General features: G+C 42.2%; 48 protein-coding genes and 2 pseudogenes (1 of these 50 running past the window's edge). 11 read left to right on the forward strand and 39 right to left on the reverse strand.

What is annotated here, in order from left to right:
• The coding region (locus D5281_RS25535; RefSeq protein ID WP_277935253.1) for a hypothetical protein at positions 1–191 on the forward strand (191 nt) is incomplete at its 5' end.
• A gap of 118 nt (positions 192–309) precedes the next feature.
• On the opposite strand, the gene D5281_RS08625 is transcribed toward D5281_RS25535, so the two are convergent.
• Genes D5281_RS08625 through D5281_RS08645 form a run of 5 tightly spaced genes read right to left on the reverse strand, consistent with a single transcriptional unit; the run spans position 310 to position 5,122 of the window.
• On the reverse strand, positions 310–1,701 hold the full coding sequence (locus D5281_RS08625) for an AMP-binding protein (RefSeq protein WP_160559761.1): 1,392 nt from the start codon (positions 1,699–1,701) through the stop codon (positions 310–312).
• Positions 1,702–1,711: 10 nt separating this feature from the next.
• Complete coding sequence (locus D5281_RS08630; protein WP_160559762.1) at positions 1,712–2,506, reverse strand: SDR family NAD(P)-dependent oxidoreductase; 795 nt, start codon at positions 2,504–2,506, stop codon at positions 1,712–1,714.
• 45 nt (positions 2,507–2,551) lie between these two features.
• Entirely contained in the window at positions 2,552–3,313 is a 762-nt protein-coding gene (locus D5281_RS08635; RefSeq protein WP_277935254.1) for an SDR family NAD(P)-dependent oxidoreductase, read from the reverse strand.
• Between the two features lie 7 nt (positions 3,314–3,320).
• On the reverse strand, positions 3,321–4,865 hold the full coding sequence (locus D5281_RS08640) for an acyl-CoA carboxylase subunit beta (protein WP_160559763.1): 1,545 nt from the start codon (positions 4,863–4,865) through the stop codon (positions 3,321–3,323).
• A 17-nt stretch (positions 4,866–4,882) separates the two neighbouring features.
• A complete protein-coding gene (locus D5281_RS08645; protein WP_160559764.1) occupies positions 4,883–5,122 on the reverse strand; it encodes an acyl carrier protein in 240 nt (79 codons plus the stop codon).
• On the opposite strand from D5281_RS08645, the gene D5281_RS27160 reads away from it, so the two are divergent.
• On the forward strand, positions 5,114–5,254 hold the full coding sequence (locus tag D5281_RS27160; RefSeq protein ID WP_408637263.1) for a hypothetical protein: 141 nt from the start codon (positions 5,114–5,116) through the stop codon (positions 5,252–5,254). The genes D5281_RS08645 and D5281_RS27160 overlap by 9 nt on opposite strands.
• On the opposite strand, the pseudogene D5281_RS08650 reads toward D5281_RS27160, so the two are convergent.
• From D5281_RS08650 to D5281_RS08725, 16 genes and pseudogenes are all read right to left on the reverse strand, one after another.
• Positions 5,223–6,179, reverse strand: a pseudogene (locus tag D5281_RS08650) (3-oxoacyl-ACP synthase III family protein); the annotation flags it as partial. The gene D5281_RS27160 and the pseudogene D5281_RS08650 sit on opposite strands and share 32 nt — an antisense overlap.
• Positions 6,180–6,205: 26 nt before the next feature.
• Positions 6,206–6,427: a phosphopantetheine-binding protein gene (locus D5281_RS08655; RefSeq protein ID WP_160559766.1), complete on the reverse strand. Its 222-nt coding sequence runs from the start codon at positions 6,425–6,427 to the stop codon at positions 6,206–6,208.
• A 145-nt stretch (positions 6,428–6,572) separates the two neighbouring features.
• Complete coding sequence (locus D5281_RS08660) at positions 6,573–8,159, reverse strand: MBOAT family O-acyltransferase (protein WP_160559767.1); 1,587 nt, start codon at positions 8,157–8,159, stop codon at positions 6,573–6,575.
• Positions 8,160–8,162: 3 nt separating this feature from the next.
• The gene (locus D5281_RS08665; RefSeq protein WP_160559768.1) at positions 8,163–10,199 is read right to left on the reverse strand and encodes an RICIN domain-containing protein; all 2,037 of its coding nucleotides are present in this window, start codon (positions 10,197–10,199) and stop codon (positions 8,163–8,165) included.
• A 44-nt stretch (positions 10,200–10,243) separates the two neighbouring features.
• Positions 10,244–12,298, reverse strand: coding sequence for a pyruvate formate lyase family protein (locus D5281_RS08670; RefSeq protein WP_277935256.1), 2,055 nt, complete (start codon positions 12,296–12,298; stop codon positions 10,244–10,246).
• A 123-nt stretch (positions 12,299–12,421) separates the two neighbouring features.
• Entirely contained in the window at positions 12,422–14,239 is a 1,818-nt protein-coding gene (locus D5281_RS08675) for a glycosyltransferase (protein WP_160559770.1), read from the reverse strand.
• 131 nt (positions 14,240–14,370) lie between these two features.
• Positions 14,371–15,138 carry a radical SAM protein gene (locus D5281_RS08680; protein ID WP_160559771.1) on the reverse strand — a complete coding sequence of 256 codons (768 nt, stop codon included), beginning with the start codon at positions 15,136–15,138 and terminating at the stop codon, positions 14,371–14,373.
• Positions 15,116–15,838 (reverse strand): hypothetical protein, encoded by a 723-nt coding sequence (locus D5281_RS08685; protein WP_160559772.1) that lies wholly within the window; start codon positions 15,836–15,838, stop codon positions 15,116–15,118. Before D5281_RS08685 ends, D5281_RS08680 begins: the two co-directional genes overlap by 23 nt.
• Positions 15,839–15,849: 11 nt before the next feature.
• On the reverse strand, positions 15,850–16,593 hold the full coding sequence (locus D5281_RS08690) for an ABC transporter ATP-binding protein (RefSeq protein ID WP_160559773.1): 744 nt from the start codon (positions 16,591–16,593) through the stop codon (positions 15,850–15,852).
• Positions 16,594–16,643: 50 nt separating this feature from the next.
• On the reverse strand, positions 16,644–17,423 hold the full coding sequence (locus D5281_RS08695; protein WP_160559774.1) for an ABC transporter permease: 780 nt from the start codon (positions 17,421–17,423) through the stop codon (positions 16,644–16,646).
• 3 nt (positions 17,424–17,426) lie between these two features.
• On the reverse strand, positions 17,427–18,839 hold the full coding sequence (locus D5281_RS08700; protein WP_160559775.1) for a glycosyltransferase: 1,413 nt from the start codon (positions 18,837–18,839) through the stop codon (positions 17,427–17,429).
• A 47-nt stretch (positions 18,840–18,886) separates the two neighbouring features.
• Positions 18,887–19,954: a glycosyltransferase family A protein gene (locus tag D5281_RS08705; RefSeq protein ID WP_330584900.1), complete on the reverse strand. Its 1,068-nt coding sequence runs from the start codon at positions 19,952–19,954 to the stop codon at positions 18,887–18,889.
• A gap of 156 nt (positions 19,955–20,110) precedes the next feature.
• A complete protein-coding gene (locus tag D5281_RS08710; RefSeq protein ID WP_160559776.1) occupies positions 20,111–21,172 on the reverse strand; it encodes a glycosyltransferase family 2 protein in 1,062 nt (353 codons plus the stop codon).
• A 42-nt stretch (positions 21,173–21,214) separates the two neighbouring features.
• Positions 21,215–21,763 (reverse strand): SH3 domain-containing protein, encoded by a 549-nt coding sequence (locus D5281_RS08715; protein WP_160559777.1) that lies wholly within the window; start codon positions 21,761–21,763, stop codon positions 21,215–21,217.
• Positions 21,747–23,417: a hypothetical protein gene (locus tag D5281_RS08720; RefSeq protein ID WP_160559778.1), complete on the reverse strand. Its 1,671-nt coding sequence runs from the start codon at positions 23,415–23,417 to the stop codon at positions 21,747–21,749. The genes D5281_RS08715 and D5281_RS08720 overlap by 17 nt, the downstream gene beginning before the upstream one ends.
• 184 nt (positions 23,418–23,601) lie before the next feature.
• A complete protein-coding gene (locus tag D5281_RS08725) occupies positions 23,602–24,234 on the reverse strand; it encodes a hypothetical protein (RefSeq protein WP_160559779.1) in 633 nt (210 codons plus the stop codon).
• A gap of 337 nt (positions 24,235–24,571) precedes the next feature.
• On the opposite strand from D5281_RS08725, the gene D5281_RS08730 reads away from it, so the two are divergent.
• Complete coding sequence (locus D5281_RS08730) at positions 24,572–25,018, forward strand: helix-turn-helix transcriptional regulator (RefSeq protein WP_160559780.1); 447 nt, start codon at positions 24,572–24,574, stop codon at positions 25,016–25,018.
• Positions 25,019–25,125: 107 nt separating this feature from the next.
• Here the strand turns inward: D5281_RS08730 and D5281_RS08735 are convergent, their stop codons facing one another.
• Both D5281_RS08735 and D5281_RS08740 read right to left on the reverse strand, forming a co-directional pair.
• On the reverse strand, positions 25,126–27,162 hold the full coding sequence (locus D5281_RS08735; protein ID WP_160559781.1) for an alpha-L-rhamnosidase-related protein: 2,037 nt from the start codon (positions 27,160–27,162) through the stop codon (positions 25,126–25,128).
• A gap of 311 nt (positions 27,163–27,473) precedes the next feature.
• A complete protein-coding gene (locus D5281_RS08740) occupies positions 27,474–28,310 on the reverse strand; it encodes a DegV family protein (RefSeq protein ID WP_160559782.1) in 837 nt (278 codons plus the stop codon).
• A 490-nt stretch (positions 28,311–28,800) separates the two neighbouring features.
• Between D5281_RS08740 and D5281_RS08745 the strand changes: the two genes are divergently transcribed.
• Positions 28,801–29,964, forward strand: coding sequence for an NAD(P)-dependent malic enzyme (locus D5281_RS08745; RefSeq protein ID WP_160559783.1), 1,164 nt, complete (start codon positions 28,801–28,803; stop codon positions 29,962–29,964).
• Between the two features lie 139 nt (positions 29,965–30,103).
• Positions 30,104–30,619, forward strand: coding sequence for a DUF4364 family protein (locus D5281_RS08750; RefSeq protein ID WP_160559784.1), 516 nt, complete (start codon positions 30,104–30,106; stop codon positions 30,617–30,619).
• A 131-nt stretch (positions 30,620–30,750) separates the two neighbouring features.
• Here D5281_RS08750 and D5281_RS08755 read toward each other — a convergent pair whose 3' ends face one another.
• Positions 30,751–32,571 carry a glycoside hydrolase family 20 zincin-like fold domain-containing protein gene (locus tag D5281_RS08755; RefSeq protein ID WP_160559785.1) on the reverse strand — a complete coding sequence of 607 codons (1,821 nt, stop codon included), beginning with the start codon at positions 32,569–32,571 and terminating at the stop codon, positions 30,751–30,753.
• A gap of 177 nt (positions 32,572–32,748) precedes the next feature.
• Positions 32,749–35,799, reverse strand: a complete 3,051-nt coding sequence (locus D5281_RS08760; RefSeq protein WP_160559786.1) for a glycoside hydrolase family 2 TIM barrel-domain containing protein — start codon at positions 35,797–35,799, stop codon at positions 32,749–32,751.
• Between the two features lie 225 nt (positions 35,800–36,024).
• Between D5281_RS08760 and D5281_RS08765 the strand changes: the two genes are divergently transcribed.
• From D5281_RS08765 to D5281_RS08785, 5 genes are all read left to right on the forward strand, one after another.
• Entirely contained in the window at positions 36,025–36,888 is an 864-nt protein-coding gene (locus D5281_RS08765; RefSeq protein ID WP_160559787.1) for a helix-turn-helix domain-containing protein, read from the forward strand.
• Positions 36,889–36,928: 40 nt separating this feature from the next.
• The gene (locus D5281_RS08770; RefSeq protein ID WP_160559788.1) at positions 36,929–37,813 is read left to right on the forward strand and encodes a helix-turn-helix domain-containing protein; all 885 of its coding nucleotides are present in this window, start codon (positions 36,929–36,931) and stop codon (positions 37,811–37,813) included.
• 477 nt (positions 37,814–38,290) lie between these two features.
• Positions 38,291–39,700, forward strand: a complete 1,410-nt coding sequence (locus D5281_RS08775; RefSeq protein ID WP_160559789.1) for an ABC transporter substrate-binding protein — start codon at positions 38,291–38,293, stop codon at positions 39,698–39,700.
• Positions 39,701–39,980: 280 nt separating this feature from the next.
• Positions 39,981–40,868, forward strand: coding sequence for a carbohydrate ABC transporter permease (locus D5281_RS08780; RefSeq protein ID WP_160559790.1), 888 nt, complete (start codon positions 39,981–39,983; stop codon positions 40,866–40,868).
• Positions 40,868–41,674, forward strand: a complete 807-nt coding sequence (locus D5281_RS08785; RefSeq protein WP_277935257.1) for a carbohydrate ABC transporter permease — start codon at positions 40,868–40,870, stop codon at positions 41,672–41,674. The genes D5281_RS08780 and D5281_RS08785 overlap by 1 nt, the downstream gene beginning before the upstream one ends.
• Before the next feature lie 197 nt (positions 41,675–41,871).
• On the opposite strand, the gene D5281_RS08790 is transcribed toward D5281_RS08785, so the two are convergent.
• The 8 genes from D5281_RS08790 to D5281_RS08825 form a co-directional block, all read right to left on the reverse strand.
• Entirely contained in the window at positions 41,872–42,306 is a 435-nt protein-coding gene (locus D5281_RS08790) for a hypothetical protein (protein WP_160559792.1), read from the reverse strand.
• Between the two features lie 104 nt (positions 42,307–42,410).
• Positions 42,411–43,340, reverse strand: a complete 930-nt coding sequence (locus D5281_RS08795) for a DNA glycosylase (protein WP_160559793.1) — start codon at positions 43,338–43,340, stop codon at positions 42,411–42,413.
• A gap of 55 nt (positions 43,341–43,395) precedes the next feature.
• A complete protein-coding gene (locus D5281_RS08800; RefSeq protein ID WP_160559794.1) occupies positions 43,396–44,982 on the reverse strand; it encodes a methyl-accepting chemotaxis protein in 1,587 nt (528 codons plus the stop codon).
• A gap of 115 nt (positions 44,983–45,097) precedes the next feature.
• A complete protein-coding gene (locus D5281_RS08805) occupies positions 45,098–46,330 on the reverse strand; it encodes an extracellular solute-binding protein (protein WP_160559795.1) in 1,233 nt (410 codons plus the stop codon).
• A gap of 281 nt (positions 46,331–46,611) precedes the next feature.
• Complete coding sequence (locus D5281_RS08810) at positions 46,612–47,967, reverse strand: MATE family efflux transporter (protein ID WP_160559796.1); 1,356 nt, start codon at positions 47,965–47,967, stop codon at positions 46,612–46,614.
• 258 nt (positions 47,968–48,225) lie between these two features.
• Positions 48,226–49,056: a deoxyribonuclease IV gene (locus D5281_RS08815; protein ID WP_160559797.1), complete on the reverse strand. Its 831-nt coding sequence runs from the start codon at positions 49,054–49,056 to the stop codon at positions 48,226–48,228.
• Positions 49,057–49,132: 76 nt separating this feature from the next.
• Entirely contained in the window at positions 49,133–49,672 is a 540-nt protein-coding gene (locus D5281_RS08820) for an IbrB-like domain-containing protein (RefSeq protein ID WP_160559798.1), read from the reverse strand.
• Between the two features lie 82 nt (positions 49,673–49,754).
• The gene (locus D5281_RS08825) at positions 49,755–51,077 is read right to left on the reverse strand and encodes a phosphoadenosine phosphosulfate reductase (protein WP_160559806.1); all 1,323 of its coding nucleotides are present in this window, start codon (positions 51,075–51,077) and stop codon (positions 49,755–49,757) included.
• A gap of 472 nt (positions 51,078–51,549) precedes the next feature.
• Here D5281_RS08825 and D5281_RS08830 point away from each other — a divergent pair, with 472 nt between their 5' ends.
• A complete protein-coding gene (locus D5281_RS08830; RefSeq protein ID WP_160559799.1) occupies positions 51,550–52,149 on the forward strand; it encodes a sugar O-acetyltransferase in 600 nt (199 codons plus the stop codon).
• Positions 52,150–52,265: 116 nt separating this feature from the next.
• Here D5281_RS08830 and D5281_RS08835 read toward each other — a convergent pair whose 3' ends face one another.
• From D5281_RS08835 to D5281_RS08860, 6 genes and pseudogenes are all read right to left on the reverse strand, one after another.
• On the reverse strand, positions 52,266–53,021 hold the full coding sequence (locus D5281_RS08835) for an ABC transporter permease (RefSeq protein ID WP_160559800.1): 756 nt from the start codon (positions 53,019–53,021) through the stop codon (positions 52,266–52,268).
• Positions 53,022–53,120: 99 nt separating this feature from the next.
• Positions 53,121–54,008, reverse strand: coding sequence for an ATP-binding cassette domain-containing protein (locus D5281_RS08840; protein WP_277935255.1), 888 nt, complete (start codon positions 54,006–54,008; stop codon positions 53,121–53,123).
• A gap of 41 nt (positions 54,009–54,049) precedes the next feature.
• Complete coding sequence (locus D5281_RS08845) at positions 54,050–55,669, reverse strand: sensor histidine kinase (RefSeq protein ID WP_160559801.1); 1,620 nt, start codon at positions 55,667–55,669, stop codon at positions 54,050–54,052.
• Positions 55,669–56,337: a response regulator transcription factor gene (locus D5281_RS08850; RefSeq protein ID WP_330584899.1), complete on the reverse strand. Its 669-nt coding sequence runs from the start codon at positions 56,335–56,337 to the stop codon at positions 55,669–55,671. The genes D5281_RS08845 and D5281_RS08850 overlap by 1 nt, the downstream gene beginning before the upstream one ends.
• Before the next feature lie 243 nt (positions 56,338–56,580).
• A pseudogene (locus tag D5281_RS27165) lies at positions 56,581–56,670 on the reverse strand (SEC-C metal-binding domain-containing protein); the annotation flags it as partial.
• A gap of 93 nt (positions 56,671–56,763) precedes the next feature.
• A protein-coding gene (locus D5281_RS08860) for a hypothetical protein (RefSeq protein ID WP_160559803.1) crosses the window boundary here: on the reverse strand, positions 56,764–57,671 show its 3' portion. It continues 133 nt past the right edge of the window; only the last 908 of its 1,041 coding nucleotides appear in the window; its start codon lies beyond the right edge, outside the window; it ends in the stop codon at positions 56,764–56,766.

A 57,671-nucleotide genomic window follows, 5' to 3' on the forward strand; every position in this document is an offset into this window, starting at 1 on the left:
CCTTTTTCCACTCACTCCCTGTAATTTCCCTCATAAAAGCCATTGGCAAGCTCAGTCCCCGGCTGATACTTCAGGAAATCTTCTTTCAAATATTATATAACAAAGAGAGCCTTCCCTCAATCAAATTCTTGGCTTATCCCCATCCACTCTGTCCAAACAGAAATGATTCTTTCCAGACACAGGCTGATTAAGCTGCATGGAAAGATTTGGCCTCACATTATCCTCTGTAAATGGAATCCCAGTGCATGTACATTCAACTTATTATCTCACTCCATAAAAATTATGTATCTGCTTTTTATCCATAGTTCTTTATTGCAATTTATGATATAAAATCTTTCCGGCTTCGTTTCGGGGAATCTTCTCAATATAATGAACCTGAAACACACCGGAATTAATATTGATTTTGTCCGCAATATAATGCTTGATTTGATGATGGTTTTTATCTATAGTTACATAAATATGCATATATTCATCATTTCCAGTACATGCACATTCCGTTTCAAAAGCAGATTTTATAAGATTCTCGCATTCGTCTAACCCTACCCTGTATCCGCAAAGTTTCAAAAACCTTTTTTTCCTTCCCACAATATAAAAAAATCCATCTTCATCAACTTTTACCATATCGCCCGTATATAAAACGCCGCATCGCTCATCCCCTAGAATCAAATCTTCTCCTGACTGCGCATACCCTAGAGTAACATTTGGCCCTTTATATACCATTTCACCAATAATGCCAGGCATTGTTATCTTATTTCCTTCTTCATCTACAAGATACAACTCTCCATTAGGAATTGCCCTCCCTATACTGCCACATTTTTCCAACGCATATTCTGCCGGAAGATACGCCATTCTTGCGCTCCCCTCAGTTTGCCCGTATGTAAGAATAAATCGTCTTCCAGTATTATTTGCATATTCTGCAAATTCCTTCTGCAGCTCTCCACTTAGTTTGCCTCCACCCTGAGATAACGTTTTAAGTGATGGAAGATTCATATTAAAAAAACGAAGCTTTTTTAGGATTTCAAAACTGTACGGCACATTCGTAAAGCTGGTTGCCTGCTGTTCTTTAAAAAATTTCCAGTAGTCGGGATGCAATACATTTAGGGATGTCAATAGAACTGTTGCGCCGGAATATAAATGGCTGTTCAAAATGGACAGCCCCATCGTATAATTGATAGGTAAATCCAGCATTGCTCTTTCTGCTTCGTCCAGTTCAAAGAATGTGGAAATGTTTTTTGCCTGCGCTTCAAGATTATTGTAAGAGTGCCGTACCAGCTTTGGGCTGCCTGTAGAACCGGAGGTAGTCAGCAAAAGGGATAAATCCGGGTACAATGGATATGTTTCCATTCCCGTTGCTGCCAAACCATATTCATGTAGACAAAACAGGGCATCCTCGCCATATTCGAACATATCAAGTGGTTTCCATATGTATTCAGGATGGTACGTCTTAATCAGTGTTTCCAGCAATTCTTTATCCATGGTAGCGCTTAAAATTAAAGGGACTACCCGATTCACCATTGCACATAAGTACCCCAATGCCGCTCCTGCACAGTTTCTACTTAATATAAATATTAATGTCCGCTTCTTTATTGCCTCATAAAATTGCCCACTCTGCTTTACAATTTCACCATAAGTAACCTGTATTCCTCCGCTGTCTATAAATGCAATATTGCTCTTATTTTTTTTATCAATTTCTAAAAACATAATATTCCCTCTAATCAAAATTTATATTATATAACGTTCTGCTTTGCGTATCATATCCCCCACTGACAACCAGGACTTGCCCAGTTGTATAGCCTGATGTATCCTGAGCAAAATACAGGCATGCATCTGCTATTTCTTCGCTTCTCCCTAATCTCCCCATCCCTATTGGGGGAACATTGTCACAATACTCTTTTTTCAGAGTCACCTTAATTCTACCAGTATCGACCATCCCCGGTGCAACAGCATTTATTCTTATATTGTGTATTGCAAGTTCCTGTGCCATTGATTTTGTCAGGGATATCACAGCTCCTTTACTTGCAGAATACGCAATTTGTCCTTTGCTGCCTTCCACTCCTGTTATAGATGCAATGTTAATAACACTACCACTCTTTTGCTTAATCATAAATTTTGTTACAACATATTGCGTCAAGTCCAACAATCCAAAGACATTTACCTCAAACATGTTTCTTACGCTATCTTTCGCAATCATCCCTAACGGACTATTCGAAATAATGCCTGCATTATTAACAAGGACATCCATTCTCCCCTGCTCTTTTTTCAAACGCATCATAGCTTGCTTTATTTCCTCTGAATTAGTTATATCAAAATAAATTGGAATTATATTCCCAGATACTTTTTCATTGAAACCAAAAGCCCACTCCTCCAGACAGTCCTTTTGTCTAGCATTTGCATAAACGATACTTCCTTCTTCTGCAAACCGTTCGGCAATCTTCTGTCCTATACCACGATTTGTTCCTGTCACCAAGCATACCTTTTGTTCTAATAAACCATTTGTGAGATCCATAACACTTCTTCCCCTTATCAGCTTCTTCGGTTTTACATTGCTCAATTAAGTCAGTTTACCCCCCCCCAGAGGTAGCGAAAACCCTGTAATGAAGCGTGCTCTCTGGCTCAGCAAAAAAATAATTGCATCTGCCACATCATCTGTTTCTATCAATCCTAGATATTGGTCATGCATCATATCTTTAACACTGTCAGAATCTTCCCCGTACCTTTTTAAAAAGGCATCCCACATATCTGTCCGTGTCATCCCAGGCGCCACGGTATTAATACAAATCCCTTTATCTGCAATCTCTTTGGCCATACTTCTCACTGCTCCATCCATTGCCGCTTTTGAAGCAGAATACACTGTATTTCCCTTCATTCCACGCAAGGATGCTGTGGATGAAACACCTACAATGCGCATTCTTTCATTAAATCTGCCCCTTCTGCAAATCTGCCTTACTATTTCCACAAATCCAAAAAAATTTATCTCGAATATTTCTTTAACATTTCTTGGCTTACATTGCATAAGAGGCATATTTTTGGATATACCTGCACTGTAAACCATCCCATCAAGCTTTCCCTGCTCCTTTACGATTGCATCCACCAGCCTTTCAATCGTATCTATTCTACTCAAATCCGCAGGATAAATAGCATGCCCATCCCCTGAGAGTTCACTCACTACTTCTGCCAACCTTTCTTCCCTACGGGCAATCAAAAATAGCTTTGCTCCAAGTTCGCTTAATCTGAGTGCAGTTTTCCTCCCAATTCCAGATGATGCGCCTGTAACGATTATTTTTTTCCCCTCAAACTCCATACCTAATTTCATCCCTTCCTCAAAGTGGTATATTACCATGCTTCTTTCTGACAATATTCTTACATTTTGTTTTGCACATATCGAATGCATCTATCAGCTTCTGCCTGGTCTCCTCTGGCATAATCACTTCATCTATATATCCCCTTTTTGCTGCAAGATACGGATTCATAAAATTGTTTTTATACTGCTCTATAAATTCCATTCTAGCCGTTTCGCTGTCTTTAGCATTTTCAATTTCCTTCCGATAAATAATATCCGCAGCTCCCTCTGCCCCCATTACTGCAATTTGGGCAATTGGCCACGCATATACCATGTCTGCTCCCATATTTTTACTGTTCATTGCAATGTATGCGCCACCATACGCTTTCCGCATAATCAACGAAACTTTTGGGACTGTTGCTTCTGAATATGCATACAGCAGCTTTGCTCCCTTACGTATAATACCTCCATGCTCCTGTTTTGTTCCTGGGAAAAAACCAGGTACATCAATCAATGACAAAACCGGAATATTGAACGCATCACAGAATCGAATAAATCTTGCGCCTTTTTCAGAGCAATTTCCATCCAATGATCCACCCATAACTAATGGCTGATTTGCAACAATTCCTAGCACTTGTCCATTCAACCTGCCAAATCCTATCACAAGATTAGTGGCATAAAATGCCTGAACTTCCAAAAAGCTATATAAATCCACAATTGCATCAATTACTTTACGCACATCATATACTTTTCTTTGTTCATCTGGCACAATTTCCTGTAAAGCATGAGAGATATTGCTACTACTTCCTACTGCTGCAGGTGGTCTTTCTTCATTATTCGAGGGCAAATATGTAAGCAGCTTCTTTACCCCATTCAAACATTCCTCATCATTTTTGAATACAAAATGTGAAACGCCACTTTTCTTCATATGGATTTCTGCACTTCCAAGTTCAAAAGAGGATGCAATTTCACCAATGACTTCTTTCACTACCCCTGGTCCGGTAATAAACATACGGCTTGTACTTTCCGTCATAAAAATAAAATCACAAATTGCAGGTGAATAACAAGCTCCACCTGCGCATGGTCCCATAATTACCGCAATCTGGGGAATCACTCCGGAAGCATTTGTATTTCGCAAAAACATTCCGCTATATCCATTCAAAGAAGAAACCCCTTCTTCTATTCTCGCTCCTCCACTGTCACTTATGGCAATCAGTGGCGAACGCATTTCTAATGCCCGATCCATAATCCTGCATATTTTAAGAGAATGATATTCCCCCAAAGTGCCTCCAATTACTGTAAAATCTTCTGAATAAGCAAACACCAGTCTGCCATTTATCTTTCCATACCCTGTAATCACGCCATCCCCAGGTATCCACTTCTCATCCATATGAAAATCACTGATTCTTGACTCAATTAATCCATCAACTTCCATAAATGTATCTTTGTCAAAAAGAATACTTAGCCTTTCACGAGCTGAAAGTTTACCCTCTCTATGTTGTTTTTCCAACCGCTTTCTTCCACCGCCGTTTAACACCTCTTGTCGTTTCTTAATTAATTCTTTCTTATATTTGTCATTCCACATATCAGCATTTCAAACCTTTATACAGTAATATTATACTTCTTTAATATTTCTTTTCCCTTATCATAAGAATCAAATTCTAGTATATCTTCTGTATCAAACATAATATTAAAAACATCTTCTATCGTTGTAATCAATTTCACATGTCCTAATGAATCCCAATCTTTAACTGCCCCTCTAACAATATTTTCATTTAAATTCTTTTCTTCAATTGAAAAGACATCTACAAAAATTTCATCGTATTTTTCCAGATTACACATTTTCCTCTCCTTCGCCATAATGACCATCATCAAAATATGTTTTGGTATAAAGCATTCCTACCTTCATACTGCTCTCCAGCACAAAATTCATCACACCCCATGAAAGCCCAAGTCCATAGCCTGACGCTATAACCCGGTATTTTTCTTTCTTTTGTATATTATTTCTAAGCAAACTGTCAACAATAGCAAGCGGAATGGAAGAACTTGATGTATTTCCATAATGATTAATTGAAATAGGAACCTTATCCAAACTTATCTTACATTTCTTTGCAATATTTTTCATAATAAGACTGTTTGCCTGATGCAGGGCCAACATATCAATATCTTCCGTGCAAATGTCCCAGCTATCCATAAATTCCTTTATTGTCTTCACTACATCCGATATTGAAAAACTGAAAACATTATTACCGTCCATATAACAATAATCATTATGATTGTTTTGATGTCGGTATCCTCCTCCTACCGCCAGAAGACTCTGATATCTGGTGCCATCGGTTTTTAACAAAAAGTCTATATCTTCACATTCTTCGTTTCTTTCTATTGCAACCGCCGCTCCACAGTCGCCAAACAAAAGATTATTGGTTGTATCAGGATCTGTGGAAACGCTACTCATATCTCCCATTAACAATAATCCCTTTTTTATATCGGGATTCTGCATAATAGATCCAATGACTGACATTCCATATACAAATCCTGAACAGCCGAGTCCTATATCAAATGCCATACAATCCTGACTGAACCCCAAACGTCCCTGCAGCACACAAGCCGTAGCCGGGCGCTTGTAATCAGGTGCATGAGACGTAAAAATTAATATGCCAATATCTTCTTTATTCCAGTTTAATTTTTTTATTAAATTTTCCGCTGCATGAAAACACAAATCCGATGCGGTTTGTCTGGGAAGAACACGATAAGTAGACGTTATCCCTGTTGACTCTATGATCTTATCCACTGTTTCTTTTCCAAACACATTTTCCCGGCTTACTGTTAAAACTTTATTATCAGGCAGTGCACAAATAATTCCTCTAATACTCAAATTCCGCAATTTTCCACTAGCCATTTTTCCTCCCTATAGCATCACAACGACTATTGACACATTATGTCCAAAATATCCTTAACTGTTACCAACTTTCTAATATCCGTACTGTCAATTGTTTTTCCAAATTCTTCATCAATCAGAACAATCAAAGAAAGCATTGAAAGAGAATCCCATTCATCCATTTCACTCAAAATCATATCTTCCCTTAATGTTCCAGCATCCATTTCTAACATTTCTTCCAATAATTCCATTTTCTTTTCTTTTTCCATCTTTTTCTTTCTCCTTTAACTTGAAATACTGAAGCAATTGTTAAATTGCCAACCCCATTAGTTTTACTTTTTTCTATATAAATTTTCTCTCCGCACGTATTAAAATTTAGGTATTAACACAAACGGATAAGTAAATTTATGTCCGTTAAAATTGGGCATATACAAATGCACTTGCATCATATCCTATCCCATACATTCCTAAGATGATTATGGAAAAAATCGCGATATAATAAATTCCCCATCTGAGAACAATATTATAGTTTGCAATTTTTTCTCGTACGCTTCCTTGTTCCTGCAAAATACTGATTCTCCAAACAAATAACAGGCCAAGGAACACCACACAGAAGTCCTTATGATCTAATCCCATTTTATATAAACTTCCATCCCACAAAATCCATGGATTAAATCGTTTAAATAGCTGTTTTAAAAATATATTGAATCCTTCTAACGTATTCGCTGCTAAAAACAGATTGGCCGATAATCGCACTACAAAAGTACGAAGCATTTGAAACCGCTGATATCCCGTGCTTTCCGTATCAATATGTAACTTCATGGACACCCTTTTGTATAAATTGGACGAAAAAGAAGAAATTACAATAATCGTTCCATTATATATCCCCCAGATCACATAATTCCATCCTGTGCCATGCCAAATACCTGTCAAAATCCACACCGCCATCAATGCAATCGCAGTCCCTGCATACTTGGCTATTTTAATGCCAAACTTATTCTTTATCCCTATCAAACATTTTTTCAGCCATTGTGATGTCAACAGGGGTAAATATATATAGTCCCTAAACCATGTGCCAAGCGTAATATGCCATCTTCTCCAATATTCTGCCAGACTTTTTGAAAAAAAAGGATGATTAAAGTTTTTGTCCAACTCTACCCCAAACATCTGGGATACTCCCAATACGATATCCATACATCCGGAAAAGTCCATATACATATAGAACAACCTGAAAATCATTGCAATTAATATAGTAAGCCCCTCATAGCTTTCGATATTTCCATAGACTTCCGATGTAAACAGTACTAGCCTGTCCGCAATAACCATTTTTTTGAAGTAACCATACAGCATGAGTTGAATACCAAAGCATATTTTCTTAAAATCAAACGGATGCTTTTTCTCAAACTCTAATATCAATCGGCTATATTTAGATATAGGCCCCTCCACTATTTGTGGAAAATAAAATACACACAGTGCAAACTTAAAATAATTCTTTATATATTTCTGACCTCCCCAATATACATCCAATAAATAACCAATCGTTGAAAATGTATAATAAGAAATGCCCAATGGGAAAATCACTTTCATTGAAATTTCCCCACCCCCTGCCAATTCAACTATCCCTTCCACCAGCATTTTCGCGAATTTACAATAACATAGCAACCCTACCACTACTATGAGGGCCGGAATTAAGAATCGCTTTCTGCACTTTCGCCTAAATGGTGCCATCATCAGTGCTTTTTCTTTTCCTTTTAGTTGCTTTTCCTCTGCTAAACTATCTGCTTCTTTATAAACGCAATCTATTTTATATGAGGCATACCAAACAATAACCGATGTCGAAATAATAAATGGTAACATCTCAATTCCTGCAAAACTATAAAACATTACACTGCTGATCAGGAGAATTACCCAACGGCATTTTTCCGGATATACATAATAAATAGAAATAACTACTATTAAAAAAACAATAAATGGTAATGAATTAAATGACAAATAACCCATTCTTTACTTTTTCCTCTCAATAGTCTTTATTTTTTTGAATTCAAAAGTCTGCCAGTTACCTTGAACCGGTTTATACAAAAAAATATTTGCCCCTATGTTTGAAACGGTTCCTGCCACATCCATCATCAATTTGTTATAATGCGACATCACACAATATGCTCCATTACGATCTCTGTAAATATACCATCTTTGATTTGCCAGCCCTGTATAAGTATTTTGTACAACGTTAGTTTCATTTGTATTTCCAAAACGGTATGCTGTCAGATATTTGCCCGAATTAACGGCCCTTATTGTGTATAACCCTTCCCCAACATATTGTAATTCAAACTGCTGTGGTTCTTTGCCTGTGCTATTCCAAAGCTGTAGATTAGCATTATCAGACCAAGAACCCTCTGAAATATCTAATGCATAATCCAGATTCCCATAGGGATGGATTGTATAAATCCCGTCCTGTAAAATATGTGTATTTTCCACGTATTGATTCCATATCGTTTCTGCCTCTTTATCCATTTCCTTTTCTGTAAAAGATAAGCTTTCATCATGTGTATCAATTGACACACTGGAGATCACTTTCCCCGTATCACTATCCAATACAACAATATTAAGCCCTCTTTTATTAACCGCATAATTGATATCATCTATTTGTATCGTTGAAATATCGCCATAAACATATCCACCGCTTTCTATATAAAAATTTTTACCCATGCTATTAAAATTGTCTTCTAATTTCAAAGGTGCAGCCGCCCATCTGTCAAATAGCACCTTTCCTTTATCAATCACTGCAATATAAGAATTTTGCACATGTTCCTCATTAAATCCATTTTGCAGCCCTAAACGTTTAATATATCCCTCTATATATCCGTAAAATGAAGCACAAGCATCATCTTTTACAGCAATAATAATGCATAAATTATCTTTATTTGCCTCCAAAACCTGCATATAAGACAATGTTTGCTCTTTTGAATCAATAAGATTTTCTGTTTCAAATTCTCTATATAATTCCAAATTGTTATCCCAATATTCTCTGACTTTCGAATGCAAATTTTGACCTAATTTCCTTTGTTTCTTTAAATATTCTGCAAATCTCTTAGAATATTTGCATGCCCCCCAATAATTTAAATGTGTACCCGTATCGGGTGTATCCACATCCCAGGCAATGCCCATTTCTTCATCACCAAAAATCAAACACTCCAAATCATAATCTTCCAAAAAATTACTTATAGTTTCCAAATTATCATCCGTAAGAACCGTAGTCTGACCTATAAATGGTATAAACGTTACTTTTTTCACCTTACATAATGTAAACATTTTTTCAAAATATTGTTTATTTTTTTCACTTATTACTCGATTTTCTTGCTTTTCGTTTCCTGATAGATCATAAGTCAAAAAACTGCGCTTATTTTTTTGTAAAATATCAGAAAAATTGCGCTTTTCAAATGTTAAATATGAACCTAATAAGGCATAATCAGAATTATCATAAGAAAAATCCACCTTTTCCAATTCTTTCCATCTTGTATGAAATGACAACATTGGAATCAAAAGCTGTAACCAATTTCTTTCTTCTATCTGATTCTCTATACATGCCCTGATTTTTGTAGGGCCAAATTTCATATAAGTTAAAGCTTTCGGTACTGCTGATGCCTCGTATTTCTCACTGACTGCAATGGATGATTCCGATAAAAGTGCACTTGCATCCCAAAATATATATTGGGGGGACTGATATTTTAATGCTTCTTCCATCCAGTAATAAGTAAGCCCGATTCCTTCACCTGTACATCCCAGACAATATCCCGTAAATCCCGTTTCCGCATATATTAATGAAGGATTTATGGAATAATAACTTTTGCTGTCTCCTATTGTAATATAGTCTAAAGAATCCTTCTCCAACTGGTAAAAGGTTTGGAACCTATTTGTCTCACCCTGACTCGATGCATCAGTTCCATAAATCCACTTTGGCGTCAATAACTTTTGTAATAATATAAAAAGAAAAACAAACAAGAAAATAAAAATAATCATTTTAGCAATTTTGCCTGACTTCAATTGTATTTCCTCCAATTTTACATTTCAAAATCACTCTTACAAATTTATAATTCATACCGATGCCGATTCACAACCTGCCTTTGAAATTCCGGTGCAAGCTCGCAAAAATAGCCGCTCCACCCCCATACGCGCACAATCAGGTTGCTATGTCTTTCCGGATGTTTCATTGCGTCACACAATACCCGGTAATCCAATACATTCAATTGCAGCTGCTGATTCCCCATCTTTACAAAACACCGGAGAATATCCGCCAGTTTTCCCAACCCCTCCTGGGTACTTAATGCAGACGGAGAAAATTCAACCGTAATCGGTCCACCGTTCATGATTCTGGAATAATCAATCACGGAAAAAGATTGTAGTACACTTAACAGACCATTTATCTTCACTCCCTGGGCAGGTGCAAGGCTGGAGGGCAGCGCCTCCCCTGCTCTCCTCCCATCAATCGTAGCTCCTACTACAGGTTCGATAATCCAATCATTCGTCCGGTTTGTCAGCCAAATATAAAACTGCGCGCTTCCGGTTCCCGGCCTTATTCTGCACCGTCTGTCAGAATAATGCTCGCAAGCATCTGCAAACCAGTTAAAAATATCATATAATCCCTCATCTACCTGTTCATCCCCGTTTCCCACTTTGGGGAATTCATTTCTCAGATAGTCACGTTCAGCTTCAAAACCCTCATAATTCTTATCCACTGCCTCCTTTAGACGTAAAAGTTCTTCCTGCTTTCCCTGACGAATCATATTTCTTATTAGATAAAGCGCATCCGCCGCGTTTGCACTTCCTGCACCATGTATTCCCCGGTTCCTGTATCTGGCACATTGGGTTACATCTTTGCAGGCAGATACTGTTCCGTGGAAAAAAAGTGACACCAGTGGTGAGGGCAGAAGAAACTGGTTTCTATTTTCCAGAATATTTTTCACCTGCCAGTCAATATTCTTCCGGATGATTTTCTCCATCCGCGTCTCGTCCATGTCTGTCAGATCTGGGCTCTTTAGTACCTCACCCACCGCATACGGAAAAGATACCGCTCCCTGGTTTACAATATCCAGCCCCTTACCCGGAATAATAAATTCCCAGCATGCCGCCACCGTGTAATTGCGGGCATCTTCCAAAGAATAGCCTACTTTTACCAGTGCCGGGATTACCACTTCGTCATTAGAATACTGTGGAAAACCTAAACCGGCTTTTGTAAGTTTACAGCCCAATAAAAGCAGATCCTTAGGCGTATTGGAATCAATCCGCAAATTGATTTTGGGGTCAATCAGCCTCAATTTTTCGGAAACTTTCAAAAACAGATAGGTCAGTTCATTGATACCCTCTGTCCCATCAGGTTTTACTCCTCCCAGCATCATGCTCTGCCCGTTATCTCCCTGCTGCACACCAAAATATAGATCCGTGTCTTTATTCAGGGAAATAAAAAACTCTCCGATAAGTTCCTCCGCTTCCTGCGGTGTCACCTTCCCTTCTGCAATATCATCCCGGTAAAAGGAAATTAAATACTGGTCAATCCGTCCAAATCCCAATTGATAGTTACCTGCCAGATAGAACATAGACGAAATAAAGCGTACTGCCTGCAGCGCCTGTGCAAAGCTTTGAGCCGGCTGCATGGGCACTGTTTGCAGAAGTTCCTTAACGTATCTATTGCCAACTCTCTCTGCCTCACGACCATAACGCTCTGCCAATTCTTCAATCGCCTGAATCGTGATCAGGCAGCACATAAGGAAATCCTTTTCCTTTCTGTCAGCACTCCTCATCCGGATATTTATCTCATCCCTGATTCCTCCAAATCCTTTTTCCAGTAAAATACTGTAATCCGGACAGACATTATTGATCACGTTATAAACTTTCCCGTTTACATCAAATTCAGCTTCTATATCTTCAGGAGAATAAGCCGGTGTTACATTCCGGTTTGTCCTGGTGAATGTAATCTTTTCTCTCGGGAAAACAATCGGAGTTTCCGCCTCACACATTGCTTTGAAATGTTCCGCAGCCTTCCGTTGGAAGGACCATTCCTTTAATGGCACATAGAATATGCTATTTCCGCGATCCTGCCGAAAAACCCGGTAATATCTTTTCTGCGCAAAATCTCTGTTTCTCATCACCTTTTACACTCCCTGCACGCCGCTTTGCGGCACAAACAATACATAAATCTTTCCAAAAGAACTGCCCCCATACATAGTCTGGAAGTTCATCTTCAAACTTCTCCCTTAGTTCTCCTTTGGTCACTCCAAGTTCAAATATTTCTTCCAAAAATCAAATGAGGTTAATCTGGGTAAATTTGTCCTGTAATCCTTAAGCAAGCTGTCATAATTTTTTTCTATTTCCGCCAATAATTTCCTGAACTGCTTTTTTAGCTTTCTTTCCATATGGTAGTCAAACTCACGCAGCACACTGGTTTTGTTCAAAAGATTATATACCTTCACATGCCTTTTTATCAGAAAAGTCTCCACCGGAGGGTACCATTCCTGCGCAAGATTCATACCTTTCCGCTTCAGGACACACTTCGAGGCAGGTACACACTTATAGCAGACCTGAATCAGGCGAACACAGATTCTTTTCAGTCTTGCATAATGAAACGGTTTATCCTTTACAGCTTTTAATTCATAAAAATCAGTTACCGGCTCTCTTGCTTCCTCTGCAATTCTGCCGACTGTCTCTGCAATCTCCTGCACATCCTCGTCAAAAACCCGGCTCCCCTTTAAAACATCTTCCAAGGCCCTGATGTATAACTGTGCCGAAACGTAATCATAGGTATCCAGGCTATATCGGAATCCTGCGCTATACAGCCGCCCAAAATTTTTTTTAAATCCGTCCGAATACAAAGCATTTATCATAAACATATTGCGAGACATATAATAGGCTTCCGTTGCTTTACCCACCCGATAGTAGAATGGGGCATGCCACACACAGATACCGTTTAGCTGGATAAAGGCCTTTCCAAACTTCCTGCGTCCATATTCCACGTCATCCCCACGAATAAATACAGGGAGGGGCAGGTCATTTATACTCTTTTCCTTATCCATCGGAAAGCAACTGTAAAACCATGCAGCATTTGCTTTTGACCGCTTATTATGATAGACACTTTCCGGAATATCATTTACCTTTAATATCTCCTCAAACTCCGTAAGATTAGCCCCCTGATGATAGGCAGCTACCCACAATCCATCCTCTACTGCCAGGTTTTCAACAAAAATGTTTTTGTGATATAGATCCAGCATCGCACCATTTATGACTGCGTCTTTGTACTCTTCCCTAAGATAATCCGCCAACACCAATGTCCGGTAAAAGCTTTCGGGAATGATTTCCACATCATCATCCATAAAGAGACATCTTGTATAATCCTCCCTTGCCCTGCAAGCCTCAATCAATCCCCGGGCAAACCCACCTGCTCCGCCCGCATTGATATTATAAAAAACAGTAACATATTCATTACTCCGGCTTAAATCCAGAGTCTTCCCATTATCAATAACAAACAAGTGCATTCGGTTCCTTAAAGCTTCATTTTCTGAAAGATAATTTTCAAACATTGCCATCGCTTTGTGAATATATGCTTCTCTTTTATAAGTACAGATCACAATCGCAAGTATGTTTTCTCTGACCGGAGGAATATCTGTATACCATCCCGCCGACCGGAATCTGCATGGGGCATCCTTTCTATCTCTTATAATGAAATAAACAGCGTCATAGGCGGCAGGATTATCTATCTTGATATATCTTTCCTCCTGGTTATCCCTGAATTCCTCAAATATCAGTTTTTCATCAATATGCCCATAAGCGGCATTTTGATTGCTTCCCACAATTTCAACGCAAAAGTCGCCTTTTATATCCAGTTTTAAAAATAAATTTCGGACAGCTCCATAATGAAACCATTTTTTGGCTGCAAACAAATTCATCCATGTATTAAAGTACAACTCATTCAATGCCACCAACGGTTCCCCAAATGCCATGCATTCCGTCTGACTGAATCGAAAAAACAGTTTTTGGCAGTCCCTTTCTTTCACTCCAGGCATCACAACCCGCTGCAACAGTTCTTTACCCATTCTTATCCCCTCCGCATATCGCAAGCCTTGCTTGCGATACTGCCGCCATTAAAGAGTTTGGAAGTTTAACTTCCAAACTTATTCCCTACGCATACCGCAAGCCTTGCTTGCGATACTGCATTATATTGTTCTTAAACGTAATTTTTTATCTGGTATCCTTTACCGGAAAGCCACCCGGCAAAGTGTTCAATATTGTCCGTATTATTTTTTGTATACCAGTTTTTCAGGGGATACTCCATTCCATAAACAGGATATTTCCCACCAGCCAGCTTATTATAGGGCAGCAGATGAATTTCCGTTTCCGGCCTGCACACCTCCACAATCAGTTTCCCCGCACTTTCCAGATTGTAGCGGGTATCTGTAATTTCCGGAATCATAGGCATCCGCAGAATGGTCTTCTTCTGTGTTCCCATCAGATACTTTAAATTTTCCAGAATAATCTGGTTGGAAACGCCTGTATATTTCCTGTGGGCGGCATCATCAATCAGTTTCAGGTCAAAATAAACCATGTCAAACTGCTCTGCCAAGGCGGAGAATTTCTTCGGTTCACAATAGCCTGAAGTATCCAAAAGCTTATGTATCCCCCTGCACCGCTCTGCAAATTTCAAAAGGAAATCTGCCTGCATGCCTGGCTCCCCTCCGGAAAAGGTAATTCCGCCTCCGCAGTTGTGGAAATACGGCCTATAAGAGTCCATTCTCTTTGTCAGCTCCTCCAACGTCCATTCCCTCCCGGTCATTTTCCCGGTCCGGCTGTTACATTGTGGAAGGGGACTTATTCCCTCGGGATTATGACACCATCTGCACTTAAGGGGGCATCCCTTCATAAATACCGTTACCCGTACTCCCGGTCCGTCATGAATGGAATATTCTTTTATATCAAAAACAATTCCTTTGTCCATTTTTCCTGTAATAGACAACCCATACGGCTTTGCCGCAGCAGCTATCCATAAGCTCCGCATCCCCATTATTTTGATAAAATTCATTTTCTATCGTCAGACCAAATTTTTCCGGCTGTGTTAAAAAGGGCTTGCTGCTTTTATCCTCTATATCAATTGCCACTGCCAGAATTCCGTCAAACTCCAATAAGCCACACATCTTTTCGAAATCCTTTTCATCCATTAATATGGTTTTATTCTCATCAAACGCTATAATCACGCAGAATTTACTTTGAATCCCATCTATTGTTCCTGTTTGAAATGTAACATAATCGGAACCGTAATACATCTTCCCTGCACGGGTATAATAGTCAATACTGTTCAGGCACAGACAGTTATCGATAGGCCCATACTGTGACAACAGATCCGCCCCTGTTCCGTAACCGCTCTCAACATCCAAAACACTGTCATTTTCTTTGATATATCTAAGCAGATATAAATACCGGTAAACCATCTGCTCCGATGCCATAAAAAGCTTGTCAAGACACCAGCCGTCCTTCGCGCCTCCCCTGGTTTGCAGGGTGCTTCTGTCCTCTAGCACCGATATCCGTCTCTGCAAATCCAGCACCACATCCCTGATGAGAAGTATCTGCTTATGCTGTGGATTTAATTTGTAATAAATTCTTTTCAGCGCTCCTTTTAGCCTGCGTATCAACTTTTTCATAGCAATCTAATTTATCTCCCTGCTTGCGCCATCATATATATGTGGTATTTTTCAAGTATTTCCTGTGCCAAACCTATCTTTCTGATTTCCCCATCATGCAGCCATATTACCCTGTCGCATAGCCTTTGAAGGGTTTCAATATTATGTGATACAATAATTACCGTTCTGTTCTTATCTTGTATTAACGTTTCCATTTTCGTAAAACTCTTCCTCTGAAAATTTTCATCTCCAACGCTCAATACCTCGTCCACCAGAATAATATCTGTTTCCAAATTGCATGTGATTGAAAAAGCCAGCTTCGCATGCATGCCGCTGGAATATGTCTTAACCGGCCTGTCAATAAACTCTCCCAGTTCAGCAAAATCAATGATTTCTTTTTCTCTCTTCTTGATTTCTTTCTCTGTAAACCCCAGCAGCATACCGGATAAATAAATATTTTTCCTTCCTGTCAGGGTATCCTTAAAACCCACTCCTAAAGAAAGCAAAGACACTGTATTTTCCTTCAAATCAATGGTACCGGAATTGGGACAGAATACTCCGGCAATCGCTCTAAGCAGGGTAGACTTTCCACTTCCATTTTTCCCTATTATCCCTAATATTTCTCCTTTTTCCACCTGAAAGGAAATTCCTTTTATGGCTTCAAATTCTTCCGCTTTCTCCGCATCCCGCCGCAACAAATTCCTTTGTATGGAAAAATTTTTCATTAGCTTATATGTAATTATGACATTTGAAACGTCTATAGCAATTTCTCCCATATCCTTCCCCTGCCACTTCTCATCTGCTCTGCTTACCCAAATTTATATATTTAAATTAACTTCACATAATTATTTTCATTCTTGCGAATCAAACGGATTCCTCCGGCTGCCAGCAACAGAGAAATAAGCATCCATATGCCCAGCAGAATCGCCGATGGCGGTTCCTGATTAAGAAGCGACTTTCTGATACAAAATAGCAGGTATGCTATCGGATTTATGCGCTGAAGCAGATAACCAAAGGGAGCCGGAATACTCTTTTGAATGTTAAAAAAAATACCGGTTACATAAAAAGCCAGATTCAGCGCAATCGCAAGCAGTCTGGAAAGGTCGTTCACATACACACCAAAATGCAGGAAATAAAGGCTGCATGCAAAGCAAAAAACAAAAAATACCATCAAATCGGGCAATACATACATCAGCTTAATTCCCACAGGAACTTTGTATGCAATCATCATCACAGCCACAATCAACCAGCCTATCAGCATCTTAAAGGCCAGCACCAGCATTCTCTGAATCAGCAGAATATACTTGGGTATATATACCCTTGAAATAATGTGTTGGTTGCTCCTAATCAGATTCACGCTGGAAGTAATACATCTGCTGAAATAATCCCACACCGTAATTCCTATAAAAACAAAAACAGGAAAATACGGCTCGTTGTTTTTGAATACCACACCAAATATCAATACGTAAATCAACATAGAGCTTAAAGGCTCCAATATCCACCATATCCAGTTCAAATAGGAGTTCGCCACTTCATCCTGCAAATCTGCTTTAGCGGCATAAACCGCAAACTTCCAATACTTTTTTACTTCCCTGCAAAAAGTCATCTGTCAGTTCCTCTTAAAAGGCCATAATTTCATTCCTGTGTACCATCCCAAATTTCCTTTCCCCGTATACATCATAATCAGGCAGAGGGTTCTGAAATATCCCGTATTTTTGTTCAGGTCCTGTCTTGCTCTGTACCAATATTCCCACTTCCTCTTTCCTTTCATCTTTGAAAGCGCAAACCCGTGGGTCTGAATCTTAATTACCTGCAGCAAATCCGTCTTTGCCTTATCTTTGAATTTCTCCACATACTTATCTAAATGCTCAAATATGCTAAAATGAACGAAAAAACCTTCATCGGAACAGGCCACATCCTGCCCTTTTCGTCCCAGACGATAGTAGTATAAATATTCGGGAACGCACACTGCGCTTTTTGCCGCAAAAATATATTCCACCCGGAAAGGAAGATCGTCAAACCGCTTCAAATCCTCGTGAAATCTTATCTGATGATGATCAATGACATCCTTCTTATAGATACACCTCCATATGGCTACTCTGGTATTGACTGCCAGCTTTTGTACCTTATCCTGCCTATAGGTTCCACTGTCATAAGGCTCTTTGAGACAGTCATTTAATATCTTTTCTGTGTTTCCTGACTGCTCGTAATATTCCTTATACCCACAATAAGCTAAATCATAATTTCCCAGGATTATCCTTCGAAATAATTGATAAAACATGCTTCCCTCTATAAAGTCATCCGGATCTACAAATCCCAGGTATCTTCCCTTCGCCTGTGCGATTCCTCTGTTCCTTGCCGAGGCACAGCCGCCATTTTTTTTATCAATTAAATGAATTCTTCTATCCTGTTCCATATATCTTCCGATAACATCTGCAGAACCATCCACAGAGCCGTCATTTACAAAAAGATATTCCACATAAGGCGCCTTCCACTTAAGCAGAGATTCTATACATTCAGGAAGGTATGCTTCTACATTGTAAACCGGAAGTATAACAGACAATTCCACATCTTCTTCCCCTCTCTGCCACTCCAGAATCTCACAGCTGCCCGCGTCCTCTCTATTTGCTCCCGGCCATATTGTCTTTTCCCTTTCCAGGTAAATAAAATCAGATATCTGCCGGTACTGCTCCCATAAGTCGAAATATTCTTCTTCCTTATCCAATCTTCCAATGAAAAAGCGCGGAGCGATTTCCTGTATGTCTATTGCCATCTCCCTGCATCCTCTGTCAAAAATAACTGCATCTATCTGCTTCCTACTATGCGGCATATACTTTAACGTACAGGGTTCAATCAAATCGGAACATATATTGTTTTCTTCCTGCGAACAATAATGAATCTTTTCTATACCTTTTTTCCTTAAAAGCCAGAAAGCCAGCTCCTGAAATTCTTTTGTCCTTCCTATCAGCAACACACTTTTTATGTCATAAATCTTTGAAAGATAACTCTTAATCTGTAACATTTTTTATTCATTCCTGATCCGTAAATAATAACCACCGTTCCTTGGTGTCAAGCAACTCTTTCCCCCGCTCCCAGCAGCTTCTTAATTGTCTTTTCCCCCATCTCCTGCCAAAGATAATCATAAAAAACAAAAGAAAGCGGTTTCCTCCTGATTGCAGTTATAAAAAGCAGATACTGTCTGGCATCTGCTCTCCCACAGCATTCCTTCACACCCTTTTTTAGTGCGGTTATACATTCTTTGGGCAGCCTTTTGAATACCAAATGCAGCTTATCCACCAAATTTTTGCGGTTATCTGTATCCGCCATACGGATACACCATATGGAAAATCTGACCATAACCCTCATCACCGGAAAATAAAGCGCCTTTCTGTTTTCGCTGAAAATATACTGTAGTAAATCTTCAAATACAACCAGAATATCCATCCGCTCTTTCCCTCTCAAAGAGGTTATCTGTGTATGACTCCCTATTCTGTAATAAAATCCTGTTTCTCCTATTCCCATACAGACGCAGCACTTTGACAACAGGTAAAAGTGAGGGTATACATCTTCCCACTTTACCCTTTCCCGAAATCTGAAATGAATCCGGTTTATAAACTTCATTTGCAGCACCTTTCGGCATTGATTTACTTCAAATCTATAAATATCCGCATTTTCCTGCGGATTCACAATGACTCCATCCTCCGGAAATATACTTTCAAACAAGGGCTTATCATACCAGTCTTTCACTATCTTACTGCCCTCATGAAAAATCTGGGGTAAAGTCATAATCATCTCTATTTTTTCTTCTTTATGTCTCTTAAGATGGTACGCAAGCTTCTCAACATATTCCGGCATCAGCCAGTCATCGCTGTCAAGAAACGAGACATATGGGGTATCTACCAGATCCATTCCACGGTTTCTGGCTCCGCCAAGTCCCCTGTTTTCCTGATATATGTAATCAATTTTATTTTCTTTTATATAGCGCTTACAGATTTCTTCCGTATCATCATCGGAACCATCATTGACAATCATCACTTTGTATCTTCCGTCTGTCTGGTTAAGAATACTTTCAATTGTCCTTGCGATTGTTCTCCCGGAATTATAGACCGGAACAACAAAGGTAACTATTTCATTTATCTCCCATCACCCACTACCAATATTTTCAAACCTTCCAACATACCGCCTTGCGGCACAAACATTGTGTGAAGAATGACCGTCAGGATATTCTTCTGAGTGTGAAACTTAGAAAATCTTAAATGGCGTTCTTGGTCATTTTAGATTTTCTTTTCACACTTAACACATGTTGTAAATTTTATGTTTCTTATCACTTTCTTTTGAAAATGCTTTATTTTCTTTTATCACATATGGCTCCCAATCTAGCTCAGACTCATTTTTCTTTGTTTTACTTCCTTCAGCGGCATTATATTCCATCCTCCGGATATGATATTGGGTATCAGACAAAATCCTCCTGTTTGCTGCTATCAAATCAGAAATGAGTCCTATCATAAATGTCAAAAAACCCACAATAATCAATGTACACGCCAATATAAGTGACTGTATATGTCCATATCCTTGTCCTATAACAATCAAATACAAGAATCTGATTCCAATCCCAACTCCACAAAACAGCGGTATACATGACAGATAGGTAAAACACTTTAGCGGCTGATACATCATATATGCCCTGAGAATAATAACGATCGACTTTTTTACATACGACCAAACGCTATGAAAAAGTCTCGATGGTCTTATGTCCGGATTCGTATGAACAGGTACGCTCCTGACCGCTATCTTATCCCTACCCGCCTGGACAATTGTTTCCAATGTGTATGTATAATCATTAATCACATTAATATGCATTGCTGCATCCTTCGTCATTGCACGGAATCCACTAGGCGCGTCAGGAACATTTGTATTTGATGCCTTTCTGACAGCCCAACTTCCAAAGTGCTGAAGTTTCTTTTTTAAAAACGAAAAATGCTCTATTTCATCTATTGATCTTGCTCCAATTACCATATCAGCTTCTCCATCCAGAATCGGTTGAATTAAATGCTGGATGTCATCTGCACAATATTGGTTATCCGCATCTGTATTAACAATAATATCAGCCCCATTTCGAAGACAGCCATCCAACCCAGCCATAAAGCCTCTGGCCAGTCCCTTATTTTGATTGAAGTTTACAATGTGATGAACCCCCCATTTTTCGGCCACCTCAACGGTTGCATCTTTGCTTCCATCGTTAATAATCAAATATTCGATTTCATCAATGCCCTCAAGCGTTTTAGGCAAATCATTCAACACCATCTCAAGCGTGTCGGCCTCGTTATAACAGGGGATTTGAATGATCAGCTTCATTATCTATGTTCCTCTTCTGCGTTTCAGTCAATCATTTCCATATTATTTGCCGCTATTTTCTTTTTTATCTTTATTAGATTTTATTGTGGCTATCATACCGGTAGCGAAAATTCCCACCACTAAAACTCCAATGACAGCAATCCAGATATAAGAACGTCTTTGCTCTCCGTGCTGTCTTTCTATTTCTTCAATGACCATTTCATTTTCCGTTTCCAAGGCTTCCATTTCCTCATCTAAACCAGCCTCTTTCAGTCCCATAGCGCCTTGCTCATCAACTTCAACCTGTAATTCCGTTACACACTCTACAGGAATATACCCTTTCAGATTCTGATAGGAGACTTCATACCATCCGTCCTGGGTTTGGCCAATTATCCAGACCGGAGAACCTGCTTTAAAATTTATGACTGTCTCCGCTGCCTCCTCAGGCCTTTCCTTTGCGTCACAATCAACCAGCAGTGTCATAATCTGATTTAATTCTGTGACCGCAATTTCATCTGTACCTGCATCCGCCTTTACCGGAATTGTATGAAAAGTCAAAAGCAAACCAAACACAAGCGACAATAAAATTATTTTTCTAATTTTTTTCATCATTTTCCTCATTTCTGCGCGGCGCCAAATCTGAATGATAATACAGTATAAACGTGTTTGCCTCAATATGTTTGTCATATATGGATTCAAAATCTTCCTTCCGTTTTGTATCACGGCATACAATCAAATAGTCTCCCAATTCTTCTGTCTTTGCCGCTTCATCCTTTATGACGTGAATCGGTATGTTGGGAAGCTGCATTTGTTGAAAATCAATAAACTCAGGCGCTCCTTCATCCAGATAAACCACTTTCGTCTCAGCACTGCTATTTTCTAGTATTTTCTCAGCGATGATTAAATCTACAAAGCTGACTTCATTCACTTTATAAGTATACCGGGCGCTAACCAACAGCCCCAGTGCAGCTTCTGTTACCATAATGATTCCAAGCAGCCACTCTGCATTCCTGATATTTATCGATGCCCGGATCATTCCGGCCACCAGAATCATGAAAAAAAATCCCAGAATCCATGCGTTTCTAAAAAAGGAATCAGGTGCAAAATTATCTTCATCCAAAAGATAACTGAGGCCTACAACAAAATAGCCGCGCATGCCTTCCATGTTTTCCTTTTCAATGACAGATAAAATTAGAAACAGCATGAGCCCTGACAGGCTCCCCATTGCCAATGTCACCGGAAAGAGCCATCGGCTTTGAAGCATTACCGCCATTCCAATGACAATCAGTACCGGAACAATAAATTCAACATATCTTCCATATATAAGGCAATCTATTTTCGCAGAGCCATGCATATAAATACTGCATATCATCACTTCACCGGCGAAAGACAATAGCAAAAAGACTGCAATCCAATGTTTTACCTCAACAATACATTTCTTTTTGCCTGCGAAGATCTTTATCAGGTGAAAGGTCTTCTTTATGCACCACCCAAGCGCCCAATAAACGATTCCATAACTTGCCATTCCAAGATAAAATATTTTGGCGATAATCTCTTTTACAAAAATCAAAAAGCCATATGGTGTTAATATCTCTCTGATCTTCCATGCCTGGCTGGTATAATCATTGGTAGCCAGCTTCTCAGCATCCGCTCCGGCAAACACGGATACTAACACATTCTTTTTCATAATTACAACCGTCAATCCGGCAAGCGCCATAACTCCAACCGCTACCAGCATCACCTTTTTTTTGGCCGGATCGGTTAATCCCCAAAGCAATAATGTGAATACTCCGGCTATTGCGATTCCCACCGAGCGCATATGGACACTATACATATAAACAAGGCAAATTGCCAAAAGAACCCCAATACCTGTCTGCGGCCTTTGGATAAAACGAATAAACAGATAAGTCAATGCCGCAAACAAAAACATTAAAAGCGCTTCCGCTAACGTCATCTGCATATAAAAAATCCAGGCCGGATAAAAAACTGCAATCCCACTGATAAAGATCCTCTTGATATGGCTAATTTCCGGAAACAATCTGCCTGTGCTGCACCATAACAGCAAAAACCCGGCACACATAAGCGCCATATTTACAGTTATAGCGGCACGATATGCATCCACTCCGCCTGTAAATATTTTCAGTATCGGTATCAACAACAAGCTATAGCCAAAGGAATAATAGGATCCCATGGCTGCTACCTCTGACCAGTCATAGCCTACTGCCTTCGCCGCGCTTGCCCAGTACCCAAATTCATCCGGGTACATAGTAAATCCACAAATTTTGAATATACCGTATTGAAAAACACAAATGATAATGAGAATCACAAAAATAAGATAGCAATATTCTTTTTTTATTTTACGCATAAAAACCAAGATAAACTTTTATTGTTCTTCATAGCAGAAGCTGCCATATGGCAGCTTCTACCCAATTACGCTTAAACATAAATGATTAATATCTAATTATTGCATAAGCGCCGGCGCCGCCTGTCGTATCGAAGGTAATGGTGTTTTCCTTTTCATCAACATCCGCCAAAATAGAGGTAACACCGCCTGCACGGACACATACTACAGCATAAGTAGTCTCTGAGCGCAAGAAGTTTTTGGGAATGCCTAATGAGATCCTGATAGCCGGGCCATCAGAAGGAAGAAGACTGTACTTACCTGCAGCCATCTTACCAAGTTCAATGTTAAGCATGGGGCCGACTGTTGCTCCCTGGGAAGCTGCCGCCAAATCAATTGCTGCTTTAGCCAGTGGACTCTTCTTCACATCCAGGTTTGAAAACTTACTGTATGGCTTTTCGTTATTGGCAAGGCCATAGCCTGAAGCAATAGAAGCCACGCTGGTAGTAACTGCCATTCCATTTACGTTGGTTGCCATGTAAATGCCAGCAGTCGTTGTTTTTACCCCTCCGGCAGAACTGGTGGTAGGGATACTTGATGTACTTGATGCAGTAATTTCTTCCACGGTTGACTTCGTAGAACCCTTTGTGGTGGTAGCTCCAACGTTCATCACAGGAGCTATTACCAGTGAAAGAGCCAGTGCGCCAGTCATCATTTTTTTGATGATACTTACTTTCATCATTCTCTCCTCCTACATTAAGATAAATTTACGGTTCTGAGATTACCCTATTATGAGGCTTTCTCAACACAGCCGTTATGCAAAGCTATCTATTACTTCAGCCATTAAAAGTCGCAATTAGAAATTTATTATGTTTATGAGGGTTTTCTTATAAATTGCTGCGATTTATAACCGCTGAAGTAATAAAACATTGCACACCATTGGCATGCTATTATTAATAGCTTTATTGTCAGTATATGCTATTTATAATATATTTTCAAGTATTTTTTGTAATAAAATTTGAAAACATAGATGATAGATAATAGCTGCGGCTGATTTTCTATTTATATGAGGTATCAATATGGCTAACAAAACTTTAGAGCAATACCTTAAGGATTTGCGAAAATCCTGTAATTATTCTCAGGAATTTGTTGCTTCGCATTTGAATATCACAAGACAAACCTATTCTCATTACGAAAACGGCAGGATCACTCCGCCGGTTAATTCTCTGTATAATCTTGCCAAGCTGTATGGAGTTGCTGTGGAAACCTTTCTGGAACTGGTAGTCACTTATCATATAAATACAGATTTTGCATTGGAACAGCAGAAAGAAAAAAAAGATATGGTGGATGAATTATCATTTTTTTTAGATTTTATAAATGCTCCTGAAAATAGCAAAAAATTCAAATTTTTAAACAGAAAGGAGCGGCAGCTTCTCTTTTATTATCTATTTCTGGACGCAAGAGATCAGGATGATATTCTTACCTTTATGAAGGTAAAATATCAAAACCGAAAAAAAGACCAATAATTTTTCTGAAACATTAAGCAACTCTCAGGCAGCGTTTTTGGCGCCTTGGAGTTGCTTAATGTTTTTCTCACGCTGACCAACATGATTCCGCTTTGCGGAATCTCAAATCAGAATGACAAATGCCGTATTTTAACCACAGTCTCTTTTCCGGCCACAAGCTCCCAGGCCTTTCCTTCCACCCACAGTGTTCCGCCTGAAACATCTGTCCACACCCGAATCTCCTTTTCATTGGCACAGACTTCCACCACGCCTCCGGGAACCGGAACCTTCCCGCAAAACCATTTCAAGTCGCCCAAATCAGGGCGTACATCAAAGGTTTCGTATGCCACGTCTGTACTGAGCACGCCCAGGCGGAACGCTCCAAGCAGATAAATGGGACTGGCGCTCCATGCATGGCACAAAGATTTCTCATAGGGATTCCCATACATTGCATAATGCTCCGCCCCCTTCATGGCCGGATCATATTCCTCATACAGGGTTGTAGCCCCTGTTTTAAGCATACTTCCATAATACTTCCGAATAGATTCCTCCAAAAGTCTTCCGTTGCCTTCCAGACAATGCACCTGATTTTCGTAGAACTTAAAGTAAGGCGTTGTGATCTGCCTTACTGCTTCATTCAGAATAACCTTTTCATAAATATCCTTCTTTTGCTTTTCGCTGCAGGGCAGAAACAAGTAGGCTAAAATATTGCTGTGGCGGGTCACATTCCGTCTGCCGGATTCAAAGCTGTCAATGAACACCTCTTTTTCCTTATCATAAAACTTTTCCTTTATCAGCTCATACAGCCTTCGTGCCTTCCGCCCATATCCTTCTGCAAGCTCCAGGCCCTGTTCCTGCTTCGTATCTACGGGCCGACTTTCGTTTTCAATGTCTTTAGAAAACGCCGCCTTGAGCAGATCTCCATAGCATTCCAATGCTTTGCCATACAAAATCTGCTCTCCGCAAAGTGCGCCTTCCTTATCCATAGGCGCCCAATCAATAAAATTCCAGTCTCCCTGCTTTTCCCTCATAAATCCGTCATCGCTTTCCCTGCCCTCGCAAAAGGCCATCACCTCCTTCATTTGAGGCAATATCTGACGGACGAATTTCCGGTCTCCATAAGTCTGATAATATTCTTTTATCCCAATGAACCAAAAAAATGTGTAGTCCATAATGGTATTGATGTGACGCTTAAAGGGCGCTTTCCCTCCCAAGGCAATCAGCGTGCGCTTCTCAATCTCCGGGTCAAAAAACAGATACCGGTTCACGAACAGGCTCTGGTAAGCGTCCGCAGACCATACCCACCTGTCCCGTTTGATCCCGTCCAGAAAAAATTCCCGGCAATTTAAACGGAAGGTGTAAGCTGCCACATGCCACACCCGGTTTATCAGCTCATCCTCACACTGAAAGTTTCCTCTATACTCTAACGGAAGATACTCATATTCCGCCTCTGCCTCCGCCCCCTCATCACTCACATAAAGATACCGAAAGGCGCAAGGGGCATAAGACAGCTCACCCTCCTTTGGCTCCTGCAAAAAATGAATCACGCTCCAATCATGGTCAAGAGCCTCCTCCTGGGATTCGCCAAAATTTACCTGCACTTTCTGATCCGTCAGATGAAGGAGCCTTACTGCCGCAAAGGTCTCCTTTCCATAATCAAACAGAACACCGTTTTCCAGTTTTTCCTTCTTCCTATAAGAAATAGGGGCATAAGAAAAAGGGAAAATCTCGGGGGTTTTTTCCCTGTCCATAAAAAGGCTGTCGGTGCCTACCGGTTCAAAATTCATGGACAGGTCATCTGCTTCCCAGCTCTCATCGCTTTCGATGACACCCTCCACAAAAAGGCAGGGGAATGTTTTTAGATTGGATACCCGGATCTGTACTGTAACTGTACCTGCCTTAAGTGCAATCTCTGTCTTTCCTCCATACTTTTCCGTCTCCCAGAGCTTTGAGCCCGTCTGTATGGTAGTAGATACATGCCCGCAGGCGTGAATACGAAAGACGCCTCCCGCAGTTGTCACCTTCTTCTGAAAGACCACCACCGGTTCCGGCGCATACATTTTCCAGACCACCGGTTCCGGATAACCGTACTGCTGCCGCCTGTCATGCAGCATCAGACTGTGATAAATCTCAAATTCCCCAAATTTCCAAATCCATTTTGCCATATAAATTCCCATCCTTTCCGCATCATTGTGAAAATAATTAAAAAAAAGGTATCAAATCTGCCCCTTTTAAATTGCCTGCGGCCAGGGGCCGATTTCATAAGAACAAAATTTACTATACCATTAGCATGCAAAGCATTCTATGTTTTTTATGTGAAAGATTGGTGATTTTGTGACAGCTTGGAATATTGGATTCGCCGCCCACAGAACTTAAAGGACATAAAACAACCTCAGAAATACCGATTTGGGGTATCCTCTGAGGTTATATATACTATTCTAGCTCTATTTTCTTATTAACGCTTTTTATCCAGACACTACAAGGTCACAATCACGCCCCCATCATTGGCATACATACTGCTGACGCCCTTTGTGTCCATAATGAGCACATCCTTTACCTTTATCTGGGAAAGAATCATTTCCTTTACGCTCTCAGCCCGTCCCGGACAATTGCAGTGGGTGATCATAAGTGTCTTTTCCTCAGGAGAGGCAGCCTCACTTGCCACAATATTGGCCATTTTCGCAAGGGCCTTTTTGATTCCAATGGCTTGGCCCAACTGGATAATTTCACCCTTAGTAGCGCCCATAACCGGCTTGATACTCAAAGTGGAGGCCACCAGAGCCTTTACACGGCTAAGCCTTCCGTTTTTTCGCAAAGTTTCCAGATTATCCAGTACAAAATATGTGTTCATCCTATCCCTGTAATCCGTTAGTTTTTGGCAGATTTCCGCAAAAGGCAGACCTGCCTCGGACCATTGCGCCGCTTTAAAGGCCAGTTGTGTCTCCCCACAGCTGGCGGACTCGGAATCGCACACAAAAATATTCTTATCGCCATATTTCTCATGATAAAGCTTTTTCCCTACCTCTGCGCTGTTATAACTTCCACTTAATTTGGAAGACAAAGTAAACACAAACACATTCTCCGCCTCCGTACAGTAGGAATCTCTGAATTTTTCAGGAGAAGGGCAAAAGGATTTCGGACACTTTGGCGAAGCGGCAACCCTTGAGAGAAAATATGCCTGGTCAAAGTTCTCGTCATCCATGATCAGCTCATCTGCAACCTCAAGCCCCAGTGGAATACGCTCATATCTGGTATTCCCTTCATATTCTTTAGGAAATTCGCAACAACTGTCTGCCACTATCTTATAACTCATAATATTCTCCCATTCTCGCCGGCAGCCCACAAAATGAGGCGTTTCGCACAAATCTTTACTTTATTCCGTAGTTTTATTACAATAAGCCAACGCTCGAAGCGTATCATCCTTTTTGCAATCCTTCCATTTTTATATCCAACAATCCTGCTTTTTAAACCGGGAAGACTTTTTTCTTTTGCCATGCAATGTAGTTTTCATTACTACTTATAATAGCATATCATTCCCGCCATGTAAAGTAATAATTCTTACATTGAATGGAATTTAGTAACAGTTTGTTACTTTTCATGAGTCAGAAATGCGCACAGGCTATCCATTCCATTGGAACACGATTCTACTTTTACCTTGCGCCCAAAAAGGAAATATTATATGATTAGGAAAGAATAAATACTGTTGTGCCCTGCGGAACCCTTTCCCTAACCAGTTCCGCCGCACTTCACAAAGCAGCTTATTGAAATTCAAAAATCAACCTGAAATAAAGGGAGGCATCCATATGACAACAAACGAAAAAGCCCTTCTCCTTCATGAAAAGTGGAACGGCAAACTGGAAATCACATCCAAATCTCCTGTGAAATCCCGGGAAGATTTATCCTTAGCCTATACCCCCGGCGTTGCGGAGCCCTGCAAAGTAATCGCCGAGAACAAGGAGGCGGCCTATCAATATACCATGAAAGCCAACACCGTTGCGGTCATCTCCGATGGCAGCGCTGTCCTTGGCCTTGGAAATATTGGCCCCTACGCAGCAATGCCTGTTATGGAGGGAAAGGCCGTTTTGTTTAAAGAATTTGGAGGCGTCAATGCGATTCCAATCTGTCTTGACACCCAGGATACGGAGGAGCTGATCCGCACCATCACTTATCTTGCTCCAGGCTTTGGCGGCATCAACTTAGAAGATATCAGCGCCCCCCGCTGTTTTGAAATTGAGGAACGCCTCAAAGAAATTCTGGACATCCCGGTTTTTCATGACGACCAGCACGGAACCGCTATCGTAGTCCTTGCCGGCATCATCAATGCCCTTAAAGTGGTAAAGAAAAAGAAAGAAGACTGCAAGGTAGTGGTAAACGGCGCCGGAAGCGCCGGCGTGGCTATCACCAAACTGCTTGTAACCTACGGCTTTCCTAATATTATTATGTGCGATAAAGTGGGGATTCTTTCAAAAAATACGAAGGAACTTAACTGGATGCAGCAGAAAATGACCGAAATCACAAACCCTTTCCATGAAACCGGCACACTTGCAGACGCTCTCAAAGGGGCGGATATTTTTATAGGTGTCTCTGCGCCTAACATTGTTACCCCCGAAATGGTTTCGTCCATGAACCATGACGCCATCCTTTTTGCTATGGCGAACCCTGTGCCTGAAATCATGCCCGATGCCGCCAAAGCGGCCGGCGCAAGGGTGGTTGGAACAGGCAGAAGCGATTTCCCCAACCAGGTCAACAATGTAGTCGCTTTTCCCGGTATTTTTAAAGGGGCCCTTGAAGGGCGCGCCGTACAGATCACCGAGGAAATGAAGCTGGCAGCAGCCAAAGCCATTGCTTCGCTTGTTCCTGATGAAGAATTAAACGAAGATAATATTCTGCCCGAGGCATTCAATCCTAAGGTTGCGTATCTTGTGGCAGAGGCTGTAAAAGCACATATTAAGCCCGTTGGCCAATGAGCCCTTATCATGGTCTTCCAAGCTGACCTTTATGAGTTTGCTCTGGGGCAGCACAAATTTTGAGGAAGAACGACTGTTCCCAAAGCTCACTTTTACGCAATTATCTAAAATATATTTTGGAGAAAGGATGCGCAGCTACATGCCAGATGTCTTACCTTTTTACAAATTAATCATATTATATATGCTCTCCCGGATAGATTTTACTTTGACCAAAATCCAAATCAGCGATTTTATGATGGAAAAGGAATATACCAACAATTTCTTTTCTCTCCAACAGGCTATCAATGAGCTTATTGACGCCGGACTCATAGAGGGTCAGTACATCCGCAATCACACCCACCTGAATATTACGGAAAAAGGGCAGGAAACGCTGGACTTTTTCGGCAACCGCATTGACCGTGCCATCAAAACGGATATTGACGTCTATTTAAAAGAGAACGGATTAAAACTGCGCAATGAAGTGTCTGTTTTATCAGATTATATGAAAGCTTCTACCGGTGAGTACGAAGCCCATTTGGTTGCAAAAGACAAGGGCATCAATCTGGTTGACATAACTCTATCCGTACCTATGGAGGAAACCGCTATTTCCATTTGTGATAAATGGCAGGAGAAAAATCAGGAAATCTATCAGTATCTTGTGAGCCAGCTCTTTTAATTTACCTGAAAAGTCAGTACAGGCAGGAAATATCATTTCCTGCCTGCATATATTTTTGCCATTTCAATTTTGCCATTTCATTTTCTGTAAAATTGGCTTACAGCCTGCAAGCCTTTACCGCTTTTTGAACGTTAACAATCCCGCAGCAAATCCGCATACCAGAAAATCAAATCCTGTATACAATAAAGCTCTGATTCCTTGCTTACGCTGCGCCAAAGCTCCTTATAAAACAGAAACCATTCTTCCAGCTCACCGGCAAGCAGCGGGCCATCTACGGCAAGCAACGGCTCCGTTTTATAATCCCGTGCACTGATAACCACACCAATTTTCTGGATCAATTTCATCCCGCGTATTGCCACCAGACAGGCATGAACCAGCCCATTGGTTCTCTCCGGCAGCCCCGGCGTCATGGAGCGCAGCCGGTCTGCAAGGTCATCTAATTTTTCCAATGCCTCCTTAGTCCCTATAAGTTCCTTATTCGTAAAGGCATCCGACTTCCTCTCCCTGTATCTGACCGCATCCTCCCACTTGAACACCCAGTTATGAGAAATCTCTGCAAGCACGCAGACAAGCTTTTCCGACTTATCGCCAAATTCTATCCGCGAAATCCTCCGGTTGATTTCCTCAAAATCCGGTATGTTCCGGTTCCAGGCAAAGGCCGCCCCGTAAATTCTCCCGGGAATGCCTAAATCCGGGTGATTGATGTGCCCATAGTCTCCCCAATCGGTATTCAGTACGCCTATTGCATGGTACTTTACCGCATAGCTGCACATTCTCTTTATATTCTCATACGCCACATCCAGCCGGTTGACCATCTGGTTCCATCCATTTACACCGGGACAGCAGTACTGCACCGCCCCTGCCTGGGCAAGCTTTTTGGCGGATTCATCACTTTGGTCTTCTTCATATCCCCAGTTTAAGCAAATGGTTTCCACCGGCAGCTCCTTTACACATTCCGGGAAGTCACAAATGATATCTCCCCAAAACATAGGTTTCTTGCCTTTTTGGACCACAAACTCGCAAATTTCCTTGATAAAGTCCATATACAGGCGTTTTACGCCGACCTGCTCCGCCTTCCGGCTGCTTTTCCCTTTCCCAAGGTCAAAGGTCTCATCCCCGCCAATGTTGAAATATTCCGAGGTAAACAAAGGCATAAACTCCTCTATCATGCTCTTAATCAAAGTGAAGCTTTCTTCATTGGTCACATCAATGGTGTGATGCGCCATCCGGTCATAAAAGCCAAAGGGCGCCTTGCGGGGCTCGGGCAGCTCGCACAGATGCTCATAGGACTTTGTGCGCAGCAGCTTATATAAATGTCCAAAGCAGGAAATATTGGGCACCAGCTCAATATTCATTTTCCTGCAATAGGCGTCCAGCTCCATGATCTCCTGGGCGGTAAGAGGCGTATCATCCCTCCACATCTCGCTTAGGTTCTCAAACAAAAAGCTGTGCTCAATGTAAAGCTGAAGCTGGTTCATTTTATAAAAAGCCATTTGATCCGCCAGACCTTTTAAATAGGAAAGAGTCGGTATCCTGCCCCTGGTGACATCATGATAAAAACCCCTGTTTTGAATCTGGGGGAAATCATGAATGCTCACAAAAGGTAGTTTCGCCCCGGTCTGCCTGATGATTTGGCGCAGGGTCTGAACGCCATACAAAAGCCCCTTATCCCCACTGCCCTCTATACGCGCGCCGTCCTCTGAAATCTCCAGCCCATACTCTTCTTCCTCCATCAAAGGATTTATGGTAAGCCACACAGCCCCCTTTTTGGATGCTCCTTTTGTCAGATTAAGGCCGTAACCGGTACAGGCCTTAAGCTCCTTTTGCAAAAGCTCCCCGTATGTAAACGCATTTAGGCTGCAGGCCGAATTCAATACAATTTTTTTGTCAAAGGTAAGCGTATAAGTTCCTTCCCCGAAGCGAATCTCCTGGGGTTCCGGTATCAAATACATGTTCAATCCCTCCATTTTCCTTATTGCCGAATCATTATGTCTATAAACTATACCACATATCCATCAGAATACATATCCGTTCAACCTTCAGCAGCGCGGAAGTTAACAGCCCAGCTGCTGCCGAAATGTCTTATGGATACATTTCAGTATAACACATTTGGAATTGCTGCGTTACACTTACATTTTTTCCGGTATGAACCGCACCTTAAAGGTAAACTCTTTTTCATCCAGCCGATACTTTTCCATTAATTTCGGGCCGCAGCTGTTTGAGCCGATGCCGCTTTGACGATAGTCCACACAAAGCACCGTGTAAGGGGATTCAGAAAGCTCATAATTATGGGCCTTTTCCGTAAGCTCCTCCTGGGTATAAACGGAGGCGTTAAAGGCAAAGGTTTTTTCTCCTGCCGCCGTAAGCGATGCTCTGTGGCTTTTCACCGTTACATAGTCGCAGTCATGGTGGCTGCCGTTTTCCTGGGGCCTGATATAATCTTCATGCATTGCTCTCACGTTTGCCTCAAACACTCCATGATAGCCTGCATATTTTTTATCTATATAGCTCTCCACCGGCCCAATTCCGCAATAGGTTACTTTGTCCATGGACTTAGGTAAAAACAGACGCAGTCCAAACCTTGGCAGGAACGGGAACGCAGTGTCCTTCTCCACTCTAAGGTCCACATCCAGCGCGCCGTCCGAGCGTACCGTCCAGCATGCCTGAATGTTCAAAATCCTCTGGATATAAATCGCGGATACGGAAAGGCTTGTCTCAATCTTCACCTCTCCCTCTCCCACATGGACCTGTGTGTCATAGGCTCTTGTAACGATACGATCATACTTTGCCTGCCTCCACACCTCTTTTATCTGGCGGTCGTTGTCCGTAGGCGCCCTCCAAATGTTAAATTCCATAGGCCCCTCTATGAAAGACTGGTTCTGATATACCATCTCTGTAAACAGACCTTTCAGTTTATCATAGGTGTAAGCAAATTCCGGCGTTGACACTGTAACAGTGGTATCCTCTTCAGTAATCTCAAATTCCACTTTGCCCGCTTCATTGGAAAATAATTTCTTCACCTTCTGATTTTCCCTCTGGGCGTCAGAGAGCTCTATCTCCTCAAAACCAAGCAAAAAGCCCGCTGGTAATACTTCTGTTGCCCCCTTCTGATAATAGGAAACCTTCAGAAAACATTTCCCCTCACCGGGAATCTGGAACTCTATGGGCACAGTCTTTTCCGCATGCGCCGGGATATCAAGAAGCTTATCATCCTCCACCACACCCTTTCCCACAACCAGACCATCACAGAGCACTTCATATCCTACCGTCAGGTAGTCTTTCAGATTCAGGAAATCCATATAGTTTCTCAGCTTCATTTCCTTTTTGTCCTGGTCAAAGGCCGCAACTCTAGCCGGGCGGTACACATTCTTAAATTCCATAAGACCTGTATGAGGCGTTCTGTCAGGATATACCAGACCATCCATGCAGAAGTTGCCGTCATGGGGATATTCTTCATGGTCGCCGCCGTAAGCATACACTTTTTTCCCGGCAATGGTTTTTCCTAAGTCAATGGCATGGTCACACCACTCCCATATAAAGCCCCCGCAGGCTCCCTCATACTTCCAAATGACCTCAAAGTAATCCTCCAAATCTCCGGGGCCATTGCCCATAGCATGACAAAACTCGCACATCACATAGGGCTTAGAGCCGTCCTCTCTGAAATAATCATGGATTTCCGAAAGGGCAGGATACATGCGGCTGTATAAATCTATGTTGCTAAAATCATATTTCCGCTTTTCAGACACATAAAGCGCGCTTTCATAATGGGTCAGTCGGGTGGGATCAAACTCCTTCGTCCATTTAAGCGCCTCCTCAAAGGTGCATCCATAGGCACATTCATTTCCCATAGACCAGATGACCACGCTGGGACGGTTCTTATCCCGCTCCACGCACCGCCTGGTTCTGTCCACAGTAGCCTTAGTAAAATCCGGATTATCCGCAATGGCTTCGTTCCAAAGCTTTCTGCGGCTCTCCCAGTCGGAATCCTCCCTGTAAACATCCGCCGTTCCATGGCTTTCATTGTCCGCCTCGTCAATCACATAAAAGCCCAGTCTGTCATAAAGCTGATAAAATGCGGGCGCATTGGGATAATGGCTGGTACGGATCGCATTGATGTTATGCTCTTTCATCACCTTCAAATCTTTCATGATTTGCTCCCTGCTGATGGCAAATCCCGTAACAGGGTCGCTGTCATGACGGTTCGTACCGTGGAATTTCACCTTCACGCCGTTGATATACAATACGCCGTCCTTAACGTGGATCTCACGGATTCCCACTTGCTCCGTGATCACCTCCTGTTCCGTCTCCAAAACCAGCGTATACAGGTAAGGCTCCTCGGCGCTCCAAAGCTTTGCATTTTCTACCTGCAAAGACAGTTTTTCCCCGTCAGCCTCCCCCTTTGCAGCAAGCCCTCCTTCTCTGTCAAAGAGCTGTCCCTTCACTGGAACTGCCTGTGTCTGATACTGAAAAGTGATTTCTATGTTTCCATTTTTGTAATCCTCGGTGGGCTGTGCTTTTACAAAATAATCGAATATACCCTTTTCCGGCCTTTTTAAAAGATATACATCCCGGAAAATCCCGCTCATCCTAAACTTATCCTGGTCTTCTAAGTAACTTCCATCGCACCACTTAAGCACCAGCACGGACAAAACGTTTTCCCCTTCCTTAAGGCTGTCTGTCACATCAAATTCACTGGTGGAATGGGACACCTGGCTATAGCCCGCAAACACACCGTTCACCCACACATAAAAGCAGGAGTCCACTCCCTCAAAATTAAGGAATGCCTTAGGCGCCTTCTCATCCTTATGGTACACGAAGCTGCGCACGTATTCCCCGCAGGGATTGTTACAGGGTACATAAGGCGGGTCCATTGGGAATGGGTAACGGGTGTTGGTGTACTGGTGGCGGTCATATCCGTAATTCTGCCATACCCCCGGCACTGTCACCGTATCAAACCCGTCAAGGCAGAACCCTTCCCTGTAAAATTCCTCCTTCACATCATAAATACTCTCGAAATAACGGAATTTCCACTGGCCGGAAAGCAGCATAAACCGGTCGGAGGCCTCCCGCTCATCCACCAGATTGTCCATCCTCCCGGAGGCCGGAATGTAATAGGCTCTGTTCGGCATGGTATTTTTGTGCAAAACCTGTAAATCCTCATAATACTTTGGTACGATCATTTTTCCCTCATTTCTGCGGGGCTTTCATATATACCAAGTTTGCGGATGCCCCACAGACGCAAACTTGCTTTTCACCCTCTGGTTTTATTCCAATTATAAAGAAAGAGCAAAAAAATAGCTATATCCTGTATTGAACAAAATATGCACAAAATGATACAATAGGAAAAGCTTAGTAAGCCCCTATACCTGCTCTGACATCCCCATAGATTCTAAAAGGAGAATACCATGTATTCAAACACAGGCTATCTGTACGATGAAGATATTGAAACAGAAGATTTAACTCATCCCTTAACCGTCCTTAGCTGCGGCATCTACCGGCTTTCCCACCAGCCCGTTATGCCCACCCTGCGGCCAAAGGGACGCAAGGATTATCAGCTTTTATATATCTTTTCCGGAAAAGCCTTTTTCAGTTTTCACGATTCCCGCAACAAAGAGGTTGAAATACCGGCAGGACATATGGTATTATATCGTCCGGGAGAAAGTCAGGAATATCATTACTATGCCAAAGATAACCCGGAGGTGTGCTGGATACACTTTTCAGGCTGTCAGGCAGATGAATTTCTGGACAAAATTGGCTTTTCCAAATCCCACACACTTTTTTGCGGAACTTCCTTCCACTACCCGGAGCTTTTCAGGCGGATTATTTTAGAACTGCAGCTAAAGCGCCCCTGCTTTGAAGAACTGCTGCGCTTTTACCTTGGGCAGCTTTTTACGGAAATCCACCGAAGCCAGCTTGAATTTTCCGCTGAAAAATACCGGAACCAAAAGGAGATGGAGGCCACCGTCCACTACTTCAATGAATTTTTTACACAGGCCATCTCCATTGAGGAGTATGCGGCAGGACACCATATGAGCATAAGCTGGTTTATCCGCAGTTTCAAGCGCTATATGGGCATGACGCCTATGCAGTATATTACTTCCATCCGAATCAATAAGGCCAAGGAGCTTTTAAAAAACACCAACTGCTCCATTCAGGAAATCAGCGGTCTTGTGGGATACGAGAATCCTTTGTATTTCAGTAGAATTTTCAGGAAACAGACAGGGCTCTCCCCCTCCCAGTACCGAAAAGAAGGCGTCCCAAAAGAATGATAAATTTTTTATAAAACATTAACCAAAAATGAGGTTTCAAATGAGTCAGAAAAGAAAAAATGAAATCATATACCGATATTACGAAATGCCTCTAAACAGTCCGGTGCTTGCTCTGTATGAAAGACCCTATGATCGAACTGAAAACGATCGTCTTCATTTCCATAACTACATGGAAATCGGTTATTGCTGTGAAGGGAGCTGTTCCGTTATCCTGGACAATCATGAGTTCCCCTGTCATGACGGTATGCTCACCATTATTCCCCAAAATGTGCCTCATATGACCATTTTTCACAAGGAGTTTAAATGCAGGTGGCAGTATCTTATTATTGACACGGATACTTTTCTCTCAGACATATACAAGGACAATTGCCGTCTGGCCGCCCAGCTTATCAGACGAATCAACTCCCAGGCCTGTCTTGACCACGAAAAACAACTGGAAAGAATTGCCGTTCCCATAAATCAGATTTTTAAATTAATGCAGGAACAGGAAGAATTTTATCTGGAGGAATTAAAAGGACTATTACTTACGCTGCTTATTAATATAGCCAAACGAAACAAAGAAGCGCCTTTGGAAGACTATCCCCCCAAGGCGCCAAACACCACCATCATTGCGCCTGCCTTAGACTACATCAGCCGGGTGCCCGAACGGCCAATTAAGATAGAGGAGCTGGCTGCAATGTGTCATGTCAGTGAGGCGCATTTCAGACGGATTTTTGTAGAATCCATGAATATGCCTCCCTTAAAATACATTAACCAGGTGCGCATCCGCCGGGCCTGCGATGAATTGCAGAGAACACATGATTCCATCAATGCCATTGCCGCCCGGACCGGTTTTAGCACTCTCTCCACCTTTAACCGTAATTTCCGCCAGATTACCGGGACCTCCCCCCAGCAGCTGCGCAAGCAGTCCGGGCAGCGCAAATAATTATTTTTGCTGACCGATCATTTACATGTATACTGCATTTTTCCATTGCCGCAAACCTGTTTGCAACCTGCAAAATCCCACAGCTGGCCATCCGGTCAGTTTCTTTCATATTAATCCCCCATTCTTGCCAACACCCCGCAAATTTGGGCGTAAGCACAAATTTGTCGTGTGAAAAATTTATTTTTCACACTATTTCTATATTACTTCATTACTTCTTTACAAATTGCTTCGTTTTCACTGGACGACCTTCCGACACAAAAATATTACCACATTATATCTAATTTGCACATTATGATTGTAATTGCACACTTTATGCGCGAAAACAATAACATATAAGATTTTTAATATGGTACAATGCACATGGATTGGTAAATATTCCACCTGTAACTTGTTCATTTTGTCATTTTTGTCAAAAACAAGAAACGATAGTTATAGACAATATAACCAATTACATCAACTCAAAGGGAGGAACAAAAAATGAAAAGAAAACTAATTTCTGCTTTACTTGCCCTGACCATGGTTATTTCCATGACTGCCTGCGGCGGTGGCTCAGGCGCTTCAGGTGACAGCGGTTCGGGAGATGCAGCTGCTGACGATGGCGGCGCTGCTGCTGATGCCGGTACGGACGCTGCTGCTGACAGCGGAGCAGGTCAGGAGGACGCCGCACCTGTAGAGGGCGGTTCTGCTGATGAGAACACACTGACCGTATGGACCTGGGATCCCAATTTCAACATATATGCCATCCAGAAGGCTGCTGAAATTTATGCCCAGGATCATGAAGGTTTCAAGGTTGAGGTAAGTGAAGTACAGTCTGACGACATTGAAACCCGTCTCACCACAGCGGTTGCTGCCGGTGACTTAAGTACTCTTCCTGATATCTTCCTGATGCAGGATAATTCATTCCAGAAATATGCTACCAATTATCCGGACATATTTACCGACCTGACAAGCTCAGGTATTGACTTTTCCCAGTTCTCATCCGCTAAAGTGGCTTATTCCACATTAGATGGAAAGAATTATGGTATTCCTTTCGATAATGGAGCAGTTATCAACTGCATGCGTACCGATTATCTGGAAGAAGCAGGTTTCACCATTGATGATTTCACAGACATCACATGGTCCGATTACATGGAAAAGGCTAAAGTTGTTTTAGAGAAGACAGGCCAGCCTATCCTTACATCACAGGCAGGTTCACCTGACCTTATCATGATGATGCTGCAGTCCTGCGGTTCTTCTCTGTTCAACGAAGACGGTTCCGTTAACATTGCAGGAAACGAAGAACTGAAGCAAATGATGGATATTTATGTACAGATGGTTGCAGACGGCACTTTAGTGGAAGTAACTGACTGGGATCAGTATATTGCTTCCCTTAACAACGGTACTGCCGTAAGCGCATTAAACGGCTGCTGGATCATGGCAAGTATCACCGTTGCAGAAGATCAGTCCGGTAAGTGGGCTATTACAAATATGCCTAAGTTAGACGGCGTAAGCAATGCAACTAACTACTCCAACAACGGCGGTTCTTCATGGGCTATTTCTTCCAACTGTCAGAAGGTTGACTTGGCGATAGATTTCATGAATTCTACTTTTGCCGGAAGCAATGCTTTGTATGATGATGTTATCTCCAAGGGCGCTCTTGCAACATGGGCACCTGCAGGTGAGTCAGAAGCTTACAATGAGTCGGTTGAATTCTTCGGAAATGATGCTATTTACGCTAAGATTGTAGAGTTTGCTACTCATACTCCTTCCAATATCACCGGTGCATACTACTATGACGCACGTGATGCTGTGGGTGTTGCTCTCTCCAATATCTGCCAGCAGGGAGCTGACATTGATTCCGAGATTCAGACTGCACAGGAAACTGTAGAATTTAATATGGGCGGCTGATTTATTTCTTCAGGGAATGATTACAGCTTTAAAATGAAAATCCATAAAGCTTTTACAGTTAAATAAACAACGGATAACGTGTTGTATAAGATGTCTATACATGAAATCATGAAATGATTGGCTCTTTGCACGTATCCTTATGTGAAACAAAAAGGTCTGTCTGCTGCTGGCAAGGCGGCAGACAGGCTATTTTTATCCAATCAGCCATCTTCCAAAAGCGTGGCAGTGTTTGGATATCCGCGAGCCGGCTTATTAAAAAATAAAAGGGAGGGAAAAATCTATGAGTGGTTCTAGTAAAAAAGGCCTGACTTTACAGGAAAAGCATGGCCTGACGGGATGGGTGTTTTTAACGCCCGCGGTACTGCTGATTTGTTGGACCAGTTTTTACCCCATGATCCAGGCGTTTATTTTATCATTAAAGACAGGTATGGGAGTTAACTTAAGCTTTTCAGGCTTTAGCAACTATACGCGTATCCTGAAGGATCCTACATTTAAGCAAACATTATTTAATACGTTTTTCTACTTGATTATTCAGGTGCCGGTTATGCTCGTTCTGGCATTGATTCTGGCTTCCTTGTTGAATAACAAGCAGTTACGTTTTAAAGGTCTGTTCCGTACCTGTATCTTTTTACCATGCGCAACATCACTGGTATCCTACGCTATGATTTTCCGTTCCCTGTTTGCAAATGACGGGTTCGTAAATACCGTACTGCGCGGCTTTGGAATGAATCCTATTATGTGGTTTGCCAATGCATGGACGGCCCGGGCGGTTATCATCATAGCTTTGATTTGGAGATGGACTGGTTACAATATGGTATTTTACTTATCCGGTCTGCAGAACATTGAATATTCTGTTTATGAAGCGGCAAGAATTGACGGTGCAAGCCCCTTGCAGACTTTCTTTAAGATTACGGTTCCGCTTCTTAAACCAACCATTTTGTTGACTACCATTACTTCCACCAATGGTACCCTGCAGTTATTTGATGAGTCCCTTAACCTGACCAATGGTGGTCCTGGTAAGTCCACTATGACTATGTCCCATTACATTTATAATACATCCTTCGTGCAAAGCCCGAACTTCGGATATGCGGCGGCGATGTCCATTATAATCCTGATATTGGTTGCCATTCTGGCAATACTTCAAATGAAAGTAGGTGATGAGAGATGATGAGCAAAGGCAAAAAATTCTTTATGTATGCATTTTTAACAATTTTCTCTCTGCTTTCCATATTCCCGCTGTATTATATGTTCTGTGCAGCTACGAATAAGAGCATAGATGTGATTGCCGGAAAGCTGATACCCGGTACCTACCTGATTGAGAATTATAAATCCCTGATTGCCAATCAGAATTTAGGGCTTGCCCTTTGGAATTCCTTCCGAAACTCCTTCATATTAACAGTGCTTTGTCTCTTGGTATGTTCTATCGCCGGATACGGCTTTGAAATTTACCATGACAAGGGGAAGGATGCCGTGTTTACAGTTCTGCTGACTGCCATGATGATTCCCTTTGCTGCTGTTATGATTCCTATGTTCCGTATGTTTTCATCCCTGAACATGGTAAATACTATGGCTGCTTTCATGCTTCCATCTATCTCTACACCATTTATGATTATGATGTTCAGACAGGCATCCAGGTCCTTCCCTCACGATATTATTGAGGCGGCCCGGATTGACGGACTTAGCGAACTTGCTATCTTCTTCCGCATGTTTTTTCCTACCATGCGCTCTACCTACGCAGCGGCAATGACCATTGTGTTTATGAACGCCTGGAACAATTATCTGTGGCCGAAGGTAATCCTTATGACAAACGAATCCATCACCATGCCTATGTTAGTTGCCAACCTCTTAGGTGGTTATACAGTAGATTATGGTATGCTGATGCTGGGTGTATTTATCTGTACCATTCCTACTGCTATCGTATTCTTCTGCTTACAAAAGAGCTTTGCAGAAGGTATTACAGGCGCTGTAAAATAAAAACAAACATGGCCACGTTTCGCTGGCTACTGGCTCGCTCATTGTAAGCCCCCAGTAAACAACGGATGCGGCGCTTCGCAAAGCATTCTTATACCTTGAAAGGCTGTCGCAAATGCGGCAGCCTTTTGTGTCAGTTTAACCAAAAGTCGAAGGATTACAGCCTTTTTGGCAGGTATTGTTCCCATATTCACCTGCCCTTATAAAAAGGGACGGACATCTTCAGTAAGCTTTTCTTCAAGCTTAATCAAACGTTTAGTAATATTTTTGGATTTTTCATCGGCAGCTTTATATTGATTCAAATATCTGCTTAGAGATTTTACCCCCATATTGCAGCCGTCCGTCATCAGTTCCGCAATGGTCTCGTCCGATTCGTCCATAGCCAGCTTCACATTGGTCTTAATCCATGACATTCCCTTTGCCATAGGGTCAGGTTCCTTTCCTTCATCATGGAATTTACTGATCAAAGTCTGTATTTCTTCCTTTAGCTTATCGTGCTCATTTTTGCAATCCACCAGGCATTTTCTAAGCTTTTCGTCATGTACATAGTCCAGCACCTTGTCAATAGAGGAAACTCCCATTTTAATGCCTGCATCACATTCCCGCAGTAATTTTATTGTATCCGGTTCAATCATCAGATTTCTGCTCCTTTTCATTTTTAGGAGCAGTATTTCCATTTTCATGCAGGATTATTCTTTTTTACAGGTAAGGGCCGCTCATTATATCATGAATCAGAGATTCATGATCGCCATTCGCCGTTCGTTGAATATGCAAGCATACTCTCCTCACTAACACTCATTATATCATAATAAAAAATGTACTGCTGCAAGGTTCCTTCGTATCCCTTATACCGCTGAACGGGAAAGCCTTCCGGATATTGCTTTGCGAGAACTTTATGTATATGCGTGTCCACCGGAAAGGCTTGCGTTTGGTGCAGGGCAAACAGACAGATGCATTCCGCCACCTTTACCCCTACGCCATGCAGCTTCATAAGCTCCGTCTTTGCCTCCTCATAGGCCATTGCCCTAAGAGCTTTCAGATCCACCTGACCGCTGGCAATACTGACTGCAGTTTCGTGAATATAGCGGCTTCGATAGCCCAGATTACAGGCATATAAATCTTCCAGGGAAACATCACTAAGAGCCTTTGGGGTTGGAAAATCGTAGTAAACTATGCCTGATTGGGTTTTTCTTTTTTCTCCATATCTTTCACACAGATAATCTATGCATTTTCTGATTCGCTTAATATTGTTTTGCTGGGATATGATAAAGGACACAATCATTTCCCACAAGTCCTGCCGAAGTATACGGACGCCGCTGCCAAAAGCCGCCGCCCTTAGAAGATAGTCATCCTTTTCATCTATAAGGGCTATGATTTTTCCGTAGTCCTCCTCCAGGTCAAAATATCCTTTCCAAATCTGCTCAAATTCTTCTTCCTCACAGTGAAAGGTAATCTCATTTTGCCTCTCCTCTATTTCCAGAAATCTTCCAAAAGCTGTCAATCCGTATCTTTCAGCCTCTGCAGCTTCTTTGGGCTCCTTCCACCTGCCCTCCTCTTTCTTAATGGATCCGGTTTCATGAGCCGGTTGATTTAGTTTTCTTAATCGGAAACACTGGCCGGAATCGCAAATCTGCCTGATGGAAAAATTTTCTTTTGCAACGCTAATCATCTTTTTTATTCACCTTTTATCCAAATTGCCACACTGCCAAAAGCTGTGGCGGGCATCAAAATTCTGCGAATACCTCCATCTGTTTTTTCAGTTCTTCCACAATCTCCCGGTTTGTATCCATACGGCCTGTGATATCTGCCATATCCTCCACCAGGCTCTTAGTGCTGCCCGCAACTCCGGTAATGCCCCCGGCACCCTCGTCAATTGCCTTGGTAATGCTTTCAATTGAACCAGCTATTTCTGTCATGGAATTTCTCAGGCGATCAATTCTGCTGTTAAATGCATCAATCATTTCCTTTACATAATCGGCATCCTCTTTATACTGCCTTCCGGAGCAGACAAATTCCTGAAACTCCATCAGGATCGTATCACTTAGATAGTCCGCCAAATCCTGAGAGTGCTTTGACAGATTGTATACGGCATTTGTGACAAACTGATTAACCTCTTGAATATGTTCGGCGGTTTCACTACAGGAATTTGCTAAGGATTTGATTTCTGCCGCAACCACAGAAAAACCTTTTCCGGATTCTCCGGCCCGTGTAGCTTCTATAGACGCGTTCAGGGCAATCAGATTCGTCTTTGACGATATTTTAACGATATCCTTTGTCAGTTTCGTTACCTGGTCTACACTTTTACTGTTTTCGATGGCTTCTTCCAGTACCGCAAGAATATCGGCCGCCTTTTTCTCAATTACTTCCGTATTTATCTGTGCCGTCTCCTCCATCTCATTTGCCCGTACCTTCATCTCAGCGGAATAATTTGTAATAGCGCCACATTCCTCCGCCATATCGTGGACATCCCCTTTGATGCCGGCAACACTGTCGTTAATATTCATGGCATTCTGTGCCACTTTTTGGATTGCTATGGACAAAGAATCTGTCAGAGTGGAGAGTTTTTCAGCGCTTTTCCCAGATGTGCGGGTGTGCCTCAGCACTTCCCCTGTTACCTCGTCAAGCTTGCCGGAGCTTTCCTGAAGGGTATTCACAGTCCCTTTGATTGGTGTTATCACATATTGTTTGATAATCCGGATAGCTGCAAATACTAAAACCAGACATGTCACAACGGACGCAACTGCAATGAGCAGCGATATGATATAGACGCTCAAAAGCCTCTGCCTTGCTTTGGCCGTTCTTGCGCTTACAGCCGCATACAGCTCATTGGTGTTGTCCGCTATGGCGGAACCGAAGCTGGCAACATCACCGTTTGCATAGGCATAAGCGTCCTGTGTCTTACTGTCAGCGCTTGCACATACAAGATAAACCAGCGCATGTTTAAAAGAATCGTAATTTTTCAAAAGCTGCGCATAAGTTTCTTCTTCATCCTCCGTCACATAGTTCCCATATTCTATTAAATATTCTTCCAATGTATTTTCTTCTTCTTTGATCTGCGCCACAACATTGATCATAGTATAATAATCCGTTGCAACAATATGGGATAACGCTAACATATGGATATTGGTGGTCGTATGACGTATGTTCTGCAGTGTTTCCGATCCTACCATATATTTATCTACGATTTTAGAAGCATTAAAATTTACATTATTGATACTGAAAACCGACAGGATATTTGAAATCACTACCACAATCCCCAAAAAAATACTGGGAAGTATCAGCCGTTGTTGTATGGTGAATTTATTCTTCATTTTCGTTGACAAATCCTTTCCACATATATCTATCACTATCCGGATAACTACAAAACTTGTGCAAAATCCTGGTTTGAACTGTTACCACAACATTACGTTTTGCAATATCTATTATCTATCTGGCACAAACGCCTTCTACCATCTCATCTAATTGTTCCTGCAAGTCCTGACCCGAAGGATTCCCTTCCGCTATATTTCCGGCAAATTTTGTAACAGGATCCCAAAAGTTACCGCCAATCCGCTGCAGCTGCGAAAATTCAGACTGTTCCAGCAAAGCGGCGATTGCCGGGGATTGGTCCATCTCCGCCGAATCTGCAACCACAATGTTTGACGGCCCCTGACCACGCATTATGAAACGCAACTGCTGGTTTTCTTCATTCGTAATCCATTCGGCAAGTCTGGATGCCCATATTGGATATTGGGAATAGGCATTTACGCCCACCAGCTTACAACCGGAAAAAGAAGCCATCTGTACCTGACTGCCATTACAGCTATAAGTCGGCAGCTTGGCAGCTCCTGCATTCTCCCCCCAGGCCTCCTTGACCGCCATGGAATTCCATACGCCGCTGACACCTGCAATCACGGTTCCGTCTTTTACTCCATCCAGAAATTCTTCGTCCGTGCGGTTTGAAAAGCCCGGACTTTCCGCAATCCGAAGCATTGCCCGGGCCACATCTATGCCGCGTATATCACCGTCCGTTTGATTCCATGTACAATAGTTCGTAATCCCGTCATCGCTTAACCCCACTTCAAGCCCTGTGTTTCCAAAGAAAGAATACACATACCACGCAGAGGACCAGTCCATGGCAAATAATTTGCCCTCTGCCGCCGCTGCTTCTAATATATCATCCAGCGTTTTAGCCTGTTCTTCCGAGATATATTGCTTATTATAATATAAGAAATATCCATTGTCCGCGGTCAATGGATATGCATAGAGTTGGTTGTTCACCGTGGCCGCCTCCACTGTGCTCGATAGATTTCTTTCCCTGATCTCATCCGCATTCTCAATTGGATCTACCGCTCCGGCTGCCGCTAAGGCGTTTAACTGGTCGTCCGCAAAGGTAAACACATCCGCTCCATCTTCCAATCCGCCAAGCAAAACATCTTTACACTGAGATTCTCCCTGCACTTCAAATGAAATCTGAAAATCCGCCTGTCCCTGGTACTTTGCCTGAAAACTACTGATAATCTGGTTCATCAGCTCCGCATCTTCTTCAGCTCCCCAGACGACCAGCTCAACTTTTTGTGGCTTTGTATTCTCCAAAGTCGTTTTCCCCGCCAAGCCGCATCCCGCAAGCGCTGTGGCACATAGAATACCTGAGAACAATCCCCATATTTTTTTACCCATATCTATTTATTCTCCTTATGTATTCTCGTTTTTCTGTGATAATTATATCATTAAGACAAATCTCATGCAATATGGGAGCATCCCTGATACATCCCTGCAAACACAGCCGTTGTTACTATTCACGTCCGCTCATAGTAACATTCGGGGCGATATTCTCCCCCTCACACCAAAATCTGTTCTCACGGAATGCGCAGTAAATGCGCATTCCTGACCCATGAAAAGTAACCAGCCGTTACTTTTTATAAACAATGTTATTTTATAAAATCACTTTCGTTTTATAGTCAATCTCCGTTATCCTTTGGCTTTTTTAACTTATAACCGCTAATTCTGCCTATACACGCAATTCCCGTCACATCGGCTAAAAACCAGCCCACAGGAATCGCCCACCAAATTCCCTGCACTCCAATCTGCGGCAAGGGTGAAAGCAAGTAAGCAAGCAGTACTCTGGTTCCAAGGGATATGACTGTAAGCAACAGCGACATCTCCGGCTTTTCAACGCCCCGGTAGAAGCCATACAAAAGAAACAAAAGCCCAATCCCGCAGTAAAACGCACCTTCAATCCGCAGGTACTCTGTTCCTGTCCGTATAATGGCGCTTTCCTCTGCATCCACAAAAATCTGCATAAGCTGCGGGGCCAGCACAAAAATACCGGCGGAAATAACCATACAGAAAGCAAGAGACACTGCCCCTGCCCGAAGCATCCCTGCCCTGACACGCTCCCTCTTTCCAGCCCCGTGATTTTGGGAAATAAACAGAGAAAAGGCATTTCCAAACTCCTGGGCGGGCATATAGGCAAAGGAATCAATCTTAACCGCTGCCGCAAAGGCGGCCATCACCACCGGCCCAAAGCTGTTCACCAGTCCCTGTATCATCAAAATACCGAAATTCATAACCGACTGCTGTATACAGGCGGCAAAAGAATTGCGCACAATCTCTGTCCCTGTTTTCCGGTCAATTGATAACGCGCCCCTATCTGAATGCAGCTCCGGCTCTTTGATCCAGGTGTAAATGCCAATCCCCGCACCTGACAGGGCCTGAGCAAGCACAGTTGCCGCAGCAGCCCCTCCCACTCCCATGTTCCATTCCACCACAAACAACACATCCAGCACAATGTTAAGGGCCGTTGCAATTCCCAAAAACCACAACGGCGCCACTGAATTTCCAAGGGCACGAAGAAGAAATGCAAAGTAATTATACAAAAATACAAATACGATTCCAAAGAAAATCACCCTCACATACTCATACATCAACGGATAGACGCTTTCCGGCACCTGCAAAATATACAATATGGCATGAATTCCTGCAAAAACCAGGCCGTTTAAAACCACTGTCACCACCGCAATGAATACAAAAGAAGCCAACATGCTCTTTTTCATCTGTAAAGTATCTTTTTTCCCATAATAGATGGAGAAAACCGCGCCGCTTCCCATACATAGGCCGATTAAAATGGAAGTCAAAAAAGTCATAAGCGTATAAGCGCTCCCCACCGCCGCAAGGGCAGAGGGCCCTAAATATCTTCCCACAATCAGCGTATCGGCTATATTGTAGCACTGCTGGAGAAGGTTTCCCAATATCATAGGACCTGCAAATCTTAACATCGTTCCTGTTACATTACCCTGTGTCAAATCCTTTTTCATAGCAAACTCTACAAAATTATTTTTCCTCGGAATTTACTTATTTCGTGTTGCAAACTTATCAATAACGTTGTCCACTCAAAAATTGATAATGAAATCAGCAATCTCTGCAAACACATCAACCACAAAATCAACCATATAAATCCCCCATGCTGCCAGTTCCTGTAAATTTAGGCGTCAGCTTTTTCACAGTAATTTCCTCCAAATGCCGCTTTATATATTTGATTATAAAATATTTCTCTGCCACCTACAATGCATAATCTATATTAATTTACGCCTGAGCATCTCAATTTCCTTTTTATGTCCCGTATCATCCAAAGGCGTTTCCAGGTAAATGGGCAGCTTATCAAGCAGCGGATGCGCAAGGACTCGCAAAAGAGCCGAAAGCCCTATCTCCCCGTCCCCTATGGCGGCATGCCGGTCCTTATGGGAGGCAAATGGCATCAGACTGTCATTTAGGTGAATCGCCCGCAGCAGCCCAAGGCCAAGGACACGATCAAATTCTGCAAGAACACCATCCAAATCATTCACAATATCATAACCTGCTGAGAAAACATGACAGGTATCCAGGCAGATTCCCACTTTTTCGGGATGCTCCATTCCCTCACGGATTGCGCGCAGTTCCTCAAAGCTGGCGCCTATCTCCGTACCCTTTCCCGACATAGTCTCCAAAAGCACCGTAATCTTTTCCCTACCTGTGATTGCCTGGTTTAATCCCGCTATTATATTTTGGATGCCTTCATCTGTCCCGATTCCGGTATGACTTCCCGGATGAAAAACAATGTTTTCAATTCCCAGCGCATCCATTCTGACAATATCTTCCCGGATGACCCTGCAGGCAAATTCATATACCCCTTCTTTTGCGCTTGCAAGGTTTAGTGTATAAGGCGCATGTGCAAGTACCGGGCCAAGATTATGTTCTTCCCTGATTTTCCAAAATCTTATGATTTCCCCTTCATCGTATATCTTGTAACCAGATCCTCTGGGATTGCGGCTGAAAATCTGCATGGTGTTTGCCTGCATTTTAACCACATTTTCAGCCATTTTTACAAGACCGCCCGCAATAGACATATGGGTTCCTATTGTTAACATATCCTCCTGTTCCTTTCACCTGCCGTATTCCACATGCATTTACGCAAAATTGGTAAACTTCGCATAAAATAATGCCTTACTCTTTCACCTTTGTATCTATTTCTTCCGCCGGTTGCCATGCCTTCCCAAATTTCACATCCTTAAACATTGTCATAAGACCGGTAATCTGCTTAAGCCTTAATATTTCGTCCCGATCCATACCAAGATGTTTGGAAATCCACGCATCTGACCGTCCCATCTCCTGGAGCTCTTTGACAATATTGCTCATCAAATCCACATTATGGCTCCCTCTGGCCCTGTTGTGACGTATGGTGCTTGCCATCCGCTGGTCAATGGGCTTGCGAATCACGGAAACCGGCAGCATTCCCTTTTCCCTCTCGTAGATATCGGCATGGTCTAACATGATCCTGTAACGGTGAAAGCCGTCAACAATCACATAAATATCATTTTCCCTACTATAATAACACACAATGGGCATTGTGTATCCATCCTCTTTGATACTCTCGTATAGCAATTTCATTTCAGGAGGCGCCACCGCGTTAGGATTATAAGTATTTGCTTTTATCTTTTCAATGGGAACCGAAATCACATTGTAAACCGGACTTTTGTATTCCATATTTTATCCTCCGTATCGCCTGTATTTTCAAATTTGAGCCCTTGCTCAAATTTGTATGAGTAAAAAATAAGCTTTGCTTTTTTTACTCTATATCCTCAATACTTCTATATTTATTTTGAATGATGTCAAGGCGCTTTTTCTGCTGCTTGCTCATGCCAAATCCCATAAACCGGCAAAGATGGTCATTTTTTAATATGCAGTAACACATCCGTTTCCAGCTTGGAATATCCTTGGTGGTTTTAATATCGTCCGTATCATCCGGAATGTTCCCTTCAAATACGACCCGTGTCTTTTTGCTTGCGGTGTAATTTGAAACCCCGTTCCGCCTGATTTTATACCCATGCCGTTCTAACTCCAAAATCGTCCCCTCGTCCAGTCCACCCCCTGTTTTGTGCCAAAATTCTATAGAAGTTTTGAATTTTTTTATGTAGTTGTTGCGCAGTCTTGCAGGAAGGGTGTCTAACAAGAATAGGGTATAGGACTTCCAGGTATGCCCCTCCGGCATTGTGATGTTCCGATAGCCCATCGCCTTCGTTCGGCCATAAATATTGGCAAAATTCGCTCCCCGCACCCTTCCTACCAGCTTCACCCAGATTTCCGGGTCAATGACTCTGTATAGATTCAGGGCATCCTTTGAGTAATCGTTAAAGGGGGAGGCCACCCGCATTTGGGAAACCTTAAGCCCAGCCATGTAATAAAGATCATACAGATGATTGTAATCATAGTTAAAAAGATAATTGGCGTGCCACACATCCGCCGATGACCAGTCATAAAGCGGGGAGGCACACCAGACATCCTTAAACTGCTTGGTAATCCAACAGTTTCCTTCATACCCATACTTTTTATTTACAAACCCGTTATACCTCTGCAAAGACTCGTCCGCACGCATGCCCAGCAGACACACCGTTTTCCTGTTTCCGTGGGACATTCTGTACCAGCGTCCAAACTGTCTGGCCAAATCTTCCTGATGCATCTTATAGCGGTAAGTGGTCATGGGATTATTTTCAAGATTTATCACATAATCCTTATCCGGCATTCCCCTGACCCAAATCTCCTTCTTGGTATCGTCCCAGGGGTACCAATACATCTCATAGCTGCTAAGAGCCGTCCTTGTCGCCATGGGAAGGCATACCCAGTAAGGGCGAATCTCATTTTTGATCCGCTCAAAGGTTCTTTCCACATATTCCGTGGTCACTGTGTACTGGGCCTCAAAGTCCTGGTGAAAGACCCCTATCTTTCGTTTGGGCCAATACCGTTTCTGATAATCCAACACCAGATTCAGCAAAAGCCCACTGTCCTTGCCACCGGAAAAGGAAACATATATATTATCAAATTCCTCAAAAAGATAATGCAGCCGGTCCTGTAAGGCCTCATATACATTCTGCTCCATGTATTCTCTTACCATCATTTTATCACCTGCAGTAATAGATTTTCCAGATTTTAGAAATACCGCTAATAGTGAATTTAACATAGAAATTTGGTAAATTCAACCAAATATGGTAATTTTAGGAGCTTTTGGTCCATAGTGAAGGAAAAAATATACTGATATCTATCTGAAAGCGCATGTTTGAACAACTTCGGCAGGCCAAGGCTCATGGTATTCAAAATTCTCTTTTCGCAAAAAAACCGCCGGCATTGGCCAGCGGTTCTATCCTCATTATATTTATGTTTATCATGTGGAAATTGTCGCAGCAGGATATGGATTCTCCCAGCAACTGATTTTTGCATCAAACACGCCCCGGCAGTTGCAGCTCAGGTTAAATCAATGTATAATCAAAACAGTTACCAGGCCCCCTTATCTCTTTGTGCCTGATTTTTTATGAGACAAAATTATACTTGCATTCCAATCTGTGGATGCGGCGGAAATGGAGATTCCTATGAATGAATTAGAAAAATGTATGGCCGGAGAATATTATGATTGCCATGACAAGATTTTTCTGGGCTTCAAGGTCCGGGCGAGAGAACTATTAAAAGAATATCACACGCTTGCCTATGAGCAGAAAGAAAAAAAGACGGATATTTTAAAACGGTTGTTTGGCGGAATCGGTTCAAATGTATCTGTGGGACTACCCTTTCTCTGCGACTATGGGCGGAACATTTATATAGGAAACAATGTTTCTGTCAATATGAACTGCACCTTTGTGGATTGCAACAAGATAACCATTGGAGATAATGTGCTGATCGCTTCAAATGTACAGCTTTATACGGCAGCCCACCCGATTGAACTGTCCGAAAGGCTCACTCCCGACTGGAATCCCGAAACGGAGCAATATTTTTGCCGCACTTATGCATTGCCCATACAAATCGGAAACGGCTGCTGGCTTGGCGGCGGCGTAATCGTCCTTCCCGGCGTGACCATAGGCAGCGGTTGCGTTATAGGTGCCGGAAGTGTTGTCACAAAAGATATACCGGAGCATTCCCTGGCAGTAGGGAATCCATGCCGTGTGATTCGGAAACTAAATGGGGAGAAAGAATGAAAAATAAAGCTTTCACTCCAATTCACCTTCGAGCCGTGCCATACAACACTCCCCCTCCCTCTGGATATTGGCATAAAACGGATAATTCGCAACCCCTGCTTTCGTTACCGCACCTTTTAGCCATCCCGAATCCCGGACAAAAAAAGCAGGATTCCTGCAATGGCTCCCATAAAAATAAAAGACTGGACAAAAGGCATAAAATTGTAGCTGCCGCTCTGCCAGAAATCTATGAAATCATTGCTCACATAAGTCATGGGAAGGGCCCTCGCCACCTTTTGAAGGGCCATAGGCAGCTGTTCTGTCCGCATTCCCATCATGCCGGTTAAAATCATCATACAAAAATAAAGACACATTACCACCCCGAATGTGAGGCTGAACTTCTTTAAAATGTTAGCAAGGGCATGGGCAATCACAAGGAAAATACCGCCAATCAGATACAATGACACCACCAGGCAGATAAGAGCGAAAGCACTGGGCTTTTGAACCTTCATTACCACCGCCTGGAATCCTCCGAAAATCAAAAGGGCCGCCGTCATCAAAATGAAATGAGCCGCTATTTTAGCCGGCACCTCACATTTTTCCCCAAATCCATACAGGCGCATTCTCAAGGGAATCCCCTTTTCGATTTCCAGTGCATAAAGGGCGCCGTACCCTATGAGCATAATCGCCATAGGTATTACCAATGTCATTGTCAGCATAATGGACGTTACCGCCTCCCGGCGCATTTCCTCCGTCATCTCACTCCCAACTGTCTGCGCGATAAGCAGGCACATAAGATTCGGAAACACAATGCCGAAAAAGTGAGGCATAAGATTTCCGTTGATATTTCTTAATTCGTACAAAACCATTGATAAACTGCATTTTTTCATCATAATCCCCCATTCTTGCCGGCAATCCGCAAATTGTATGCATACAAAACATGCTGCATAAGAAGTACACCATGCGCAATCATAAATTCGCCTGTAATAAATTCATCTTTCACTGCTTACTTTCTGCTGTGCATAAAATCTCTCCCTGGCATTCATAAACATAATCTCAATATCCGAATTGCTTCTCTTGAAATTTACATTGTTTTCTGCAAGAGCCTTCATTGCTTTCCACTCCTGGGCTTCGTCTTCACAGGATAAGGCAATCAAATGCTCCGGCGATTTTAAGGTTGGAAAGTTTCTCGATAATGCTCTGTTCTTATCGTTATTTTCCATAATAAGAACCACTTTCCCGCAATATTTACGGAAAAGCCGCTGCTTTTCCCCAAAAGCGATCACCCTTCCCTTATCCAGAATAAGGAGCTTACTGGCAAGCTGTTCCAGTTCCTCATAATAATGGGAAACCACCACCAATGTATCTTCCTTGTCCCTGTACCACTGTGAGAGTTTTTCCGTCAATCTTTGCCTGGTCTCAAAATCCAGCCCGGATGTGACCTCATCATAAAAAGTAAGCTCAGCCTTTTGAAACATTACCATAATAATGGTGAACTTCTGCTTCTGTCCTCCCGAGAGGGCATTAAACCTTTTAGGCAGACAGGATTCAAATTCAAAAAAAGAAATCAGTTCCTGCAATTCTTTATTTTTCGCGATTTTAGTATCCAATATAGTTTCCATAATATATTTTACGGACATAGTGGTCACGTACTCATTAAACTGCATATGTACCGCCATCTGCTCCGGCTTCAGATTTGTTATCACCCTTCCCCTGTAAGGAATCAATCCCAAAAGGGCCTTGATCAAGGTTGATTTTCCCGCTCCATTAGAGCCGATTATGCCAATCCGCTCTCCTTTTTCAAAAGAAACAGGCGTATCTATCCTTAGGGCTGTCTGACTGCCGTATTTTACCTCCAACTGTCTGATTGTCACCAGCATCTTCTTTTTCCTTTCTAACCTTCATAAAACCGCTCTCTTAGTCAAAACCCATCTCTTTGTTCTGCTTTTGCAAAGGACAATGTGGTCTGCACACTGTTTTCCATATTTTCCACTTCCAGCCTGCCCCCTGAGAGCCTGCTATAATAGGAGGCCACATATAGCCCCAGCCCCTTTCCTTTCCTGCTTTCATCGCTGCTGACAAAGGGCTCAAAAATTCCTGGCATTAGCTTTTTGTCAATGGTCACTCCAGCATTTCTGATACGAAGCGCCTCATCCCCGGCTTCAATCTCAATGGATTCTCCTTTGGGCGTATACTGCACGGCATTCGAAAGAAGATTGTCCACTATCTTTTTCATCATTTCCCGGTCGGCCCAAACATTCCCGCTGCCTTTTAAAGTAACACGCAGCCCTTTATCTTCTATCTGAACCTGATAATCCCTTAACGCTTCCTGAACCAAATCCTCTATGGGCAGGGTTTCCTTTTGCATATTTTCCGCATGATAATTAAGGTATAAAATATCTTCCACAATTTTCCTCATGGATAAAAGCTGCTTTTTTACCTCAGGAAGGTACTCTTTTACATTTTTATATTTTCCCACCTCATTCATCATTCCCTCCACCAATAGCAGCGCTGCCGCAACCGGCGTTTTTAGCTGGTGGGAGGTAGCGCGCAAAAATACCTCCTGTCTTTCATTTTCCTCCGCCAAAGCCTTATTTTTTTCTGCCAGCTCCTGATATTTCCCGGAAAGCTCTCTGTAAAGCTCCTGCAGGGCATTTCCCAAAGCCCCGATTTCATCTTCACTTTCAAAGGCAATTTCCTCTCTCTCAAGGCCATCCGATGTCCTGGCGCTTTCCGCATACCCTGCCAGCTGGATAATCGGATTAACGATTTTTCCCGAAAAGAACCGGGAGGAAAGCAGAACCAGCAGAAACATCACCGCGGCAATCATGGGCAGGCTTTCCATCACCACCGGCCTGATTTCACCCATTTGCGGCGTCATTGTCGGCAGAACCGTCATAAATAAGCCATTCTTATCATAGCACATAGCAACATAAGTGGTATAGCTGTAATTGCCATCGCTCACACCGCCCTCATATACAAAAGAGTCTTCTGAGAGCATATGGATTTTAGAATATTCCTCTCGGTATATCCCCTGGTTTCCCCTTCTGTCCAGCTGCACGGCAATTGGAGCATTCTCCGAAATCATATTGTTTTCTGAAAATTTTCCGCTTATCTGTTTCCACAGCCTGAGAAAATCCTCCTGCGACACTTCCTCTGATACATCTGATTTACCGGTATCCGCCATTTCCATATATTTCATATTTTCCAGCATGTTTCTAAAAGTATCCAGCATTGCCTGCAATTCTTCATCCTGCACTTTGACTGTCATTTGAAAAAATTTCCCGGCCACATAAATTTCACTTCCCTCATCCGGAATTTCCAGTGAAAATGCCGCGGAAGGATTGCGCACCGTCAGGTTATCGTAGCTTCTCTCCTTCCTGTACCCCTCCTGAATCTCCTTTACCGATTCCAGATTATGCTTCATCACATAATCCACATACAAAGACGGCAGCATAAGCACAAAATACCCTACAATAAAAGCCGTCATAATTGTGGCAAGAACAATACTGTATAAAAAAGTTTTTTTTGACAATCCCATTACAAATCCCCTTCCTGAAACTGATACCCCACACCGATTACTGTCTTAATATAATTCCCCGGTAGTTTTTTCCGCAGATTTTTCACGTGGGCGTCAATGATCCTGTCATTTCCCACATAGTCCTCATTAAAAATCCGCAAAATCAGCTGTTCCCGGGTAAACGCCCTTCCAGGCTCCTTTTTCAGAGTCTGCAGCAGTAAAAATTCGCTTAAGGTAAGCTCCAAAGGAGTGCCATCATAAAACGCCTGGTAGGAGTCTGCGCAGATGACCAGGCCCTTTTCCTCCTGCCGCTCCTTTCTTTTTACCCTCCGCAGAATGGTTTCCATTCTTTTTAATAGAATAATCGGGGATACCGGTTTAATCACATAATCATCCGCATAAAGATTAAAGGCCTGCACCTGTGTTTTTTCATCGTCCAAAGCGGTCAACATGATGACTGCCATCTGCGGCCGATGCTCTTTGATATAAGAGAGCACTTCAAGACCGCTTGCTTTGGGAACCATAATATCCAAAACCGCCATATCAAATCTTTGCTCTTTCAGAAGTTCTAAGGCCCTCTCTCCATCCTCCGCCTCCGTCACCTCATAACTTTGCATTTTCATGTATTCTGTCAGAACCTCCCGTATGGTTGGCTCATCTTCCAAAAACAAAATCTGCATTGCATTCATTTCTCCGCCTCCAAATATTATGTTATCATTCTAACACACCCCTATGAATTTCGTATGAAGATGATGTGAAACTAGGGAATGGGTCTTGCTTGTTGTATACTGTAATCTAATTTACTGGACCGGCCAGCCCTTACCGCCTAATCAGAAAAAGTGTAAAATCCAGATAATACAATGGACTTTACACTCTTTGTTTTCCTGCCGTTTATGCAATTGTGATTATTTCCCCGTCTCCATTTACCGCTATTATTTCCTGCCGCAGCATTTTTTATATTTTTTCCCGGAACCGCAGGGGCAAGGGTCATTGGGATATATCTTTTTTGCCGTTTCCTTTTGGCCAATATATGTAATATGCTCTAAATCCAGTTTGTCTCCCAAAAGCTCTTTTCTGTTGTGACCGCATTCGCTCCATCTTCGGATGACATTAAGCTATATGCTTAACGCCCTGACCAGCTTGTCCGCCGCCCTGTCACTGCTAAAGGCCACATCCCAATCATACAGACAGTTCATAATCTCCGGGATCTCCCAATCTTCCCTGATTACATACTCTGACACTTCCGCAAGCATCTCCTCTGTCTGAGCTCGATCCTTTACTTCTCTGTTCAAGATTCTAAATACCGCTTTATATTCGTCATTTTTAATTGTCATACTTCCTGCGCCGTAGCTCAAAATTTCATCGGCGTCAGGTATATAGTAATTCTTTTTTTGTCTGCGCAGAAGTTCTTGATACTCCTTTTCCGTCTTAAAATATGGACTGACAATATATTTTCCATCCAGCCACAGTTCCTTGTCTTCTTCCAGAAAAGGAAGAAATTCCTGCAGGATTTTGTCTACATCTCCTGCTTCCTCTTTGCCCGCGTTTTTATCCTCACTCGCATTCATAAGGAAAATATTCCGTACTTCTCTCAAAGTGCACACACCATATAAGCCCATGCAGGTCCTTACCATATAACGTATGCCGCTCATAAAGACCATATGCTCTTTTACGTCCGGTTCCTCCACCGTCTTAATAATATCCTTAATCTCTTTCATTACTGCAAAAGATACACTGCCATTATCATCCGAGAAAGCAAATGCCCAGCCCATAGGAACAAATTCATTCATTACGGTTGCCGTATCCATTCCTCCAACAGGCTCATAACTCGCAATTTGAATCAGAAGCTGAAGCCTGGCGATATCCATCAATTCAAATCTTAACTTAAAATATTCCGGAATATCTTCATAAATGCTTTCCTCCTTCTGCTGGCGGCTTATTTCTTCGTAAGACGCTTCGTCTTCAATTTTTTCCCATATCAAGTTAATCAGGTCATCCGGTGCTCTGTGCAAAGCCTCTTTCA

Source organism: Parablautia muri, from assembly GCF_009917485.1.
In the GTDB taxonomy this organism is placed as follows: Bacteria; Bacillota; Clostridia; order Lachnospirales; family Lachnospiraceae; genus Suilimivivens; species Suilimivivens muri.

Excerpts from the sequence above, each read along its gene's own strand:
- D5281_RS08625 (WP_160559761.1), bottom strand. The coding sequence starts at position 1,701 with ATGTTTTTAGAAATTGATAAAAAAAATAAGAGCAATATTGCATTTATA.
- D5281_RS08630 (WP_160559762.1), bottom strand. The coding sequence starts at position 2,506 with ATGGATCTCACAAATGGTTTATTAGAACAAAAGGTATGCTTGGTGACA.
- D5281_RS08635 (WP_277935254.1), bottom strand. The coding sequence starts at position 3,313 with ATGAAATTAGGTATGGAGTTTGAGGGGAAAAAAATAATCGTTACAGGC.
- D5281_RS08640 (WP_160559763.1), bottom strand. The coding sequence starts at position 4,865 with ATGTGGAATGACAAATATAAGAAAGAATTAATTAAGAAACGACAAGAG.
- D5281_RS08645 (WP_160559764.1), bottom strand. The coding sequence starts at position 5,122 with ATGTGTAATCTGGAAAAATACGATGAAATTTTTGTAGATGTCTTTTCA.
- D5281_RS08655 (WP_160559766.1), bottom strand. The coding sequence starts at position 6,427 with ATGGAAAAAGAAAAGAAAATGGAATTATTGGAAGAAATGTTAGAAATG.
- D5281_RS08660 (WP_160559767.1), bottom strand. The coding sequence starts at position 8,159 with ATGGGTTATTTGTCATTTAATTCATTACCATTTATTGTTTTTTTAATA.
- D5281_RS08670 (WP_277935256.1), bottom strand. The coding sequence starts at position 12,298 with ATGAGAAACAGAGATTTTGCGCAGAAAAGATATTACCGGGTTTTTCGG.
- D5281_RS08675 (WP_160559770.1), bottom strand. The coding sequence starts at position 14,239 with ATGGGTAAAGAACTGTTGCAGCGGGTTGTGATGCCTGGAGTGAAAGAA.
- D5281_RS08680 (WP_160559771.1), bottom strand. The coding sequence starts at position 15,138 with ATGGACAAAGGAATTGTTTTTGATATAAAAGAATATTCCATTCATGAC.
- D5281_RS08685 (WP_160559772.1), bottom strand. The coding sequence starts at position 15,838 with ATGAAAAAGTTGATACGCAGGCTAAAAGGAGCGCTGAAAAGAATTTAT.
- D5281_RS08690 (WP_160559773.1), bottom strand. The coding sequence starts at position 16,593 with ATGGGAGAAATTGCTATAGACGTTTCAAATGTCATAATTACATATAAG.
- D5281_RS08695 (WP_160559774.1), bottom strand. The coding sequence starts at position 17,423 with ATGACTTTTTGCAGGGAAGTAAAAAAGTATTGGAAGTTTGCGGTTTAT.
- D5281_RS08700 (WP_160559775.1), bottom strand. The coding sequence starts at position 18,839 with ATGTTACAGATTAAGAGTTATCTTTCAAAGATTTATGACATAAAAAGT.
- D5281_RS08710 (WP_160559776.1), bottom strand. The coding sequence starts at position 21,172 with ATGAAGCTGATCATTCAAATCCCCTGTTATAACGAGGCCGACACGCTT.
- D5281_RS08715 (WP_160559777.1), bottom strand. The coding sequence starts at position 21,763 with ATGATGAAAAAAATTAGAAAAATAATTTTATTGTCGCTTGTGTTTGGT.
- D5281_RS08720 (WP_160559778.1), bottom strand. The coding sequence starts at position 23,417 with ATGTACCCGGATGAATTTGGGTACTGGGCAAGCGCGGCGAAGGCAGTA.
- D5281_RS08725 (WP_160559779.1), bottom strand. The coding sequence starts at position 24,234 with ATGATGAAAGTAAGTATCATCAAAAAAATGATGACTGGCGCACTGGCT.
- D5281_RS08730 (WP_160559780.1), top strand. The coding sequence starts at position 24,572 with ATGGCTAACAAAACTTTAGAGCAATACCTTAAGGATTTGCGAAAATCC.
- D5281_RS08735 (WP_160559781.1), bottom strand. The coding sequence starts at position 27,162 with ATGGCAAAATGGATTTGGAAATTTGGGGAATTTGAGATTTATCACAGT.
- D5281_RS08740 (WP_160559782.1), bottom strand. The coding sequence starts at position 28,310 with ATGAGTTATAAGATAGTGGCAGACAGTTGTTGCGAATTTCCTAAAGAA.
- D5281_RS08745 (WP_160559783.1), top strand. The coding sequence starts at position 28,801 with ATGACAACAAACGAAAAAGCCCTTCTCCTTCATGAAAAGTGGAACGGC.
- D5281_RS08750 (WP_160559784.1), top strand. The coding sequence starts at position 30,104 with ATGCCAGATGTCTTACCTTTTTACAAATTAATCATATTATATATGCTC.
- D5281_RS08755 (WP_160559785.1), bottom strand. The coding sequence starts at position 32,571 with ATGTATTTGATACCGGAACCCCAGGAGATTCGCTTCGGGGAAGGAACT.
- D5281_RS08760 (WP_160559786.1), bottom strand. The coding sequence starts at position 35,799 with ATGATCGTACCAAAGTATTATGAGGATTTACAGGTTTTGCACAAAAAT.
- D5281_RS08765 (WP_160559787.1), top strand. The coding sequence starts at position 36,025 with ATGTATTCAAACACAGGCTATCTGTACGATGAAGATATTGAAACAGAA.
- D5281_RS08770 (WP_160559788.1), top strand. The coding sequence starts at position 36,929 with ATGAGTCAGAAAAGAAAAAATGAAATCATATACCGATATTACGAAATG.
- D5281_RS08775 (WP_160559789.1), top strand. The coding sequence starts at position 38,291 with ATGAAAAGAAAACTAATTTCTGCTTTACTTGCCCTGACCATGGTTATT.
- D5281_RS08780 (WP_160559790.1), top strand. The coding sequence starts at position 39,981 with ATGAGTGGTTCTAGTAAAAAAGGCCTGACTTTACAGGAAAAGCATGGC.
- D5281_RS08785 (WP_277935257.1), top strand. The coding sequence starts at position 40,868 with ATGAGCAAAGGCAAAAAATTCTTTATGTATGCATTTTTAACAATTTTC.
- D5281_RS08790 (WP_160559792.1), bottom strand. The coding sequence starts at position 42,306 with ATGATTGAACCGGATACAATAAAATTACTGCGGGAATGTGATGCAGGC.
- D5281_RS08795 (WP_160559793.1), bottom strand. The coding sequence starts at position 43,340 with ATGATTAGCGTTGCAAAAGAAAATTTTTCCATCAGGCAGATTTGCGAT.
- D5281_RS08800 (WP_160559794.1), bottom strand. The coding sequence starts at position 44,982 with ATGAAGAATAAATTCACCATACAACAACGGCTGATACTTCCCAGTATT.
- D5281_RS08805 (WP_160559795.1), bottom strand. The coding sequence starts at position 46,330 with ATGGGTAAAAAAATATGGGGATTGTTCTCAGGTATTCTATGTGCCACA.
- D5281_RS08810 (WP_160559796.1), bottom strand. The coding sequence starts at position 47,967 with ATGAAAAAGGATTTGACACAGGGTAATGTAACAGGAACGATGTTAAGA.
- D5281_RS08815 (WP_160559797.1), bottom strand. The coding sequence starts at position 49,056 with ATGTTAACAATAGGAACCCATATGTCTATTGCGGGCGGTCTTGTAAAA.
- D5281_RS08820 (WP_160559798.1), bottom strand. The coding sequence starts at position 49,672 with ATGGAATACAAAAGTCCGGTTTACAATGTGATTTCGGTTCCCATTGAA.
- D5281_RS08825 (WP_160559806.1), bottom strand. The coding sequence starts at position 51,077 with ATGGTAAGAGAATACATGGAGCAGAATGTATATGAGGCCTTACAGGAC.
- D5281_RS08830 (WP_160559799.1), top strand. The coding sequence starts at position 51,550 with ATGAATGAATTAGAAAAATGTATGGCCGGAGAATATTATGATTGCCAT.
- D5281_RS08835 (WP_160559800.1), bottom strand. The coding sequence starts at position 53,021 with ATGATGAAAAAATGCAGTTTATCAATGGTTTTGTACGAATTAAGAAAT.
- D5281_RS08840 (WP_277935255.1), bottom strand. The coding sequence starts at position 54,008 with ATGCTGGTGACAATCAGACAGTTGGAGGTAAAATACGGCAGTCAGACA.
- D5281_RS08845 (WP_160559801.1), bottom strand. The coding sequence starts at position 55,669 with ATGGGATTGTCAAAAAAAACTTTTTTATACAGTATTGTTCTTGCCACA.
- D5281_RS08850 (WP_330584899.1), bottom strand. The coding sequence starts at position 56,337 with ATGAATGCAATGCAGATTTTGTTTTTGGAAGATGAGCCAACCATACGG.